The sequence below is a fragment of the Neopoerus faecalis genome (assembly GCF_029218125.1).
GTDB lineage: Bacteria > Bacillota > Clostridia > Oscillospirales > Oscillospiraceae > Oscillibacter > Oscillibacter faecalis_A.
In genome coordinates this window covers 1-56,434 of the sequence record NZ_JARFXX010000001.1, presented here as the reverse complement: position 1 = coordinate 56,434, position 56,434 = coordinate 1, and the positions used below count along the sequence as shown (strand labels likewise).

Annotated in this window: 58 protein-coding genes and 1 other annotated feature (1 of these 59 cut by a window edge); of the genes, 30 read left to right on the top strand and 28 right to left on the bottom strand. The window is 59.2% G+C overall.

Annotated elements, in window-relative coordinates:
* On the top strand, positions 1–784 hold the 3' portion of the coding sequence (locus PY311_RS00290) for a sodium-dependent transporter (RefSeq protein ID WP_286146667.1). Its footprint begins 620 nt before the window's first position; only the last 784 of its 1,404 coding nucleotides appear in the window; the start codon falls outside the window, past its left edge; it ends in the stop codon at positions 782–784.
* 259 nt (positions 785–1,043) lie between these two features.
* Here the strand turns inward: PY311_RS00290 and aroQ are convergent, their stop codons facing one another.
* From aroQ to rpe, 11 genes are all read right to left on the bottom strand, one after another.
* Positions 1,044–1,484 carry a type II 3-dehydroquinate dehydratase gene (gene aroQ, locus PY311_RS00285; RefSeq protein WP_286146666.1) on the bottom strand — a complete coding sequence of 147 codons (441 nt, stop codon included), beginning with the start codon at positions 1,482–1,484 and terminating at the stop codon, positions 1,044–1,046.
* Positions 1,481–2,701, bottom strand: coding sequence for a shikimate kinase (locus tag PY311_RS00280; protein ID WP_286146665.1), 1,221 nt, complete (start codon positions 2,699–2,701; stop codon positions 1,481–1,483). The genes aroQ and PY311_RS00280 overlap by 4 nt, the downstream gene beginning before the upstream one ends.
* On the bottom strand, positions 2,701–3,840 hold the full coding sequence (locus PY311_RS00275; RefSeq protein WP_286146664.1) for a bifunctional chorismate mutase/prephenate dehydratase: 1,140 nt from the start codon (positions 3,838–3,840) through the stop codon (positions 2,701–2,703). The genes PY311_RS00280 and PY311_RS00275 overlap by 1 nt, the downstream gene beginning before the upstream one ends.
* Positions 3,841–3,857: 17 nt before the next feature.
* Positions 3,858–4,913, bottom strand: a complete 1,056-nt coding sequence (gene aroC / locus PY311_RS00270) for a chorismate synthase (protein WP_286146663.1) — start codon at positions 4,911–4,913, stop codon at positions 3,858–3,860.
* Positions 4,910–6,166 carry a 3-phosphoshikimate 1-carboxyvinyltransferase gene (gene aroA / locus PY311_RS00265; RefSeq protein WP_286146662.1) on the bottom strand — a complete coding sequence of 419 codons (1,257 nt, stop codon included), beginning with the start codon at positions 6,164–6,166 and terminating at the stop codon, positions 4,910–4,912. The genes aroC and aroA overlap by 4 nt, the downstream gene beginning before the upstream one ends.
* Positions 6,163–7,221, bottom strand: a complete 1,059-nt coding sequence (aroB, locus tag PY311_RS00260; RefSeq protein ID WP_286146661.1) for a 3-dehydroquinate synthase — start codon at positions 7,219–7,221, stop codon at positions 6,163–6,165. Before aroB ends, aroA begins: the two co-directional genes overlap by 4 nt.
* Positions 7,218–8,051 carry a prephenate dehydrogenase gene (locus tag PY311_RS00255; RefSeq protein ID WP_286146660.1) on the bottom strand — a complete coding sequence of 278 codons (834 nt, stop codon included), beginning with the start codon at positions 8,049–8,051 and terminating at the stop codon, positions 7,218–7,220. The genes aroB and PY311_RS00255 overlap by 4 nt, the downstream gene beginning before the upstream one ends.
* The gene (gene aroF, locus PY311_RS00250; RefSeq protein WP_286146659.1) at positions 8,048–9,052 is read right to left on the bottom strand and encodes a 3-deoxy-7-phosphoheptulonate synthase; all 1,005 of its coding nucleotides are present in this window, start codon (positions 9,050–9,052) and stop codon (positions 8,048–8,050) included. The genes PY311_RS00255 and aroF overlap by 4 nt, the downstream gene beginning before the upstream one ends.
* Before the next feature lie 370 nt (positions 9,053–9,422).
* Positions 9,423–10,022, bottom strand: coding sequence for a recombination mediator RecR (gene recR, locus PY311_RS00245; RefSeq protein WP_286146658.1), 600 nt, complete (start codon positions 10,020–10,022; stop codon positions 9,423–9,425).
* 251 nt (positions 10,023–10,273) lie between these two features.
* Positions 10,274–11,248 (bottom strand): 1-aminocyclopropane-1-carboxylate deaminase/D-cysteine desulfhydrase, encoded by a 975-nt coding sequence (locus tag PY311_RS00240; RefSeq protein WP_286146657.1) that lies wholly within the window; start codon positions 11,246–11,248, stop codon positions 10,274–10,276.
* A 3-nt stretch (positions 11,249–11,251) separates the two neighbouring features.
* Positions 11,252–11,899 (bottom strand): ribulose-phosphate 3-epimerase, encoded by a 648-nt coding sequence (gene rpe / locus PY311_RS00235; protein ID WP_286146656.1) that lies wholly within the window; start codon positions 11,897–11,899, stop codon positions 11,252–11,254.
* Between the two features lie 390 nt (positions 11,900–12,289).
* On the opposite strand from rpe, the gene trxA reads away from it, so the two are divergent.
* Entirely contained in the window at positions 12,290–12,607 is a 318-nt protein-coding gene (gene trxA / locus PY311_RS00230; protein WP_286146655.1) for a thioredoxin, read from the top strand.
* A gap of 38 nt (positions 12,608–12,645) precedes the next feature.
* Here trxA and PY311_RS00225 read toward each other — a convergent pair whose 3' ends face one another.
* From PY311_RS00225 to PY311_RS00215, 3 genes are read right to left on the bottom strand one after another with little or no spacing between them, the layout of a single operon-like run.
* Positions 12,646–13,569: a DMT family transporter gene (locus PY311_RS00225; RefSeq protein ID WP_286146654.1), complete on the bottom strand. Its 924-nt coding sequence runs from the start codon at positions 13,567–13,569 to the stop codon at positions 12,646–12,648.
* 40 nt (positions 13,570–13,609) lie between these two features.
* A complete protein-coding gene (pdxR, locus tag PY311_RS00220) occupies positions 13,610–15,010 on the bottom strand; it encodes a MocR-like pyridoxine biosynthesis transcription factor PdxR (protein ID WP_286146653.1) in 1,401 nt (466 codons plus the stop codon).
* A gap of 5 nt (positions 15,011–15,015) precedes the next feature.
* Complete coding sequence (locus PY311_RS00215) at positions 15,016–15,768, bottom strand: DUF975 family protein (RefSeq protein WP_286146652.1); 753 nt, start codon at positions 15,766–15,768, stop codon at positions 15,016–15,018.
* A 35-nt stretch (positions 15,769–15,803) separates the two neighbouring features.
* Here PY311_RS00215 and PY311_RS00210 point away from each other — a divergent pair, with 35 nt between their 5' ends.
* The 7 genes from PY311_RS00210 to PY311_RS00180 all read left to right on the top strand — a co-directional run bounded on the left by PY311_RS00210 (position 15,804) and on the right by PY311_RS00180 (position 21,279).
* Positions 15,804–16,031 (top strand): hypothetical protein, encoded by a 228-nt coding sequence (locus tag PY311_RS00210; protein WP_286146651.1) that lies wholly within the window; start codon positions 15,804–15,806, stop codon positions 16,029–16,031.
* A gap of 91 nt (positions 16,032–16,122) precedes the next feature.
* Positions 16,123–17,487, top strand: coding sequence for an electron transport complex subunit RsxC (gene rsxC, locus PY311_RS00205; protein WP_286146650.1), 1,365 nt, complete (start codon positions 16,123–16,125; stop codon positions 17,485–17,487).
* A 3-nt stretch (positions 17,488–17,490) separates the two neighbouring features.
* Positions 17,491–18,510, top strand: a complete 1,020-nt coding sequence (locus PY311_RS00200; protein ID WP_286146649.1) for an RnfABCDGE type electron transport complex subunit D — start codon at positions 17,491–17,493, stop codon at positions 18,508–18,510.
* Positions 18,507–19,124 (top strand): RnfABCDGE type electron transport complex subunit G, encoded by a 618-nt coding sequence (locus PY311_RS00195; RefSeq protein WP_286146648.1) that lies wholly within the window; start codon positions 18,507–18,509, stop codon positions 19,122–19,124. The genes PY311_RS00200 and PY311_RS00195 overlap by 4 nt, the downstream gene beginning before the upstream one ends.
* Positions 19,125–19,143: 19 nt before the next feature.
* Positions 19,144–19,776 (top strand): electron transport complex subunit RsxE, encoded by a 633-nt coding sequence (gene rsxE, locus PY311_RS00190; protein WP_286146647.1) that lies wholly within the window; start codon positions 19,144–19,146, stop codon positions 19,774–19,776.
* Positions 19,776–20,363, top strand: a complete 588-nt coding sequence (gene rsxA, locus PY311_RS00185) for an electron transport complex subunit RsxA (protein WP_286146646.1) — start codon at positions 19,776–19,778, stop codon at positions 20,361–20,363. The genes rsxE and rsxA overlap by 1 nt, the downstream gene beginning before the upstream one ends.
* A gap of 13 nt (positions 20,364–20,376) precedes the next feature.
* Positions 20,377–21,279: an RnfABCDGE type electron transport complex subunit B gene (locus PY311_RS00180; RefSeq protein WP_286146645.1), complete on the top strand. Its 903-nt coding sequence runs from the start codon at positions 20,377–20,379 to the stop codon at positions 21,277–21,279.
* 58 nt (positions 21,280–21,337) lie between these two features.
* On the opposite strand, the gene malQ is transcribed toward PY311_RS00180, so the two are convergent.
* The 3 genes from malQ to PY311_RS00165 form a co-directional block, all read right to left on the bottom strand.
* A complete protein-coding gene (gene malQ, locus PY311_RS00175) occupies positions 21,338–22,870 on the bottom strand; it encodes a 4-alpha-glucanotransferase (RefSeq protein WP_286146644.1) in 1,533 nt (510 codons plus the stop codon).
* 79 nt (positions 22,871–22,949) lie between these two features.
* Positions 22,950–24,170, bottom strand: a complete 1,221-nt coding sequence (locus PY311_RS00170) for a sensor histidine kinase (RefSeq protein WP_286146643.1) — start codon at positions 24,168–24,170, stop codon at positions 22,950–22,952.
* The gene (locus PY311_RS00165; RefSeq protein ID WP_286146642.1) at positions 24,167–24,838 is read right to left on the bottom strand and encodes a response regulator transcription factor; all 672 of its coding nucleotides are present in this window, start codon (positions 24,836–24,838) and stop codon (positions 24,167–24,169) included. Before PY311_RS00165 ends, PY311_RS00170 begins: the two co-directional genes overlap by 4 nt.
* Positions 24,839–25,018: 180 nt before the next feature.
* Here PY311_RS00165 and PY311_RS00160 point away from each other — a divergent pair, with 180 nt between their 5' ends.
* The 12 genes from PY311_RS00160 (at position 25,019) to PY311_RS00105 (ending at position 36,395) form a co-directional block, all read left to right on the top strand.
* Positions 25,019–26,674, top strand: a complete 1,656-nt coding sequence (locus PY311_RS00160; RefSeq protein ID WP_286146641.1) for an HlyD family efflux transporter periplasmic adaptor subunit — start codon at positions 25,019–25,021, stop codon at positions 26,672–26,674.
* Positions 26,675–27,412, top strand: a complete 738-nt coding sequence (locus PY311_RS00155) for an ABC transporter ATP-binding protein (RefSeq protein WP_286146640.1) — start codon at positions 26,675–26,677, stop codon at positions 27,410–27,412.
* The gene (locus tag PY311_RS00150) at positions 27,409–28,608 is read left to right on the top strand and encodes an ABC transporter permease (protein ID WP_286146639.1); all 1,200 of its coding nucleotides are present in this window, start codon (positions 27,409–27,411) and stop codon (positions 28,606–28,608) included. Before PY311_RS00155 ends, PY311_RS00150 begins: the two co-directional genes overlap by 4 nt.
* A 526-nt stretch (positions 28,609–29,134) precedes the next feature.
* Positions 29,135–29,497 (top strand): hypothetical protein, encoded by a 363-nt coding sequence (locus PY311_RS00145; protein WP_286146638.1) that lies wholly within the window; start codon positions 29,135–29,137, stop codon positions 29,495–29,497.
* 75 nt (positions 29,498–29,572) lie between these two features.
* A complete protein-coding gene (locus PY311_RS00140; RefSeq protein ID WP_286146637.1) occupies positions 29,573–29,737 on the top strand; it encodes a hypothetical protein in 165 nt (54 codons plus the stop codon).
* Positions 29,738–29,743: 6 nt separating this feature from the next.
* On the top strand, positions 29,744–30,604 hold the full coding sequence (locus PY311_RS00135; protein ID WP_286146636.1) for an ATP-binding response regulator: 861 nt from the start codon (positions 29,744–29,746) through the stop codon (positions 30,602–30,604).
* Positions 30,601–31,851: a hypothetical protein gene (locus PY311_RS00130; protein ID WP_286146635.1), complete on the top strand. Its 1,251-nt coding sequence runs from the start codon at positions 30,601–30,603 to the stop codon at positions 31,849–31,851. The genes PY311_RS00135 and PY311_RS00130 overlap by 4 nt, the downstream gene beginning before the upstream one ends.
* A 5-nt stretch (positions 31,852–31,856) precedes the next feature.
* On the top strand, positions 31,857–32,105 hold the full coding sequence (locus PY311_RS00125; protein ID WP_286146634.1) for a hypothetical protein: 249 nt from the start codon (positions 31,857–31,859) through the stop codon (positions 32,103–32,105).
* Between the two features lie 129 nt (positions 32,106–32,234).
* A complete protein-coding gene (locus PY311_RS00120; protein ID WP_286146633.1) occupies positions 32,235–32,903 on the top strand; it encodes a hypothetical protein in 669 nt (222 codons plus the stop codon).
* Between the two features lie 132 nt (positions 32,904–33,035).
* Positions 33,036–33,611 (top strand): hypothetical protein, encoded by a 576-nt coding sequence (locus PY311_RS00115; RefSeq protein WP_286146632.1) that lies wholly within the window; start codon positions 33,036–33,038, stop codon positions 33,609–33,611.
* Between the two features lie 129 nt (positions 33,612–33,740).
* Positions 33,741–33,985: a binding site (T-box leader), on the top strand.
* A 77-nt stretch (positions 33,986–34,062) separates the two neighbouring features.
* The gene (locus PY311_RS00110; RefSeq protein WP_286146631.1) at positions 34,063–35,289 is read left to right on the top strand and encodes a hypothetical protein; all 1,227 of its coding nucleotides are present in this window, start codon (positions 34,063–34,065) and stop codon (positions 35,287–35,289) included.
* Positions 35,290–35,330: 41 nt separating this feature from the next.
* Positions 35,331–36,395 carry an iron-containing alcohol dehydrogenase family protein gene (locus PY311_RS00105; protein WP_286146630.1) on the top strand — a complete coding sequence of 355 codons (1,065 nt, stop codon included), beginning with the start codon at positions 35,331–35,333 and terminating at the stop codon, positions 36,393–36,395.
* Positions 36,396–36,468: 73 nt separating this feature from the next.
* Here the strand turns inward: PY311_RS00105 and PY311_RS00100 are convergent, their stop codons facing one another.
* The 5 genes from PY311_RS00100 to ftsH form a co-directional block, all read right to left on the bottom strand.
* Positions 36,469–37,341: an MBL fold metallo-hydrolase gene (locus tag PY311_RS00100; RefSeq protein WP_286147058.1), complete on the bottom strand. Its 873-nt coding sequence runs from the start codon at positions 37,339–37,341 to the stop codon at positions 36,469–36,471.
* Between the two features lie 3 nt (positions 37,342–37,344).
* Entirely contained in the window at positions 37,345–37,959 is a 615-nt protein-coding gene (locus PY311_RS00095; protein ID WP_286146629.1) for a class I SAM-dependent methyltransferase, read from the bottom strand.
* A gap of 234 nt (positions 37,960–38,193) precedes the next feature.
* Positions 38,194–39,429, bottom strand: coding sequence for a helix-turn-helix domain-containing protein (locus tag PY311_RS00090; RefSeq protein ID WP_286146628.1), 1,236 nt, complete (start codon positions 39,427–39,429; stop codon positions 38,194–38,196).
* Between the two features lie 100 nt (positions 39,430–39,529).
* On the bottom strand, positions 39,530–40,054 hold the full coding sequence (locus PY311_RS00085; RefSeq protein ID WP_286146627.1) for a GNAT family N-acetyltransferase: 525 nt from the start codon (positions 40,052–40,054) through the stop codon (positions 39,530–39,532).
* Between the two features lie 64 nt (positions 40,055–40,118).
* Positions 40,119–42,344 (bottom strand): ATP-dependent zinc metalloprotease FtsH, encoded by a 2,226-nt coding sequence (gene ftsH / locus PY311_RS00080; RefSeq protein ID WP_286146626.1) that lies wholly within the window; start codon positions 42,342–42,344, stop codon positions 40,119–40,121.
* Positions 42,345–42,595: 251 nt separating this feature from the next.
* Here ftsH and PY311_RS00075 point away from each other — a divergent pair, with 251 nt between their 5' ends.
* A complete protein-coding gene (locus tag PY311_RS00075) occupies positions 42,596–43,108 on the top strand; it encodes a QueT transporter family protein (protein WP_286146625.1) in 513 nt (170 codons plus the stop codon).
* An 82-nt stretch (positions 43,109–43,190) separates the two neighbouring features.
* Here the strand turns inward: PY311_RS00075 and PY311_RS00070 are convergent, their stop codons facing one another.
* From PY311_RS00070 to PY311_RS00060, 3 genes are read right to left on the bottom strand one after another with little or no spacing between them, the layout of a single operon-like run.
* Complete coding sequence (locus PY311_RS00070; protein WP_286146624.1) at positions 43,191–43,682, bottom strand: GNAT family N-acetyltransferase; 492 nt, start codon at positions 43,680–43,682, stop codon at positions 43,191–43,193.
* A gap of 2 nt (positions 43,683–43,684) precedes the next feature.
* Positions 43,685–44,005 carry a hypothetical protein gene (locus PY311_RS00065; protein ID WP_286146623.1) on the bottom strand — a complete coding sequence of 107 codons (321 nt, stop codon included), beginning with the start codon at positions 44,003–44,005 and terminating at the stop codon, positions 43,685–43,687.
* A gap of 7 nt (positions 44,006–44,012) precedes the next feature.
* Entirely contained in the window at positions 44,013–44,969 is a 957-nt protein-coding gene (locus PY311_RS00060; RefSeq protein WP_286146622.1) for a carbohydrate kinase family protein, read from the bottom strand.
* A gap of 159 nt (positions 44,970–45,128) precedes the next feature.
* Between PY311_RS00060 and selD the strand changes: the two genes are divergently transcribed.
* From selD to PY311_RS00040, 4 genes are all read left to right on the top strand, one after another.
* A complete protein-coding gene (selD, locus tag PY311_RS00055) occupies positions 45,129–46,169 on the top strand; it encodes a selenide, water dikinase SelD (protein ID WP_286146621.1) in 1,041 nt (346 codons plus the stop codon).
* A gap of 104 nt (positions 46,170–46,273) precedes the next feature.
* The gene (yedF, locus tag PY311_RS00050) at positions 46,274–46,879 is read left to right on the top strand and encodes a sulfurtransferase-like selenium metabolism protein YedF (RefSeq protein WP_286146620.1); all 606 of its coding nucleotides are present in this window, start codon (positions 46,274–46,276) and stop codon (positions 46,877–46,879) included.
* A complete protein-coding gene (locus PY311_RS00045) occupies positions 46,876–48,009 on the top strand; it encodes an aminotransferase class V-fold PLP-dependent enzyme (RefSeq protein ID WP_286146619.1) in 1,134 nt (377 codons plus the stop codon). The genes yedF and PY311_RS00045 overlap by 4 nt, the downstream gene beginning before the upstream one ends.
* Positions 48,006–48,242, top strand: coding sequence for a putative Se/S carrier protein (locus PY311_RS00040; RefSeq protein WP_286146618.1), 237 nt, complete (start codon positions 48,006–48,008; stop codon positions 48,240–48,242). The genes PY311_RS00045 and PY311_RS00040 overlap by 4 nt, the downstream gene beginning before the upstream one ends.
* 75 nt (positions 48,243–48,317) lie before the next feature.
* On the opposite strand, the gene PY311_RS00035 is transcribed toward PY311_RS00040, so the two are convergent.
* From PY311_RS00035 to prfB, 3 genes are all read right to left on the bottom strand, one after another.
* Positions 48,318–48,722, bottom strand: coding sequence for a Fur family transcriptional regulator (locus tag PY311_RS00035; protein WP_286146617.1), 405 nt, complete (start codon positions 48,720–48,722; stop codon positions 48,318–48,320).
* Positions 48,723–48,816: 94 nt separating this feature from the next.
* On the bottom strand, positions 48,817–50,199 hold the full coding sequence (locus PY311_RS00030; protein ID WP_286146616.1) for an MATE family efflux transporter: 1,383 nt from the start codon (positions 50,197–50,199) through the stop codon (positions 48,817–48,819).
* A gap of 87 nt (positions 50,200–50,286) precedes the next feature.
* A complete protein-coding gene (gene prfB / locus PY311_RS00025; RefSeq protein WP_286146615.1) occupies positions 50,287–51,411 on the bottom strand; it encodes a peptide chain release factor 2 in 1,125 nt (374 codons plus the stop codon).
* A 224-nt stretch (positions 51,412–51,635) separates the two neighbouring features.
* Between prfB and PY311_RS00020 the strand changes: the two genes are divergently transcribed.
* From PY311_RS00020 to PY311_RS00005, 4 genes are all read left to right on the top strand, one after another.
* A complete protein-coding gene (locus PY311_RS00020) occupies positions 51,636–52,019 on the top strand; it encodes a hypothetical protein (protein WP_286146614.1) in 384 nt (127 codons plus the stop codon).
* A gap of 100 nt (positions 52,020–52,119) precedes the next feature.
* Complete coding sequence (locus PY311_RS00015; protein WP_286146613.1) at positions 52,120–54,111, top strand: sodium-translocating pyrophosphatase; 1,992 nt, start codon at positions 52,120–52,122, stop codon at positions 54,109–54,111.
* Positions 54,112–54,372: 261 nt separating this feature from the next.
* On the top strand, positions 54,373–55,065 hold the full coding sequence (locus PY311_RS00010) for an iron-sulfur cluster assembly scaffold protein (RefSeq protein ID WP_286146612.1): 693 nt from the start codon (positions 54,373–54,375) through the stop codon (positions 55,063–55,065).
* A gap of 156 nt (positions 55,066–55,221) precedes the next feature.
* Positions 55,222–56,220: a GGGtGRT protein gene (locus tag PY311_RS00005; protein WP_286147057.1), complete on the top strand. Its 999-nt coding sequence runs from the start codon at positions 55,222–55,224 to the stop codon at positions 56,218–56,220.
* The last annotated feature ends 214 nt before the right edge of the window (positions 56,221–56,434 follow it).

Genomic DNA, 56,434 nt, shown 5'->3' with positions numbered 1-56,434 from the left:
GTATGTTCTGATGATCATTTTGGCGGTATTTATGCTGTTTGTCCCCGGCACCGGAGAGGGATACCGCTATATCTTCACCCTGAACCCCAAGGGGTTGCTAAATCCAGAGGTGTGGGTCTATGCGTTCGGCCAGTGCTTCTTCTCCCTGTCCGTGGCCGGCTCCGGCTCGGTGATCTACGGCTCTTATCTTGCAAAGGACGTAAAGATTCGCCAGTCCGCCGCGCTCTGTGCCGTGTTTGATACCTCTGCGGCGCTGCTGGCCATGCTCATCATCATTCCCGCTATGGCAACGGTGGGGGCGGACCTTGGCAATGGCGGCCCCGGGCTGATGTTCATCTACCTGCTGCCGGTATTCAACGGCTTGGGAGCCGGTATTTCCAGAGTCATCTGCATCTTCTTCTATCTGGTGGTCCTGTTTGCCGGAGTTTCCTCCATTATCAACCTGTTTGAAACGCCGGTGGCCTTTTTGCAGGAGAAGCTGAACCTGAAGCGGCTGCCCGCCACAGCGGTGATTCATGTGCTGGGTGTGCTGATCGCGCTGATGATTCAGCCATGGACCTCCCAGTGGATGGATATGGTGTCTATTTACCTCTGCCCCTTGGGCGCCTTTACCGCAGGCGTCATGTTCTTCTGGGTCATGAAGAAGGACACCGCTTTGGAGGCCGCCCAGTTGGGCGACAGCAAGCCTCTGATGAAGTGGTTCTATCCCTTTGGGCGGTATGTATTTGTGCCGCTGTGCCTGCTGTGCTTTGTCTTGGGAATTGCCATGGGCGGCATTGGCTGAGCTGACAGTTTCCCTTTCAAACAAGAAGCTCCCCCGCACGAAAAACGTGCGGGGGAGCCGAGACTGTCGATAAAGTGGTAAATCCTCCGCAACGGTAAGGAAGGGTGTGCGCGGGAAACCCAAGAAGGGTGTCCTGCGCCATTGAAATCCTTAGTTTTCAGAACTTTTATGAAGTTCTGAAAACTTGTTCAGCGGGGAGAAAAGACTTTTTCGACACGCTGAGCTCCCCCGCACGAAAAACGTGCGGGGGAGCCTTTTCTCATTTTTCAGCGGTCAGGTAGGACTTGAGGAACCTTACGGCCTCTACGTAACCGTCAAAGCCCAGCCCTTTATAGGTCTTGATACAGGCCATGCCCGCATAGGAGACCTGCCGGAAGGGCTCCCGGCTGTCCACATCGGAGATGTGGACCTCCACCGCCGGAATCGCCACGGCCTTCAGCGCGTCCAAAATGGCCACGCTGGTGTGGGTGTAGGCAGCGGGGTTGATGACAATTCCGCCATACACGCCGTAGGCGGCTTGAATGGCATCTACGATAGCGCCCTCGTGGTTGGACTGGAAAAAGTCAACGTCAATGCCCTCGGCCTCACAGGCGGAGCGGATGAGGGAGAGCAGCGCCTCATAATTCCGGTTGCCGTAAATAGCGGGTTCCCGAAGACCCAGCAGATTCAAATTGGGGCCGTTGATGACCAGCAGCTTCATAAAATCGCCTCCTTGATGGTGTTCAGGGTATCCGCCAGCGGACCGTCATTGGAAATGATAACGTCGGCGAATTGCTTATACAGCGGCTTTCTCTGCTCATAGAGCCGCGCAAGGTCCGTGGACTGGGAGATGGGCCGTCCCTCTGTCGGCAGCAGGGAGAGGGGGCGAGTCAGGCAAAAAATGGTGCCGTTCTGGTGGAGCAGAGGATAGTTTTCCGGCCGCGTGACACAGCCGCCGCCGGTGGAGAGGATGATGCCGGAGCGCTTGCCGCAGTCCGCCAGCACCTCGGTCTCCAGCTCCCGGAAACGGGCCTCGCCGTACCGGGCAAAGATGTCCGGAATGGACATTCCAGTCCTTTGCGCGATGAGATCGTCGGTCTCCAGCACCTCCCGGCCCAGCTCTGCGCCAAGAGCCGCCGCCACGGTGGACTTGCCGCTGCCGGGCATTCCGATGAGGATGATATTCCGCAGATGTCCGCTGACCAGATGCTCCACCCGCTCCAGCGCAGAATCGTCAATGGGAATGCCGGTGAACTGCTCGCTGGAGCGCTTTGCCTGTGCCACCAGCATGGAAAGCCCCCCCGCGTGGGGGATTCCCAACTGCTCCGCCTGTAGGAGCAGGGCGGTCAGCCCGGGATTATACACGATGTCCAGCACGCCCTCACAGCGGGGAAAACGGGTCAGGTCCACCGCCGCCGTGCCGTTGCGGGGGTACATCCCCAGCGGCGTGGTGTTGGCGATGATCTGCGCGTCGGCGTGGCGATCCAGATTATCGTAATTGTCCGGCCCACTGCGGGAGATGACCGTAACGGAGGCGCCCAACTGCTCCAGCGCGACCTTCACCGTGACAGAGGCGCCGCCGCTGCCCAGCACCAGCGCCTTTGTCCCGGCGGGGTCGATGCCGCTGCGGCGGACCATGTACAAAAAGCCAAAGAGGTCGGTGTTGTCACCGTACAGCGTTCCGTCCGCCCGGCGGACAAGGGTGTTGACGCTTTGCAGCCGCGCCGCCGCCTCGGACAAGGCATCACAGTAGGGCACCACCGCCTTTTTATAGGGGATGGTGACGTTGAGACCGTCCCACGCCCCGGTTTTCAAAAAGGCGTCCAGCTCCGGCTTGGGGACCTCAAAGAGCCGGTAGTCATAGTCTGCCAGCGCGTGATGAATCATGGGGGAGTAGCTGTGGCCCAGCGTTTCCCCCAGCAGTCCGCAGTGCAGCATCACACCACCTCGCTGTAGCTGCCGAGATAGGAGAACTCCTCACAAAGCCCCGGCAGCTCACCCATGAGCTGCAAAAACTCCGGAGAGTACACGGAGGTCTCCAAATCGAAATAGAACATGAACTCAAAGTTGCGGTCCGGCATGGGCCGACTTTCCAGCTTGTTGAGGTTCAGCCCCAGCGCGTAGAACCGGGAGAGCACCCGGCAGAGGGAGCCCGGCTCGTGGGGCAGCACCGCCATAAGGCTGGTGCGGTCCGCGCCGGGATAAATTTCCAGCTTTTTGGAAATGCAGATGAAGCGGGTAAAATTGTTGCCCTGATCCTGCACGGAGGCTTCAAGACATTCCAGCCCGTAGAGCTTCATGCAGGAGCGGGAGGACAGCGCCGCGATGTGACCGTCACCCTCGGCGACTTTTCGGGCGGCCACGGCGGTATTTTCGCAGGGGATGAGCTTCACGCCGGGGAAACCCTGCAAATAGCGCTGGCACTGGGTCAATGCCTGCTGATGGGAGTAAATTTCCGTAATGTCCTCCCGCCGGGTGCCGGGCTTGACCAGCAGATTGTGGTCCACCTTCAGCCGCACGCTACGGACAATGCGGAAATCGTGCTTCATCATCAGATCGTAAATGGCGTTGACGCTGCCGGCGGTGCTGTTTTCCAGCGGCAGTACGCCGTAGCGGCACAGGCCCTTTTCAATGGCGGCGAACACCGCCTCGAACGAGGCAAAGTACATGATGTTCGGCAGCTTAAAGAGCTTATCGCACGCAAGCTGAGAATAGGCACCGGCCACGCCCTGACAGGCAACGGACGCCTGCGTGGGGAACAGCTTGGGCGTTTCGTCCATAGCGGTTTGAATTTCGCGTGTCAACGCCGTATCGCCGCCGAGGAGCCGGTTCTGGTAGCAGCGGCTGAGCTCAAAGAGCAGCGAATACAGCGAGGCGGTATAGTCCCGCAGCGCCTCGGGGGCGGATTGGACGGTTTTTTGCAGCTTCTCCCGTTCCCGGACTGGGTCCAGCACCGGCAGGCCGTGCTCCTTTTTATAGGCTGCGATACCAGCGGCAACGTCCATCCGTTTGGCGAACAGCTCTACTAACTTGTGGTCGATCTCGTCGATCTGTGCGCGATAGTCACCAAGTTCCATGGGAATTTCCTCCAAAATCAGTGTTCGCCCAACAGGGCGTCATATACGGCGACAGCTGCCGCGGCCTCTACGCAGGGAACGGCTCTGGGGACGATGCAGGGGTCATGGCGGCCCTGCACCCGAAGCGTTTCCGGTGTCAGGGAGGTCAGGTTCACGCTTTGCTGTTCCTTTGCGATAGAGGGCGTGGGCTTGAACGCTGTCCGGAACGTCAGGGGCATTCCGTTGGTAATGCCTCCCAAAATGCCGCCGCAGTGATTTGTAACGGTTTTCACCGTACCGTTCTCCACGGTGAAGGCGTCATTATTTTCGCTGCCCCGGAGCGCGGCGGCGGCAAAGCCCGCGCCGAACTCAATGCCCTTTACGGCGGGGATTCCGAATATAATGGAGGCAATTTTTCCCTCCATTCCGTCGAACAGGGGGCCGCCCAGTCCCACGGGCAGGCCCAGCACGGCGCACTCAATGATGCCGCCCACGGAATCGCCCTCCGCCTTGGCGGCGGCGATGGCGGCGCGAATGGCCTCCCCGGCGGCGTCCTCCACCACGGGGAAGGGCTTTTCTGCCGTGGAGGCGGTCAGCGGGGCGGTATCTGTCACGCCGCCGATGGCGGCGATACGGCTGATAACGGTGATGCCCTGCCGCCGCAGAAGCTGAAGGCAGATGCCACCCGCAATGCACAGCGGGGCGGTGAGCCGCCCGGAAAAAGCGCCGCCGCCGGCAAAGTCCGCGTGGCCGCCGTATTTCACCGCCGCGGTGAAGTCGGCATGGCCGGGACGGGGGACCACGGAAAGCCCCGCGTAGTCCCCGGAGCGGGTGTTGGTGTTGCGGATGATGGCGGTCAGGGGCGCACCGCAGGTGACGTTCCCCACGAGACCGGAGAGAAATTCCGGTACATCCGCCTCTTTTCGGGGGGTGGACCACTCGTTTTGACCCGGTGCGCGGCGGTTCAAAAAGTCCTGAAGGGCCTCCATGTCGATGGCCTCTCCGGCAGGCAGGCCCTCCAGCGTCATGCCGATGGCCGGCGCGTGGGACTGGCCGAAAATCGTCAGGTGCAGATGCTCACCGTATTGGCTCATAGGGCGCCTCCTTTCAGGGCGGAAAAATCGTTCCAGAAATCGGGGTAGGATTTGGCAACGCATTCGCTGCCGGAGACCGTCACCGGCTCTGTACACAGGCAGGCCGCAGTAGCGGCGGACATGGCGATGCGGTGGTCACCGCAGGCATCCGCCGTGCCGCCGGTGAGATGGCCGGTGCCGTGGACGAGGAGGCCGCTGGGCTGCTCCTCCACATGACCGCCCAAGGCGGTCAGCAGCACCGCCGTGGTGCGGAGACGGTCGGATTCCTTGAGCCGCAGGCGTCTGGCGTTGAAAATCTGCGTATCGCCCGCCGCTCCGGCGGCAGTCACGCACAAAACGGGAATCAGATCGGGGATAGGTCCTGCGTCAATGGCTACGCCCCGCAGTGCACCCCGGCGGACGGTAACAGCCTCCTCGGAAACGGAGACCTCCGCCCCCATGGCGGTGAGAATATCCAGCACGGCCCGGTCCCCCTGGGGCGAGGCAAGGTCCAGACCCCGGACGGAGATACCGGCAGGGGACAGCGCCCCCATGCACAGGAAAAATGCGGCGTTGGACCAGTCACCCTCGGCACGGATATCAGCCGGGAAGCGGCACCGCTGGCCGCCGGGAATGTGCCAGACGCTGCCGCTGCGCCGCAGCGCGATGCCGCCGCGATTGAGAACGCTTTCCGTCATGGCAATGTAGGCGGCGGATTCCATTTGACCGGTGACGGTGAGGCTGCTGGCCTCGTCCAGCAGCGGCAGCGCCATCAGCAGGCCGGAGATGTATTGGGAGGACACATCCCCCGGCAGGGAAAACGCGCCGGGACGGAGCTTGCCGCCGCAGAAAAGCAGGGACCCCTCCTGACGCACGGTCATGCCGTGGGCGGTGAGTACCTTGTCCAGCGGATGAAGGGGGCGCTGGGGCAGGCGGCCCTCCATGTGGAACACGGCCTCCGCCCCCAAAAGCCCCACCACCGGCAGCAGGAACCGCAGGGTAGAGCCGCTTTCCCCACAGAACAGGTGACAGACGCCGTTGGGCGTATTGGTAATGGGTTGAACAGTCAGCACCTCGCCCTCGGCGTGGATGCCGGCACCCAGCGCATTGAGACAGTCGATGGTGGCCGCAATGTCCCGGGAGATGCCCCGGCAGCGAAGGGTGACCGGGGCCTGTCCCAGCGCGGCGCAGATCAGCAGCCGGTGGGCCTGAGACTTGGAGGCGGGAATGTCAACGGCTCCGCTTCGGGGGCCGGGAAAAAGCGTTTGGTTCATTTCAGCCCTCCGTCCCGCAGCCAGTCTGCCAGCTCCGCCGCCGGCACGGTCTCCGCGCGGCAGCAGCCCACGGCCTTCGGCACGATGAGACGGATGGCATCATCCGTCCGCTTTTTGTCGGCCTCCGCCGCATGGAGAATGTCGGCAAGAGATTCCGTGGCCTCTGTGGGCAGCTTGTACTGCTCCAAAAGGTCCAGCAGCGCGGTCAGGGTCTCCGGGGGGCAGATGCCCCGGTTCACCGCCGCCCGGGTGACAACGGCCATGCCGATAGCCACGCCCTCACCGTGGGAAATGGTAAAGTCCCGGCAGGCTTCGACAGCATGGCCCACCGTATGTCCGAAGTTCAAAAGAGCACGCTGGCCCCGGTCAAATTCATCGCTTTGCACCACGTCCCGCTTGGCGGCCACGCACACGGAGAGTACGTGCTCTAACTGGCCCCGGACAGGCGTTTGGCGCAGTTCCCGGAAAAAGCCGGCGTCAAACAGCATGGCGGTCTTGATGATCTCGGCGCAGCCGCAGCGGTATTCCCGCTCCGGCAGTGTAGACAGCAGCGCCGGGTCGCACAGCACCATGGCGGGCTGATGAAAGCAGCCGGCCTGATTTTTGCCGTGGTCAAGGTCCACGGCGGTCTTGCCGCCCACGGAGGAGTCCATCATGGACAGCAGCGTGGTCGGTACCTGAATATAGGTGATGCCCCGCTGGTAGGTGGCGGCGGTGAAGCCCGCAAGGTCCCCCACCACGCCGCCGCCCAGCGCGATGATGACATCCTCACGGGTGAAGCGGCGGTCACAGAGAAAATTCAGTGCGCGGCCGTAGGTTGCAAGGGTCTTATGCTGTTCCCCGTGGGGAAAAATGAAGTGCTCCGTCTGAAAACCGGCGTCCTGCAAGGATTGCTCAGCCTGCTGGCCGTAAAGGGGAAACACGGCGTCATCGGAGATGAGCGCCGCCCGGCGTCCGGGGAGCTGCCGGGCGGCCAGTGTCCCTAATTGGGACAGCAGCCCCGTCTCGATGAGCACGTCATATTCCCGGGAGGCGGCGATATGGATGCTTTTCAATGCCCGTCCACCTCCTCCTTGCGTCTCCGACCCTCGTCCAGAAGCTGCACCAGTCCGGGAAGATCATCCCGGGCCATGGCGTCCCGGTATTCCGTGAGCTTTTCCAGCAGGATGTCCAGCTCCGACATAAGGTTGTCCTTGTTTTCAAGGAACAGCTCCGCCCACATTTCCGGGGCCAGCCACGCGACCCGGGTCATGTCCTTGTAGCTGCCGGCGGAAAAGCCCTTGTGCCGCCCCGCCGTGGGGCTTTTGATATAGGCGTTGGACACCACATGGGCAAGCTGCGAGGTAAAGGCGATCATTTCGTCATGGTCCTCCGCCGTGGTGACGGAGATACGGTTAAAACCCGCCGGGGCCAGCAGAGCCTTGACCCGGCTTAAAAGCTCAATGTTGTTCCGATCCTCCGGCACCAGCACCATGGGCGCGTTGCGGAACAGGGTGTCCGTGGCATATTTGAAGCCGGAGTTGTGAGTACCCGCCATGGGGTGCCCGCCAAGATAGGTGAAGCCGTACTGTCTTGCCAGCGGGAAACAGGCGGCGCAGACCACCCGCTTTGTGCCGCAGCAGTCAATGACCACCGGCTTGCTGCCAATTTGGGCGGCGTGCTCCTTTAAATACGCAATGGCGGCGCCGGGGTAAACGGCGATGAGAATCAAATCGCATTGGGAGAGGTTTTCGTCCGTCAGAGGGCCCTCTACCACGCCGGACAGCATGGAAAATTCCAGCGTGGAGGCGTCGGTGTCGCAGCCCAGTACCCGATGGCCCGCCGCATGGTACGCCTTGGCAAAGGAGCCGCCGATGAGGCCAAGGCCGACAATGCCAACTGTCATACCGCCACGACCTTCCGAATTTCCCGGAGCTTACCCATCAGGGCGTCAAACTGCTCGGGCCGCAGGGATTGTGCGCCATCGCACAGGGCGTGGATGGGGTCATTGTGGACTTCGATAATGAGACCATCGGCATTGCAGGCCGTGGCGGCCATGGCCATGGGAGTTACGAGGCGGTTGATGCCCGTGGCATGGCTGGGGTCCACAATGACCGGCAGATGGCTCAACTCGTGGAGCATGGGGACCGCCGCAAGATCCAGCGTGTTGCGGGTGTAATCGTCAAAGGTGCGGATGCCCCGCTCACAGAGAATGACCTGCTCGTTGCCGTTCGCCATGATGTATTCGGCGCTCATCAGCAGCTCCTTCAGGGTGTTGGCAAGGCCGCGCTTGAGCAGAATGGGCTTGCGGAGCTTTCCCAGCTCCCGCAGCAGGTCAAAGTTCTGCATATTCCGTGCGCCCACCTGTAAAACGTCCACATCCTCGAAAAGCGGCAGGTCCACCACGCTCATGATCTCCGTGACAATAGGCAGGCCGGTCTCCTGCCGGGCAATTTTCAAAAGCTCGATGCCCTCGCCCTTGAGGCCGGAGAAATCATAGGGAGAGGTGCGAGGTTTGAACGCGCCGCCCCGGAGCATATTGGCCCCGGACGCCTTCACGGCCTTGGCCACGGCCACGATCTGCTCCTCGGATTCCACGGAGCAGGGACCGGCCATAACGCAGAAATTGCCGCCGCCGATCTTCACATCGCCTACCTGCACCACGGTGTCCTCCGGGTGGAACTTACGGTTGCAGCACTTGAAGGGTTCCGAGACCCGCTTGACGGAATCGACGATATCCAGACTTTCTACCAAGTCCATATCCACGCGGCTGGTGTCGCCCACCAGACCAAGGACGGTCTGGAATTCCCCCTCGGAAACGTGGATGGTCAGACCTAAATTTTGCAGCCAGCCCATGAGCTGCGTGCGGTTTTCCTTTGTGACGCCGGGCTTGAGGACAACGATCATAAAAAATCCCTCCTGAATGATATCAATGAAAATCAGACTTATTATAAGCGGAAAAGGGTAAACAAAAACGCCCCACAGGCGTAACCTGTGCGGCGCAAAATCGGCTTGGGGAGCCTCCCTGATTGCAACACAAATTACCCTTACTATGCGTGCATAGTAAAGTAGTAATAGGTGTAGAAAAAGGAAGCAGTCATTTTCTTTGATCTCCTGAACTGATGGCTCTGCCAAGATAAATTTAATGTAGCATACCGAGGGGTAATACGTCAACAAATTTCAACAAAAAATATGCACAGTTAGAAGTGAAAACAGAGTGTCTGGTTTGGACAAAAACAACAGAAATGGCGGTAAAGACAGCCGCGCGGAGGTGCCTTTACAGCTCCCGGCGGCCCTCCAGCGCCCGGGCAAGGGTGGCGTCATCGGTAAATTCCAGATGTCCGCCCACGGGGATGCCGTAGGCCAGTCGGGTCACCTTTACGTCAAAGGGCTTGAGGAGCCGGGCGATGTACATGGCGGTGGCCTCGCCTTCCGTATCCGGGTTTGTAGCCATGATGACCTCCTGTACGCCGCCCTGCGCCACCCGCTCCAGCAGGGGCTTGATGGCAATATCGTCCGGGCCAACGCGGTTCATGGGACTGATGACGCCGTGGAGCACATGATATTTTCCGTTAAACTCCCGGCCCCGTTCCATGGCCGCTACATCCCGGGGGTCTGCTACTACACAGATCACGGAGCTGTCCCGCCGGTCGGAGGCGCAGATGGGACACAGCCCTCCGGCAGTGAAATTACGGCACACCGGGCAGTAGGTGACGGTTTTCTTGGCGGTGACGATGGCATCGGCAAAGGTCTGGGCCTCCTGCTCCGAAAGGCCCAGCACATAAAAGGCCAGCCGCTGGGCGCTTTTGCCGCCGATTCCCGGCAGGCGGGCGAATTGCTCTACCAGCGCCTCCAGCGGCGCGGGAAAATACTCCATGATATTGCTCCTTCGTGCTCTGCGGGGCCATGTATGGCCCCGCAGCTATTGATATAGGTTCGGAGCTCGCAAAGCTCCGTTTGCCTGCGGGCAGAAATGCTTCGGGCACTTGAAAATTTTAATCATCCATCGTCAGGACAGGTGCCTGACGATGGATACTCTGCACCGCGTAAGTGTGCGAGCGTCTCCCGCAAGCGAGTGCGCGCAGCGAGGTGGCGGGGAGGTTAGGAGAGGAACCTGTTCCCCTCCTATTATCCAAGTTCCATGGCAAACAGCGCGGCGGCACCGCCGGTGTGGACAAAGGCGATGTGCTCAGCAGCATTAAAATAGCCCTCCTTGACCAGCATCAGGAATTTGGCCCACGCCTTGCCGGTGTACACCGGGTCCAGCAAAATGCCCTCCTGCCTGGCCAGCTCTTCGATATACGGCGTATCCTCCGCGTTGGGAACAGCATAGCCCGCGCCTACGTGATAGAGCATTTGGAAACGGCTGTTCATATCGGTGGGGACGGGTTGTCCCACAAGCCCGGCGGCCTCTTTCACAAACTCCGGCACAATGTCCTCAAAGGGGTCGGTGTCCACGCCGAGTCCCGTGGCCTTAGCATGGGGCAAAAACAGGGAGGTACCCAGCACCAGACCGGCGGTGGTGCCGCCGGAGCCAGTAGCGGAGGCAATATGACCCAGCTCGATACCGGCCTCCTTTGCCTGCGCGGCCATTTCCCAGACACATTCGGCGTAGCCCACAGCGCCCAGCGCCGTGGAGCCGCCCACCGGGATGATATAGCCCTTGTGTCCCTGGTTGGCCAGTGCCTCACAGCGCCGCCGCATCTCGGCGTAGATGTCCTCGTAGCTGTCGGTATCCATAAACTCTACCTGTGCGCCGAAAATATCGTCCAGCACCAGATTGCCCTTGTGGTCCGTGACACCCCGCTTTTTCAAAATCAGGGTGCAGCGCATCCCCAGCCGTGCCGCGCAGGCGGCGGTGAGCATGGCGTGGTTGGACTGGGCGCCGCCGGTGGTGAACACGGTGTCACAGCCCTGCTTTTGGGCGTCCGCCAGCAGATATTCCAGCTTACGGACCTTGTTGCCGCCCAGCGCCACGCCGCACAGGTCATCCCGCTTGATCCAGATGCTCTTATTATAAAGACGGCTGATGTTCTCCAGCCGGTAAAAGGGCGTGGGATATACGCCCAGCTTGATTTTGGGAAGGGTGTTCCAGTTGCTCATTGCTTATTCTCCTCTTAATTCGCGGATTCGGGCGGGAATGTCCGCCGCCTTGTAAACGGCGCTGCCAGCCACCAGCACGTTGGCCCCGGCGTCGATACAAGCCTTGCAGGTGTCCGGGGCCACGCCGCCGTCTACCTCCAGCTCGCAGGCGGGATTGCGCTCGTTGATGAGCTTGCGGATGGCGGCCACCTTGGGAAGCTGATCCGCCATGAATTTCTGGCCGCCGAAGCCCGGTTCCACCGTCATGACCAGAATCAGCTCCACCTCATCAATGTAGGGCAGTACTGCCTCCCATGTGGTCTTGGGCTTCAGGACGATGCCTGCCCGTTTCCCCTTGGCGTGAATTTTGTCAATGGCGGCTTGAATGTTCTCCGGAAAGTCCGATTCTACATGGATCGTCACCAGATCGGCCCCGGCGTCGCAGAACTGCTCCACGTAGCGCACCGGCTGCGTGATCATCAGATGGACGTCCAGCGGCAGCTCCGTGACCTTGCGGATGGACTGCACCACGGGGATGCCGATGGAAATGTTGGGGACGAATACACCGTCCATGACATCTACATGAACATAGTCGGCATCGGCGATGCGATGAATGTCCCGCTCTAAATTCGCAAAATCGGCAGAGAGAATGGACGGAGCAATTTTAACCATGAAAAAGACCTCTTTTCTGTTTGTTTCCGGTGTTTCCGGCGGGGCCCGTCGGGGTGGGCGCGAGGACTGCCGTGGCAGCCCGGGGCGGCGCGCATAGGATGGAACAAGCGGCGTGAGCGTCCCCGGAACCGTCTCCCATCGGCCTGCCTCCGGGTCTGATGCCGCCGCTTTTCAGATAGGGGGCCGGTGCGTTCACCGGCCCCCGGTGTGCTTTATTCAACCTTTAGTGTAGCAGACCCGCGGGACAAAAGCAATGCCGGTGCAAAATTTTGCATTGTTGCATTTGCAATAAGTATGCACGGCAGAATGTGGTAAAGTAAGGACAATAAAAGGCTGCGGCGCATGAAAGCTGCCGCGGCGGAAATGCTAACGCTATAAGGAGGCGGCAGTATGGAACTGAAGCACCTGAACGAACAGGAATTCAATACGGTAAAGAATGGGACGAAGCCCGCCATGATCGACTTTTTTGCAACGTGGTGCGGCCCCTGCAAAATGCTGGGTCCTGTGATGGAGCAGTTGGCGGACCGGTATGACGGTAAGGCCGTTGTGGCCAAGGTGGATGTGGACGAGCAGCAGATGCTTGCCATACAGTACGGTGTGATGTCCGTGCCGACGGTGCTGTTTTTGAAAAACGGCGAGGAGGTCGGGCGCCTTGTGGGCGTACAGCCCGCAGAGACCTATGCGCAAACGCTGGACAAGCTGCTGTAAAGGGCATTCGGATTCCAAAAAAGCAGGGCGGAGATGATTCATCTTCGCTCTGCTTTTTTGCATGATACCTGTTCTGCCTGCTTTCCTTTATTTCCCACCGGCAGCTCGCTGATGAGGGTGGAGCCCAGCACCAGCACAGCACCCAAAATCCCGCTCCAGCCCAGCGGCTCATGTAGCAGCAGGGCAGAGAGAAGAATGGCCACAATGGGGTCGATGTAGCTGAACAGCACCACCGTCTGGGCGGAGAGGTGGGCCATGGAGCCGAAGAACAGGGAGTAGCACCAGCCGGTGTGGAACACGCCCACGATCACCAGTAGGATCGCCCCCTGCGGCGTCAGCGTCAGGGCGGAGGTATCCACCGTCAGCAGAATATAGGGCACCATTATGACGGCGGCCACGGCCAACTGCACCATGGTCCGCTCATAGGTGGGAACGCGGTCAAGGATTTTGTTGATGGAGATGTCCCCGGCATAGAATACGGCGGAACAGAGGGCAAGAAGGATACCCTTGGCCTCACCGGCCTGCGGGAGACCGGATTGGGGAACGCCGGAGACAAACACCATGCCGCACAGGGCGGTGAGTATGCACAGGAGCTTCCGCGCGGTCAGCCTTTCGTGGAACAAAAAGGGCGAGGCAAATGTGACAAAAACAGGGGCCATGTAATAGCAGAGGGTAGCCGTGGCGACGGTGGTATAGTTGTACGCCTCAAAGAGCGTGATCCAGTTGAAGCTCATGATGACGCCGGAGAGCACCAGCAGCTTCAAGTGGGGGCGGAGGGCCTCACGCTGAAAGGGTGTTTTCTTCCAGCGGAGCAGCAGCCATAAAAACGCGGCGCCCACGGCGCCTCGCACCAGTGCGATGATGCTGGAGGGGAGGGCAATGTAGCGGACGAAAATGCCGATGGTGCCGAAGGCGGTCACGGCGATGATCAAGTCGAGCTTGGCGCGGATCACGGGGTTCATGGGGAATCATCCTTTCTCTATTTCTATCATAAAAAATTGTTTACAGCAACGGAAAAAGGATCGTTTCAAGAAGGTGAACGGCCTCCGGCAGATGGGACTGAGAAAGACCGGCGTAATTGACCACCAGCGTGTGGGCGGGAACGGAATCGGGCCGGTCGGCATACTCAGAGAGGAAGCTGAGGCGAAGTCCGGCGGCGGAGGTAAGCCGCCGCAGCTCGTCATCGGAGCGGGCGGTGTCCAGCGTTAAGAGGAAGTGGAGCCCGGCCCCCTCCTCGGAAAACGTTACCCGCTGGGAAAGCGGGCTGAGGCGGAACGCCTCAAGGACCGCGCCCCGGCGCTCCCGATACTCCTTCCTCATTCGGGCAAGATGGCGCTCATAGTGTCCCCCGGAAATGAAGCGGGCCAAAACGTGCTGCTCCAGCGCCGGAACGGTACAGGCGTAAAAGCCTAAATTCCGGCGATAGCGCTCCAAAAGCCGGGGCGGCAGCACCAGAAAGCCGAGGCGCATGGAGGGAGAAATGGTTTGAGAGAACGTGTTTAAGTACACCACCCGTCCCCGAGCGTCAATGCTTTGCAGCGTGGGGATGGGGCGGCCCGTAAAGCGAAACTCACTGTCATAGTCATCTTCAATGATGGTGCCGCCGGTGTCCTCCGCCCAGCGCAGCAGCGCTTGCCGGCGGGCAATGGGGGTAACGAGTCCGGTGGGGTACTGGTGATTGGGGGAAATGTGCAGGGCCCCGGCGCCGGAGGCGGCCAGCGCCGCCGGGTCGATGCCCTGTCCGTCCAGCGGAATGGGGACACAGGCAGCGCCGCAGGCCCGATAGACCTGACGGATTTTGGGGTAGCCGGGGTCTTCCACGGCAAAGGCCGTATCCCGGCCCAAAAGCTGGGCCAGCAGCAGGTAGAGATACTCGGCGCCGGCGCCGATAATGATCTGGGACGGAGAGACTGCCATACCCTTGAGGTCCCGCAGTTCATCGGCAATGGCTTGCCGCAGAGCGGGAAGTCCCTGATGGGGAACAGGGGACAGCAGAGCCTCCGGCGCCTCGGAGAGCACCTGCCGGGTGAGCTTTGCCCATGTGGAAACGGGGAAGCGTGCGGTATCCACCCGGTTGCGGCTCAAATCCAGCCGCGCCTGCGGCGACTGCGGCTCCGGGGGAACAGCGGCGGGCGGCTCCTCGGCGGCGGGCAGGGGTCGCTCCACGGCGGAGACGAAAAAGCCCCGCTTGGGCCGCGCCTGCAGATAGCCCTCTGCCTCCAACTGGCTGTACGCCCCCTCCACGGTGATGACGGAGACCCGCAGATGTTCCGCCAGCGCCCGCTTGGAGGGCAGCCGGGTCCCGGCAGGCAGCGCGCCGCTGAGAATATCTGAACGGATAGAGCGGCAGAGATATTCATATAAAGGTAGGGAGCCGCGCTCCTCCATAGGGTAGGTCAGCATGGTGGTTACAGGAAATCAGGCGCGGCGGGGGGCTCCAGTGTAGCCGCCTTGGCGGCGTCATAATAGTCCAGCAGCACGCACTGCCAGTTCGGCAGATAGAAAAGCGCCACCGCGAAGGACCATGCGGTGCACAGCAGAGACAGGGGGAGGGGCGTGGAGAGCGATAGATAGGCGGTAACGTCGCCGCCTACGGAGATGTACTGAGAGATATTTACAATCAGGTTCGGCAGCGCGGCCAGCACGATCCAGCCAAAATAGCTCAAATCCAGGTTGAATAGCTGCATTTTCATGCCCCGGGTCTGCCGCTTGCTGCGGTCCAGGGCCTCGAAGATGCCGATGTCCGGGTTTTCATAGAGATTATAAGCCGCGAAGCGGTAGCGGTAAAAGGCAATGAAGCCGGGGAACACAAGCAGCAAACTCCACAGGGCGGTGAAGGCGTTGACCACAAGGTTCAGGGCAATGAGCTTTCCGGCAAAGGAAAACCCATCAAATAATGTGGCGAACTCCATGCGCTCCCGGCGGCGGATTCCCATGAAATAGAGCACAAGGCCGGCACCGAGGACCCAAGAGAACAGCTCAGAGAGCGTGGTGATGAACATACCGGCCAGCCCCTCACTGGGGAGAAAGGAGATAAGGACATCTAAAAGCACCAGTACACTGTAGTACAGCACCATAAACGCCTTGGGGGAGACCTGCGCGGTCCGCAGCAGCTCCCGGGCCTGCGCCTTCAGAGCGGGACGGTTCAAAACAGTGTTCATAAAGACCTCCGTGCGCCTCCGAGGGAAGCGCGTTTTTGAAATTTCAGGATGAGAGCAGTGTAGCATATCTCTCAGCAAAAGACAAGGGAGCCGCCCACGGAAAACACGGCGGCGAGATTGTCAAAAAATCCACAGTGTTTTTCCAGAAAATAGCCGAAATCACAGGGACTTGGCAGGAAAGAGACAAATTTTCTACAAAAAATACGTTCACAGACTGGACATTTTTGAAATCATGGTGTAAAATCTGCTTCAGTATGTGGTAGTATGCCGAAGCATGGCCTGCCATGCCATTGCCAATGGTGCGGCAGGGCGTTCTTCGGCAGCTATCAATGGAGTAAAAATGAGGTGAAGACAATGGCACAAGCATTCTTTGGCGGCGTTCATCCCCATGATATGAAAGCCGCGACCAATGAAAAGGCCATCGAGCAGCTGGCACCGCCGGCCACCGTGGTCATCCCCATGTCGATGCACTTTGGCGCTCCCTGCACGCCTACCGTCAAGGTGGGCGATCAGGTCAAGGTGGGCCAGAAGATCGGCGAATTCAAGGGGCTGGGCGCCCCTATCCATGCCAGCGTTTCCGGTACAGTCAAGGCCATCGAGCCCCGTCCCTATTCCATGGGCGGCAACATGATGTCCGTGGTGATCGAAAATGATTTCCAGAACACAATCAGCGAAGAGGTCAAGGCACCTGCCGACCCCGATGCCCTGACGGTGGAGGAAATGATTGAGATCGTCAAGAACGCCGGTATCGTCGGTATGGGCGGCGCAACGTTCCCCACCCACGTGAAGATCTCCGGCGGCATCGGCAAGGTCAAGGACGTGCTCATCAATGGCGCTGAGTGCGAGCCCTACATCACCGGTGACCACCGGGCCATGCTGGAGCGCACGGCGGACATCATCGGTGGCGCTACCTATCTTGCCAAGATGTTCGGCGTGGACAAGGTTGTCATCGGCGTTGAGGACAACAAGCAAAACGGCATTGACGCGCTGAACAAGGTCATTGCCGAGAAGAAGGCCCCCGTTGTGGTGGAGCCCCTGCGCTGCCGTTACCCCCAGGGCGGTGAGAAGCAGCTCATTCAGGCCATCACCGGCCGTCAGGTGCCTCCCGGCGGCCTGCCTGCCGATGTGGGCTGCGCGGTGTTCAACATCAACACCACCATCTGCATCTACAAGGCCATTACCACCGGTATGCCCGTGGTGAACAAGGTCGTCACCGTGTCCGGCTCCGGCATTGTGGACCCCAAGAACATCGAGTGCCCCATCGGCACCCCCGTGTCATTGCTGCTGGATGCCTGCGGCGGCGTGAAGGACGGTACTTACAAGCTTATCGCCGGCGGCCCCATGATGGGCATGGCCCAGTATACCGCGGATATCCCCGTGGCCAAGGGCACCGGCGCTATTCTGGCGTTCTGCGAGAAGGAAGAGCAGACTGTTGAGCATCCCCAGTGCATCCGCTGCGGCAAGTGCGTTGCCGCCTGCCCCGTGCATCTGGAGCCTCTCTTTATGTATCAGTATGCCGAAAAGGGCATGGTGGATGAGCTGAACGCGGCGCACATCATGGACTGCATGGAGTGCGGCGCCTGCGCGTATGCCTGCCCCGCCCGGATGCACCTGACCCACATGTTCAAGACCGGCAAGCAGCTCGTCAAGAACAAGATGGCAGCCGATAAGGCCGCCGCTGAGGCCAAGAAGGCCGCGGCAGAAAAGAAGGAGGCATAAGAGATGACGGATTATAAGAATTTGAAGCTCATTGCCACTTCCAATCCCCATATCCGCGGCAGTGAAACCACCCGCACTATCATGCTGGACGTCATCATCGCCATGTGTCCGGCTCTGATTTGGGCCATCATTTACTTCGGTGTGGAGGCTCTGCTCCTCACCGCCGTGTCCGTCATTGGCTGCGTTGTCTTTGAGGGCCTGTACCGCAAGCTCATGCACAAGCCCCAGTCTGTCGGTGACCTCTCCGCTGTGGTCACCGGTATGCTGCTGGCCTTTGTCTGCCCCGCCACCACCCCGCTGTGGATGATTCTCATCGGTGACTTTTTTGCCATCGTTGTGGTCAAGCAGCTTTTCGGCGGCATCGGCAAGAACTTCCTGAACCCCGCTCTGGCAGGCCGTGCTGCTCTGCTGGCCAGCTATGCCGGCACCATGACCTCCTGGCTGCCTGCCGGCACCAAGGCCGCTATCGGCGGCGGTATGCCGGTGGATGTTGTGTCCGCCGCCACCCCGCTGGCCTATCTGAAGACCGGCAACATGGACGGTCTGAAGGAGATCGCCTCCGTGGGCGATATGTTCCTCGGCAAGATCGGCGGCTCCATGGGCGAGATCTCCGCGCTGATGCTGCTCATCGGCGGCGTGTATCTGCTGTGGCGCAAGGTCATTAATTGGCAGACTCCCGTAGCCTACATCGCCACCGTGGCCGTGCTGACCCTGTTGTTCCCCAAGGCCGGCTCCGGCGTTGAGTATATGCTCTACAGCATCTTCGGCGGCGGCCTGTTCCTCGGCGCCTTCTTCATGGCGACCGACTATGCCACCTCTCCCGTTACTGCCAAGGGCCAGCTCATCTACGGCATCGGCTGCGGCCTGTTCACCGTGTTCATCCGGTACTTTGGCTCCTATAATGAGGGCGTGTGCTACTCCATCATGGTGATGAACTGCTGCACCGCGCTCATCGACAAGTACACCAAGCCCGTTCGGTTCGGCGTGGTGAAATCCGACAAGAAGGAGGCAGCCGCGAAATGAGCAACGAAGTGAAAAACAAGGTCGATATGGATCCCAAGTACATCATTAAGCTGACTGTGACGCTGTTTTTGACCTGCATGGTTGTGGCCGGTGTTCTGGGCTGGGTCAACAGCATTACCAAGGACAAGATCGCAGCTATCACTTGGGAAAAGACTGTGACCGCTATGAAGGAGGTCATCAGCGCTGACGATTTCTCCGACGCTATGGACCTTACCGATGATATGACCGCCGCGGCTACCGCACAGGGCGGCACGCTGGCTGCCGTTTATCAGGCGCAGTCCGGCGGACAGCCCATTGGCTATGCCATCAATGTGGAGTCCTCCGGCTCTCAGGGTACCATCTCCATGATGGTGGGCATTGACATGGACGGCGCCGTGACCGGCGTTTCCATCGTCACCAACTCCGAGACCTCCGGTATCGGCTCCAAGGTCATGGGCAACGAGCCTCTGACCAACGGCACCGGCGTTCTGGACCAGTTCATCGGCAAGTCTGCCGCTGACGGTACGCTGTCCGTCGGCTCCAACGTGGATGCCATTACCGGCGCCACCGTGTCCACCAAGGGTGTGACCACCGGCGTCAATGCCGCGCTGGCTGTGGCCGGCGTTATCGGCTAAGAGAGGAGGACATTGAAACATGAATATCGGTAAGCAATTCAAGGACGGTCTGCTGACGCAGAACCCCGTTCTGGTTCAGGTGCTGGGTATGTGCTCTACCATGGCCATCACCACCTCCTTCTTCAACGGCATCGGCATGGGTGTGGCCGTTACCATCATCCTGACGCTGTCCAACATGATCATTGCCGCTATGCGGAAGATCATCCCCGATAAAATCCGTATCGCCATGTTTATCGTGGTGATCGCGGGCTTCGTGACCTGCGTGGACCTGTCCATTCAGGCGTTCCTGCCCGACCTTGCCAATTCTCTGGGTGTGTTCATCCCCCTGATCGTGGTGAACTGCATCATTCTGGGCCGTGCCGAGGCGTTCTCCTATAAGAACGGCGTTGTGGCCTCTATGTTTGACGGTATTTTCCAGGGCATCGGCTACACCTGGGTGCTGCTGGCCATGTGCATCATCCGTGAGTTCCTCGGCAAGGGCGCCTTCGGCGGCGGCGTGCTGGGCGCCAACGGCGTTCAGATCTTCCCCTCCGATTTCGGCGTGGGTATGCTGACGTTGCCTGTGGGCGGCTTCCTGGTGCTGGCTGCTCTGATCGCTGCCATGCAGTGGGCTCTGGCTCGTCCCAAGAAGGATAAGGAGGAGAGCAAATAATGGAAATCTTTAAGCTGCTTTCAATCACGCTGGGCGCGATCCTTGCAAACAACTTCATCTTCTCCCAGTTCCTGGGCTGCTGCCCGTTCTTGGGCGTTTCCAAGAAGGTGGATACCGCCGTTGGCATGGGCGTGGCCGTTACCTTTGTTATGGGTCTGGCCTCCGCCGTGTGCTTCGTGGTGAACCGGTTCATCCTGATCCCGCTGGACCTTGCGTATATGCAGACGGTGGCATTCATTCTGGTCATCGCTTCTCTGGTGCAGTTCATTGAGATGTTCCTGCAGAAGTCCATGCCCTCTCTGTACACCGCTCTGGGCGTGTACCTGCCCCTGATCACCACCAACTGCGCCGTGCTGGGCGTGGTGCTGCTGAACGTGCAGAACAACTACAACTTCATCGAGTCCGTGGTTTACGGCATTACCGGCGGCCTGGGCTTCCTGCTGGCCATCGTGCTGTTTGCCAGCATCCGTGAGCGTCTGGTGTTCGCTGATTACCCCAAGTGCTGGGACGGTTTCCCCATCGCGCTGATCACCGCCGGCCTGATGGCGCTGGCTTTCATGGGCTTCTCCGGCCTGAAGGTCTGGTAAGGAGGAAGGAAAGATGGGAAATATTATTTACGCCATTGTGGTTCTGGGCGCGCTGGGCGCTCTGTTCGGACTGATCCTGTCCGTGGCCTCCAAGATTTTTGAGGTCAAAAAGGACCCCCGCGAGGAAGCAATCCTCAGCCATCTGGCCGGTGCGAACTGCGGCGGCTGCGGCTATCCCGGCTGCGCCGGCTGCGCTGCCGCCATTTTAGCCGGCAACGCACCTGTGAACGCCTGCGCCCCCGCCGGCCCTGACAATGCTGCCGCTATCGCGGAGATCATGGGCATGGCCGCTCCCTCCGGCGAGCGTCAGGTGGCCTTCGTCCGCTGCAACGGCGGCGAGGCTGCTAAGAAGCGCTTTGAGTATGTGGGCGTGCATGACTGCCTCTCTGCCACCAAGGTTGCTGCCGGTCCTCTGGACTGCCGCTTCGGCTGCCTGGGCTTCGGCTCCTGCGTCAGCGCCTGCCAGTTCGGCGCCATGTCCATCGGCCCCAACGGCACCGCCGTTGTGGACCCTGAGAAATGCACCAACTGCGGCGCCTGCATGAAGGCCTGCCCCCGCGGCCTGATTACCTCCGTGCCCGCCAGCAAGAAGGTCCATGTGGCCTGTGCCAACCTGGATAAGGGCAAGGCTGCTATGAGTGTCTGCGGCAACTCCTGCATCGGCTGCGGCCTGTGCGAGAAGGAGTGCAAGAAGGACGCTATCCATGTGGTCAACGGCGTGGCTGTCATCGACTATGACAAGTGCGTGGGCTGCAAGCTCTGCACCAAGGTCTGCCCCCGTGACGCCATCCTCCCCAAGGCAACTGCTGAGGAGAAGGAGAAGTACAAGGCCATTAAGAAGACTCAGGCTGAGAAGGCTGCCGCTGCCAAGAAGGCTGCGGAGGAGGCTGCTGCCGCTTCTGCCCCGCAGGCATAAGTGCCTGAAGCAACACATGAAAAATCCCCGACACTTAGGTGTCGGGGATTTTTTTACTTTACAGGTGCAGCATTGGCTGTGAAGAGGCCGCTTTCAGTGCGGCGCAGTCCGGCAGGCGGCCATAGCGGGCCGTAACGGCCCGAATGTGCGCCGCTAATTCGTCGCTGAGCACACCGGGGGACAGGCGAAACTGCCAGTTGCCCTGCGCGGTGCCGGGGGTGTTGATGCGGCCAACATCCTCCGCTTCCAGCCAGTCCTGAAGCTGGGAGACAAACAGCTTGGCGGAGGTCATCATGCCGCCCCGGAGCATTCCGGCGCAGAAGCCCTCCTGCGGGTTCAGGCCCAAATATTGCGCCGCAAAGGTAAGAGCCTCCGGCTCCACCTCGCTTCGCCACGGCGAAAGCGGAGCGTTATCGTGGGTGCCGGTATAGTAGACACAGTTTTCAATGCAGCGATGGGGCAGATAGGGGCTTTGCCCCTGTGGGTTGTCAAAGGCAAATTCCAGCACCCGCATTCCCGGAAGACCGGAGACGCTCAGTAAAGCCGTGACCTCCGGGGCGGGGGTACCTAAGTCCTCAGCAATGAAGGAAAGGTTGGGGAACCAGCCGGTGAGGACACCAACCAAATCCATGCCCGGCCCCGGCATCCAATGTCCGTTTTTGGCGGTGGTCTCTCCGTAGGGAACGGCCCAGTAGGCGGCAAAACCCCGGAAGTGATCAATGCGGACTACATCATATAGCCGTGCCGCACCGTCAATGCGGCGAATCCACCAGCCGAAGCCATCGTGCTTCATGGCCTCGTAATCGTACAGAGGATTTCCCCAGAGCTGTCCGTCAGCGCTGAAGTAGTCCGGCGGGACACCGGCGACCTCTGTGGGAAAGCCGTGGGAATCCAGTTGGAACATAGCCCGCTCCGCCCAGACGTCGGCGGAGTCCATGGCAACATAAATGGGAACGTCCCCGATGATGCGGATGCCAAGGCTGTTGACATAGGCTTTCAGAGCGTTCCACTGGCGGAAGAACAGAAATTGTACATAAGTGTAAAATTCGATTTCCTCCTGTGCCTCAGCCCGGCAGCGCTTCAGCGCCTCTGGGCGGCGCAGACGGATGTCCTCCGGCCACTGCTGCCACGGTTTCATTCCAAACCGCTCCTTCAGCGCCATGAACAGGGCATAGCCCGGCAGCCACGCGGCGTTCTGCGCCGCAAAGGCGGCCACGGCGTCCCGGTCCCGCTGCCAGCCCCGGGCCTTTGCCAGACGCAGCAGGGGCAGGCGGTTTTCATAGACCGCGCCGTAATCCACCCGCCGGGGATCGTTCCCCCACTCGCGGGCGGACAGCTCCGCCTGCGTCAAAAGGCCGTCCTCCGCCAGCAACTCCAGGTCGATGAAATAGGGGTTTCCGGCGTAGGTGGAAAAGCTCTGATAGGGGGAGTCCCCATAGCCGGTGGGGCCGAGGGGCAAAAGCTGCCAGTACCGCTGCCCGGCAGCGTGAAGGAAATCCGCAAATTCGTAGGCGGCGCGGCCCATTGTGCCGATGCCGTAGGGGGAGGGCAGGGAAAACAGGGGAAGCAGGATTCCGGAGGCACGTTCCATGGCGGCACCTTTCCCGGCGGATACGCCGTATCAAAGATTTTCTTCATTTTAGCCGCTTCCGGCGGAAAAGTCAAAGCCCCTATGACCGGGCAGACGCTCTGACCGGCAGCTCCACGGTAAAGGTGACGCGGCCCTCCTTGCTCTCGGCCCAGATGCGGCCATGGTGATGGGTGACAATGTTCCGGGCGATGGAGAGGCCGAGGCCGTAGCTGCCTCGCTGAGTATGGGCCGAATCCACCCGGTAAAAGCGTTCGAAAATACTCCGCAGCTCCTCTTTGGGGAGGGCAGGGCCGGGATTGGACACCGACAGGCGGCACCGGCTGCCCTGTCGGGTGAGGACTGCCGTAACCTCACCGGGGACATCGGAATATTTCTGCGCGTTGTCCAGCAGAATATCCACTACCTGACGCAGATGCTGTCCGCTGCCAAGGACAGTGACCTCCGGCACGATGTCGGAGGTCAGGGTCAGGCCCTTTTCAAAAAATACTGGCTCAAAGGGCAGCAGAGCGTCGCTGACAAGGCGGCTGAGGTCCACCGGCGCAAAGCCGGAAAGAGAACGGCCGTTGTCCGTCCGGGCCAGCTCCAGCATTTCCTCGATGAGCCGGCGCATCTGCCGGGACATGGTGAGGATGTGGGCGGCGAACTGGCTGCGGCGGGCCTCGTCAAAGTCCGGGCTGTTCAAAAGCTCCGCGTTGGTCATAATGACCGTCAGGGGCGTTTTCAGCTCATGGGAGGCGTCCGCCACGAACTGCCGCTGTTGCTGCCACGCCTTTTCAACAGGCCGCACGGCCCACCGGGCCAGCAGCCAACTGATAAGCAGGAATGCGGCAAAGCACAGCACCGCGATGACCGCGCAGGTTTGCAGCAGATGGGACAGCATCGCCTGCTCACTGGACATATCGGCAAAGACGATGCGCTCCCCAAAGGGGGTGACGCTGCGGCAGTACCGCAGGCCGTATTCCGGCAGCATACCGATGGGCACATCGGATTCATCGGCGGCGGAGACCAGCGTATTGAGAAATTCCTCGTCCGTCAGGTCATAATAGCCGCTGCCCGCGGCGGTGAGGCTGCCATCCTCGTCCAGCTCCAGCATGAAAAACGGGAGCTGGACGCCCTCCGGCGGCTTTCCCGGACGGTTAGGGCGAAACGGCTCCGCCGCAATGCTTTGCAGCATGGAAACGCTCTGAGTTTCCAGTCCCGTCTGCGTAAAGTGGTACACAAGACCGAAGATGACGCCCATCATCACCGTGACGATGAGCATATTCACGCAGATGAATTTCAGCCGCAGACGCCGAATCATTCCGCCACCTCCAGATGGTAGCCCAAGCGGCGGATAGCCTCAATTTTCAGATTGGAGCCGATGCTCTGGAGCTTTTTCCGCAAAAAGCCCATGTAGACCTCCACATGATTTTCAACGGCGTTGGAATCGTAGCCCCAGACCCGGGCCAAAATCATCTCCTTGGACAGCACCCGGCCCTTGCCCTGCAGCAAAAAGCGCATGACGTCAAATTCCCGGGCGGATAGGCGGACGCTGTTTTCTCCGCATACCAGCGTACAGGAGGCAAGGTCCAGCGCGGTGTTTCCCATCCGCAGCTCGTCCACCTGATCGCCCTGCCGCCGCAGCAGGGCGTTGACGCAGGCCAGCAGTTCCCGGGAATCAAAGGGCTTTGTCAAATAGTAGTCCGCGCCGGCGTTGAGGCCCTGAATGCGGTCCTCGATGTCCGAGCGGGCGGTGAGCATCAGAATGGGCGTGCTGCACCGGTCGGCCCGCACCTGCCGGGCCACCTGAAAGCCGTTGAGCTTTGGCATCATCACATCCAAAATCAAAAGATCGTAAATGCCAAGCTCCGCGTATTCTGTTCCGGCCTCGCCATCGTAGACCGTCTCCACCTCGAAGCCCTTGCTTTCCAGAATGGCACGGATGGACTCCGCCACCATTTTTTCATCCTCGATCACCAGCACTTTCATACCTATGTACCTTATTTCGTGAGATTATTTGATGAGTCTACCATACGGCACTTCCCTGAAATAAAGCTGAAAGCTGCCGTGAAAGTTTTCAAAAAAGCCGTATTTTTTTCAGCGTCGGTTCAGCATTGGGTGTTACCTTGAAATACGCAAACTGAAAACTGCTGGAAAGGATGAAAAAATATGGCAGAGAATATGTCTTCACAGAAGACAGAGGGCAAGCTGAAGAAGCTGCTTTCGGGAAAGAAAGGCAGAAGGTGGCTCGTATTGTGCGTGCTGGCGGTAGCGGTCATCGGCGGAGGCACCGCGTTTTTGAGCCGCACCCGCGCCAAGGCCGCCAAGGCGGAGACTATCTACACCACCGCCAGCGTGGAAAAGCGGAGCATCACCAATGCCCTCACTGGCAGCGGTACGCTGCAGCCCGCCGATTCCTATACTGTTACCACGCTGGTATCCGGCGAGGTCCTTAGCGACACATTTGAGGAGGGCGATATCGTGGAGAAGGACCAGCTTCTCTACACCATCGATTCCTCCGATGTCTCCACCACGGAAACACAGGCCCAGACCAATTATACCCAGGCATTGAAGGCCAAGTACCCCACGGCGGACATCAGCGGCACCGTCAGCGAGGTGTATGTCAGCAACGGCGATGCTGTTTCCGCCGGTACGGAGCTGTGTCGGATCAGCGCCAGCAATGACCTGACCATCGATTTCCAATTCTCCTACGCCAAGGACGGGGACTTCTATGTGGGGCAGCCTGCAAAAATTTACCTCAACGGCTACGCAGGGTATATTGACGGTACGGTGGCCCAGATCGGTAGCAGTTCTGTTGCCAATGGCACCGGCATGAAAATGACCACCGTGCGGGTAAAGGCTGCGAATCCCGGTCTGGTCTCCGGGGACTGCACCGCCAGCGCCGTGGTAGGCAACTACACCAGCTACGGTCAGACCACCGTGAAGGTGGGTACCGGCTCCACCATTACCGCCACGGCCTCTGGCAAGGTCAGCGGCCTGACGCTGATGCCCGGCGACAGCGTTTCCAGCGGCCAGCGCATCTGCACCATCACCGGCGACAGCGTGGACAATCAGCTTCAAAACGCCAAGGCCAGTCTGGAAAACGCCCAGGACCGGCTGGACGATTATATGGTGACCTCCCCCATTACCGGCACCGTGGTGGAAAAGACGGTGAAGGCCGGGGACAACGTGGGTACTGGCAGCAATTCCAACAATACTCTCTGCATCATCTATGATCTGACGTATCTTGAGATGACGCTGAATATCGACGAGCTGGACATTGACAATGTAGAGGTGGGCCAGACGGTGAACATCACCTCCGACGCCAAGGCGGGCCAGACCTATACCGGCGTTGTCACCAAGGTGTCCGTGGTGGGTACAACCTCCGGTGGTACGACAACTTATCCTGTCACTGTCCGCATTGACGATACCGACGGCCTGCGGCCCGGCATGAACGTGGACGCGGAGATCGTGCTGTCCTCTGCCGACGGTGTGCTGGCCATTCCCAGCCTTGCGGTGAACCGGGGCGATACCGTCCTTGTGACCTCCGATTCCCCCAGCGCTGCCAATGCTCTGGAGCAGGAGGCTCCGGAGGGATACGCCTATGTGCAGGTGACCACCGGCGTCAGCGATGACAGCTATATTGAGATCACCTCCGGTCTACAGGAGGGGGACGCCGTGGCCTATCTGCGGACAGCATCCTCCGGCTCTGATATGATGATGAGCGGTATGCCCGGCGGCGATATGGGAGGCGGTATGCCCGGAGGCGGCGGAGGAATGCCCTCCGGTGGCCCCGGCGGCGGTGGCCCGGGAGGAGGCTTCTAAATGAGCGCTCTCATTGAATTTCAGTCCGTCTGCAAGTATTACCAGATGGGCGACACCACCGTCAAGGCGGCGGACCACATTTCCTTCCAAATTCAGAAAGGAGAGTTTGTGGCCATCGTGGGCCAGTCCGGCAGCGGAAAATCCACCTGCATGAACATCATCGGCTGTCTGGATGTTCCCACCAGTGGTGCGTATCTGCTGGACGGGCAGGACGTAGGCCGGATGGACCGCAACCAGCTTGCGGAGATCCGGAATAAGATGCTGGGCTTCATTTTTCAGCAGTATAACCTCCTGCCCAAGCTGAATTTGCAGGAAAACGTAGAGGTGCCGCTGATGTATGCCGGCGTTCCCAAGGCAGAGCGCCACGAGCGGGCGCGGCTGGCGCTGGAGCTGGTGGGCCTTGGGGATAAGCTGAAGCACAAGCCCATGCAGCTTTCCGGCGGCCAGCAGCAGCGGGTGTCCATCGCCCGGGCGCTGGCGGGGGACCCGGCGGTGATTCTGGCGGATGAGCCTACCGGCGCATTGGATTCCCACACCGGCCGGGAGGTGCTGGAAATGCTGAAAAGGCTCCACGATGCCGGAAACACGGTGGTGCTCATTACCCATGATAACTCCATCGCCGTGCAGGCACAGCGCATCATCCGTCTGGAGGACGGACACGTGATCTATGACGGGGACGCCCATGACCCTAAGGCCGTGGTGACCCTGGAGCTTGTGGGAGAGGGGGCGGAAGCATGAGCCTGCTGGAAACCTTTCAGATGGCGATTAAAAACATCCTCAGCAGCAAGATGCGAACGTTCCTCACCATGCTGGGTATCATCATCGGCGTGCGCGCGGTCATTGTCATCGTGGGCCTCGGCAACGGTATGCAGGGCTACATTGAGGACAGCTTTGCCGACATGGGCACCGACTCCCTGACGGTGCAGATCTTAGGCCGGGGTTCCTCCCGCAGCGTGTCCGAGGAGCAGATGTACGCGCTGGTGGAGGATAATCCCGACTTATTCAAGGAAATCTCCCCTACCGTTACCATGATGGGCGCGCTGAAAATCGGCAGCGACACGATTTCCACCTCCTCTATCACCGGTGTCAGCGAGGATTATTTTGATATGAAGGGCTACGAGGTGGCCCAAGGCCGGGGACTGGATTACGTGGACATGAACGCCCGGAAGAAGGTCTGCATCGTGGGCCAATACCTGAACATGGCCTATTTCGGCGGAAACGCCGTGGGCCAGACCCTGAAGATCAACGGCACCACCTTTACTGTGGTGGGCGTGATGGCCCAGAAGGGCAGCGAGCTGGAGGAGGGCGGCACGGATGACTGCGTGTTCCTGCCCTATTCCACAGCAGCCCGGCTGAGCTTTACCGGCACGATTGGCAGCTACACCATCACCGTGCAGGACACGGACAATATCTCCGAGGCCAAGACGTTTTTGGAGAATAAGCTCTACGATATTTTCTCCGATGATGACGCCTATACCGTCATCTCCATGGCGGAGATGGTAGAGGAAATGAACTCCATGGTAAACATGATCATCTACATTCTGGCGGGCATTGCCGCCATCTCCCTTGTGGTGGGCGGTATCGGCATTATGAACATCATGCTGGTGTCCGTCACGGAGCGGACCCGGGAAATCGGCATCCGCAAGGCCCTGGGCGCCAAGGAGGGAGCCATTCTGCGGCAGTTCGTCATTGAGGCCGCCACCACCTCTGCGCTGGGCGGATTGCTGGGTATCGGCTTAGGCTATGCCCTCTCGTCCGTTGCCACCACGGTCATTGCAACGCTGATGCCGGATACCCCCATTACCGTCAGCCCCAGTCTGGCGGCGGTGGCTATCGCCTTCGGCGTCTCCGCCGGAATCGGTATTGTATTCGGCTATCTCCCCGCCCGGAAGGCGGCAAACCTCAACCCCATCGACGCTCTGCGGTATGATTGACGTTTACGAACCGTTTACAAATTTTTCATGGCCATTTCAGAAATGGGGACTATGATACAGACATCACCAGTTGAGAGAGCCGCTTACCGGCCCGGCTGATGATTTCGAGAGAAAAAGCCATTCTTTCAAATAAACCCCAACGGCTTACTGCCCGCCCGGGAGGAGTCCCAAATCGGCAGACCAACCATTCCGCCGCTCAGCGGCGTTTCAGATAACCCTCTTTTTCATTACCCTTTTCTTTTTCCATTTCTTAAACGGCACCGGGACCGGAAGCGGACAGCTTCCGGTCCCGGTGCTTTTCGGCTGCTTGGGGCAGAGAATGGACAATTTCGGCCGATTTTCTTTGGAATTTTAAGTTTTATTTTGCGTTCTGCATTACAAAGAAGCTGAAAATAGCCTATAATAAATCAATTAGTCAAATTTTGACAAAGGGCGGGAAGTGTCTGTAGACAGGCGTTTTGAAAACGCCGTCTTTTGTATCTATGCCGGACGGGAACCGGCTGCTGTATGACGGGAGGACCATTGGATGATTTCCATGCTGCGGGAGCTGCTGACATTTTTAGGCGCACATTTTTATCTGGTCCTCATCGGCTGCGGCGAGCTGGTGCTGGCGGTAATTTTATTAACGGCGCTGTCAGAGCGGCGAAACGGCGCCCGACGGCGGGTGCCCGTGACCGTCCCCGGCTCCGGGCCGGAGCAGCTGATGCTGCGGGAACTGGCGGAGCAGGAGGACGAGGCGTGTCTGTTGCTGCGCCGGAGCGATTTGCTGCCGCTTTATGCGGCGGGGGACCTGACAGCGGTGCTGGGCGTGGGCGTTGACACCCTGCGAAACGATTTGGCCGCCGTACTGACGCAGCTCCAGACCCCGGAGGAGGGCCGCCGCTTCTGAAAGCAATACTGAAGCTGGGACGGTGGGAAGGACATTTCCGCAGACCTTCAGCTTCCAAATGGGCAGTGGGTCCGGGTGAAGGCCCACCGCTGCGGGGACAACGAATATGACCTTTTTATCATCCGCCGCGTCACGGCGGAGCGGGAGAAGGTGGCCGCCTATGAACGGTGGTTGCATCAGGCGGAGGAGGCCAGCCAGTTCAAGACCAGCTTCCTGTTCCGAATGTCCCACGAGATATGAACGCCCATGAACGGCATCACCGGTATGCTGACGCTGGCAGAGAGGCGGCTTACGCCGGAGCACCCCGCCATGCAGTATCTCACCAAGGCCAACGAGCTTTCCGGGCATCTGCTTTCTCTCATCAATGACATTCTGGATATGTCCCGTATCGAGGCCGGAAAGGTGGAACTGGAGCAGGCGCCCTTCAGCCTGCGGGCGCTGGGCGGCAGGCTGTACGATATGTTTGCCAAAACGCTGGACGCCAACGGCATCCACTACGCCGCAAATTTTGAGGAGATGACAGCGGACTGGGTCATCGGCGATGAGCTGCGGATCAGTCAGGTCATTATCAACTTCCTCTCCAACGCCGTGAAATTCACCTCTCAGGGAGAGATCATTGTGACATTCCGACAGATAATGCTCCGGGACGGTAAGGTGGATTTGATGGTGCGGGTGCACGATACCGGCATCGGCATGAAAGCGGAGTTCATCAGCCGTATTTTCCGCCCCTTTGAGCAGGAGGACACCAGCACCACCCGCCGCTTCGGCGGTACGGGTCTGGGTATGGCCATTTCCGACCAGCTGGTAAAGCTCATGGGCGGGCAGATTGTGGTGGAAAGCCTGCCGGAGAGCAGCTCGGACTTTACGGTGTTTTTATCCCTGCCGGTGATGGACGGACGCACCGCTGCCCGGACGATTCGGGGACTGGCGCGGCCCGACGCGGCGGATATTCCCATTTACGCCCTGTCGGCAGACGCTTTTGCAGAGGATGAGCGCCTCTCCCGGGAAAACGGCATGAACGGACATCTGACAAAGCCTATTGATTTTGACGCCCTGTGGCAGATCGCGCAGGATATTGAAAACAGAAAGGAGACTGCTAAACGATGAACTGGAAACGGATGAAGGTCGTCGCTGCGGTGCCGGTGGCACTGGCCGTTACGGCAGGCGCGGTCCAGCTTGGCATCAGCTATCGGAACGGAAACGGCTTCCACCCCTTCGGGACGGACCGGAAAATGAAGAACAACCAGATTCTTTTCCCGGACAGTCAGGAGAGCACCGGCAAGCAGACGGATCAGACCGGGGAGGATGACAGCTCCTTTCTGGAAAAGGACAACAATAAGGAGGACAAGGCCCAGCAGGGTAATTCCTCCGACAACCTTTTTGACGGAGAGGATACCTCTAACCCGGAGAACCGTCCCACCGGCGCGCTGGCGCAGGGAGATGGGGCGGCGGCCGGTACTGCGGACAGCGCAAACGGCGGCCCCATTGGGGTTGACGGTGTATATGAGGTGACGGACGATACCAACAGCGCGGACGTGATTCTCCCCGGCGGCAATACCGGAAACAGCGGAATGACGATTCACGGCGGACAGGGCGGCTCCGGCAGCGGCGGAAATGGGAGCGGCAGTGGAAACGGCTCCGGCAGCGGCGCTAACGCAGGCGGGAACGGCGGCGGTACGGCAGGCGGCACCACCGGCGGCGGAACAACGCCCTCTCCCGCGCCCTCCAACGGACAGGATCCGACCTTGGGCTTTGGTTCTGCCTCTAAGGATACGATCATGACGGATCCGATTGAGCCGTCATGGACTTGGTCCTCCAAGAATTTGTTTACGGATGCGACGAAGGATAAGCTGTCGGACCATGACTATAATGTTATTTTCCAGCAGCCATTTTCCGCTAATATGGCTCACGCGGACGCGCTCTACAAGGGGCAGAAAAACATGACGCAGGAGATGATCTTCCACTCGCTGGAGGCGTATGTGGACGATACTGTCATCAGAGAATACTACGCTTGGACCGAGCAGGACCTCGGCCCGGACCGGTATGTGCAGATCACCGGTATTTCCTTTGATTTCTGGGGTGATGATATCATTACGGAATTTCCTGTTGATATCCCGGAGGACGCAGACACAATCGTTATCTGCGTTTCCTATCGTCTGTCACTGGATGACGAAGAATGGACCCCGGTAAAGGGCGAGTTTTGGGGCTTTGAGCGCCCCGGTGTGTCCTATACGCTGCTGACTGGGCGCACGGTGGTGCTGGGAGAGAAGCTGGAGTCCGAGGGGCGGTTATTGCCCCGGAGGACATCCTCAATCGTGGAAATCAGTACCCTGAAGATTATTCTGGCGTTTTGAACCTGATGGCCTATCAGCAGGGTATCTTCGGCAAGGAGAACAAGGTGCTCACCAAGCTGTTCCCCGGCTGGAAGGAGAATGGCGAGCTGGTATCCTTCATGTATCCCATAACAGTGGGGCGTCATGTACTGGAGCCCGCCGGGCTTGTGCCGCTGAGCGAGAACTATCAGGTGGAGCTGGAGAGCTACTGGATGAAACCGGATTATTCCGTCAGCGCGGATGTACGCTATGCCTCCTATGTGTTCCAAAGCTGAAAAAAACTCAAGGAGGTCACGCTGCCCGGCACCAGCCCGGCAGAGGGCATTGACCTCAGCCGAGGCGTGTTTGCGGGCTGCTCCGCGCTGGAAAAGGTCACTTTCGGCTATTTTAACAGAACGGGAAGTATGTATTACGATACACTCAACCAGTGCTCCAACCTCAAGGACATTGTCTTTACCTGCAAGCAGCCCCCGAACCTGACAGTATATCCCGGCTATCAGATGGTGTACCCGTTCCGGTTCAACTCCTATGATTGGAACGATGATGCAACGGAGCTGGCGCACCTGCACATCACTGTGCCGCAGGGCGCGGAAGACGATTATATGACCGCATGGCGTTATCCCATGGCAGGCTACACGGCTGTGGGCGATAAATCTGCCTATCAGGAGATGTGGGACACGATCTATGATGAGATCACGGACGAGCATTTCAACAATTTCGATTTCAGCGAGGTCACGGATGATGAGGTCCGGACGGAGCTGGAGCATCGGCTCCTTGCAAGTGAGAACCGTGTCCGCCGGCTGCTGGGGATGGAGATCGTTGACGAGGTGAGCTACACCTACCGCTACATTGTCAATGAAAACGGCTTTATTACGCGCCTGCTGATCGTGTCCGCAGGCCGGTACGCGCAGGACGCCACTGTTCTGAGCAGCCGGATCGGTGTGACGGTCATCAGCGCGGCGGAGGATGTGACCGCGCCTGTGCCTGTGCGTACTACGCTGGGCGGCGGCTGTGAGGCGGTGCTGCTTCCGGCGGAGCAAAAGCCGGGAGAGAGCTACCGTATTGTCTGCTAAAACGAGCAAGGGAGAATGAGGATGCCGTCTGCAACCGGGTCTGAAAAGCTATGGAACAGGCACAGCGACAGGGGACTGAACCTTTTATGGGACAGTCTCCTGTCCTTGCTGCTGTTATAGAGCACGCTGAGTGTGCTGGCGGCCCAGTGGGGTACGCTGGCCCCGGCGGCGCTGTGCTTCTGCGCTGTGCTCAGCGGCGGTGAGCTGTCTGAGCTTACGCGGCTGCGCCATACGGCGGCGGAGGAACTGCATACGCTGCGCTACGGAGAGGCCCCTCTGTCGCAGGGCAGCCTTGCAGACGCGGGACGCCTCAATGAGAGCGACGCGGCTGTGCTGGAGGTGCGGACGGAGCAGGAAAAGACTCTGTACCTCTGGGCCTATGTGGGCGCGGAGCTTTCCGAAAATGTGTGGTCACCGCTGCCGGGGGAGGCCTATGGCGGGGACTATGCCGGAATGCTGGACTGGCTGGCGGAGCAAGGCTTCAATCCCCTGACCCAGTCGGCATTGTACTACGTGCTCTCCGGAGAGGAAGCGCCGGAGCCGCGGCAGCTTCAGGTGGATGTCACCGGGGGCGCACGGTGCTATCTCTATGCGCCCATCACGGCGGAACGCGTTGACGGGGCGCACTATGGCGAGCGGCAGGACCAGCGGATGACCACGCGAGGCCCGCTGGGAAAGCGGGCGCGGCATAGGCCGACCAATGGGTAGTTTGCATGGTCACTTCGCATAAAAGGAAAATAGCCGTGCGGGACCGTACCTGTTGGAAACGGATAAAGAAAGAAAACTCTGGAAAAAACCGTTGACTTTTGCAAAGCGGTTTGCTATCATCCAACCATCACAAACGCAATGACACAGAGTAGTAAGCAGGGCGATCCTCTCAGAGAAGTGCCGGTTGGTGCGAGGCACAGCGCGATCAAGCTGCCGAACTGGCTGTACAGCGGCTGCGTCGAATTGGAAGTAGATGCAGACGGGAGCTCCCGTTACAGTAGCAGGGATATGATGGTATCCCGTTGAGTGTGTTTCCTATACAGGGAACAAAGAAGAGTGGTACCGCGGAGGGTTTTCTACCTTTCGTCTCTTCTGCCAACCGGCAGGAGCGACGAAAGGTTTTTTGTTTTTCCTGCCAACCATCGGATAACATTTGCAGGAGGTAGAAATCATGAAAACCAACACCAAAGTCCCCAAGACACCCTTCTTTGCCGCCTTTTCCGTCGGCGCGGTCCTGTTCTCCGCTCACGCAGGCGGCGGCTTCGCCACCGGCAACCAGGCCAACACCTATTACGTGGGTCTGGGCTGGACCGGCATCATCTCCGCCATCGCGGCCATGCTGCTTTTGACCCTTACCATGCGGGAGGCCATGATCATGTACAACTCCCGTGGCCTGACGAGCTACAAGCAGCTTTTTGAAACGCTGTATCATCCTTTTGACAAGATCGAATGGGCCTTCGAGGTATTCTTCTACATCATGGTGCTGATGGCCGTCGCCGCCGCCATCTCCGGCGCAGCCTCCGCCCTGAACAACTACTTCACCGTCAACTACTACATTGGCGTTGCCATCGTCGGCGTTATCGTCCTGATGCTCACCATCTTCGGCGCAGGCATCGTCCGGGCCGCCTCCACCTACATGGGCATGGCCATTCTGGTCACCGCCATCAGCATCTATGTCATCGGCATCTTCAAGAGCGACAGCAGCATTTTCTCCGTCCTCGCCGCCGACTTTGAGACCACCGGCTTCATGAATATGCCCAAGGCCATCCTCAACGCCTTTACCTACGCCGGTTTCCAGTGCGTGACCCTCCCCACCATGATCGCCTGCGGCACCACCATGAAGAACAAGGCTGGCTGCGCCAAGGCCATGTGGATCTCCTTTGTGATGAACGCCGTCGCTCTGGTCCTCTCCGTGTTCATGCTCATGAACTGGCAGAGCGTTTACACTGCCGTGGAGGGCGGCTCCACCATCCCCACCCTCACCGTTTGCAAGATCATCGGCATCCCCGCTATGGTGGCCGTTTACGGCACCTGCCTGCTCCTGTGCCTCATCTCCACCGGCGTGACTACCATCTTCGGCTTCGTGGCCCGGTTTGAAAAGCTCCCCGTGTTCAGCGGCATCCAGTCCGCCCCGGTCCGCAGCGCGATTGTCTCCGCCTTTATCATCGTTCTCTCCATGACTATTTCCATGGCGGGTCTCACCAACATCATCAAGTACGGCTACGGCTACTGCGGCTATCTGGGCATCGCCGTTGTGGTGGTCCCGTTCCTGACTGTGGGCGTGTACAAGAACCGCAAATACTGCAAGGAGCACGCCTTTGCCAATGCCAACGCCGAGGAGGAAGCCGCTCCCGCCGTTCTCAGCAGCGTCCGTGCTGATCCGGTGACCGCAGACTGAGCCCGTCTCATCAACCAAGCGTTTTTTAAGAGGTGTTTATCATGCAAAAAGCTCTTTTTCCCGGATATAGCGTAGGCCCTGACGCCTACGAAGACGTTGCAAATATCTGCCCGGCCTACGGCAAAACAGCGGCCATCATTGGCGGCAAGCACGCATTGGCCGCGGCGGAGGATAAAATTCGTAAAGCCATGGAGAGCTCCGGTATCGAGATCATCGGGACATTCTGGTACGGCGGCGAGGCGTCTCGTGAGAATATGGAAATGCTCCGGCCGCAGGTGGCGGACGCCGATATGATCTTCGCCGTGGGCGGCGGCAAGGCCATTGACACCTGCAAGGTGCTGGCCCACGAAACGAACCGCCCGTTCTTCACCTTCCCCACCACCGCCTCCACCTGCGCTTCCTGCACCAGCCTTGGCATTGTGTATCATCCCGATGGCAGCCTGCGGGAATACTCCTTCTCTAAAATTCCCCCCGACCATATCTTCATCGACACGGAGATCATCGCCAATGCCCCGGTGCGCTATCTCTGGGCCGGTATGGGCGACACTATGGCCAAGCACTATGAGTGCACCATTTCCTGCCGGAACGATGTGCCCGCCCATTCCGATGCAATGGGCATTGCCCTGAGCTCCATGTGCGCCGAGCCTATCGTCCGCTGGGGCGAGCAGGCCATGGCGGACTGCGAGGCCCACCGCGTCACGCCGGAACTGACGGAGATCATTGAGGCCATCATCATTTCCACCGGCTTTGTCTCCAATTTTGTTCAGGTGGATTACACCACCGGCATGGCCCACGCCATGTACAACGGCTTCACGGTGCTGCCCTCCACGGAGGAGAACCATCACCTCCACGGCGAGGTGGTTTCCTACGGCATACTGGTTATGCTGACGGTGGATAAGCAGTATGCAGAGCGGGACAAGCTGATGGCGTTCAGCAAGTCCATCGGCCTGCCGACCCGTCTGGCGGATATCCACGCCCGGCCCGAGGATTTGAAGGCCGTGACGGATAAGGCACTGGCGGGCATTGATGTCCGGGTGTGGCCGTATCCCGTGGACCGGCAGATGCTCATTGACGGTGTGATGGAGCTGGAGCAGGCACAGGCTTGAGTGCATTTTCTGCAAAAATTAAAAAGGACAGGCATCCTTTAGGATGCCTGTCCTTTTTTTAGTAAAAGCCGTTTCAGCCGAGGCGGGTAGAGACCTTCGGCAAAAAGCCCTTGTGGGCATTTTCGGCGGTATCATCGGCTTCGTCATAAGCGTCATAGGGGGCGGCGGGGTCATGCACCCGCTTCCCGAAGGGGGAGCAGAGCTTGTCCCTGTGGGCAAAGGCAAAGGCAAAATCGTCTGTCCAGCCGGTGTGGCCCGTGATGAACAGGGGATGCAGCCCCCGTTCCCGGAGCTTTGTCTCCAGCGCCGCCAGTGAGCGGACAGCTAACTTGTTGTCCTCCGCCAGCGCGGCGATGAAGCTGTAGCCGCCATCGGCCCCCAGCCAGATGGTGTCCCCGGTAAAGAGGTATTTATCGTCAATGAGATAGACGATGTGTCCCCATGTATGGCCGGGAACGAGGATGCATTTGATTTTGATGCCGTCAATGTTCAGAATTTGCCCGTCCCGCAGCAGCGTTTTCGGATTGAGAATCGTTACCTGCGGCAGCTTGTAGAGGTGATAGATGACTCTGCGGCGCACCTCGCCGGTGAGATACCGGTTCTCGATTTCCCCCACATACAGCCGGGCGTCCCGGAACAGTCCCGGACTGTCCGCCTCCACAGCGCCAACATGGTCGGTATCCTGATGGGTGATGAGAATATTGCGGATGCTCTTGGGGTCGATACCCAGCCAGCTCATTTTTTCCGCCAGCCGGTCATAGTTGTATCCGGCGTCGATCATAATAGTGGTTCCGTCCTTGCGGTAGAAGAAGATATTGGCCACCCACTCCCGGACGCAGGTCACGTGCTCATCGATCCAGCCGGTGTTCATCGGCTTGAAGAGCTCCTTGCCCCGGTACATCCGGCTCATTTCCCGCCGCTGAAATTCCGTTGCCTTTTTCGATATGGTTCATACCTCCGATTTGATACATTCCGCGTAGGTCAAGGGGAACGATGCCGGAAGCACCCGGCTTGTTCGGACGCGCCAGCCGCACTGCCGCAAAAATGCCAGATATTCCTCGCAGGTCCATCTGCTGCGAAGCGGAAAACCGGACAGCCGCATGAAAAAGGATTGAACCTGCCCCCACAGTGTATTGTCCCCATGGGTGAAAGTGGGGGCAATGAGCAGCCCATCGTCCTTCAGCACGCGGCAGGCCTCGGCCAGCGCTTTTTCCGGCTGGGGAACGATGTGCAGCGCGTTGGATACGATAGCCACATCAAAGGAGTGGTCCGCGTATGGGAGATGAAACATATCCTGCACGGAGAAGTGGAGCTTGGAGGAGCGGTTTGCTTCCTTGGCCAGATGAATCATTTCCTCCGAGGCGTCCGTTGCCTCGATTTGCTCCGCGGCGTTTATGATGTGACTTGCGATAAGCCCCGTGCCGGTGGCCAGCTCCAGCACGGTTTTGTGCCGGACAGCGGGGCAGATCAGCTCATACATCTGCTGATAGGCGGCCATGTCCCGGCGCAGAAAGCGGTCATAGTGCGCCGCGTGCTTGTCCCAAAAATCTGAGGGCTGCTTCATCCTGTTCACCCGCTTCCTTTGTCAGTGCTGCCTGCCGCAGACAAACTATACAGTTAGCATACCCTAACTCTTGCGTATAAAAAACTCAGCAGACTGCTGTTTGCCTGTATGATAGCACGCGATGCGGCGGAATACAACCGCAATCCGAAGAAATTCCGGGAGAATTTCAAAAAGGTGATATACAAAAAACAACACAGCCCCGCCTCCGAAAACGGAGGCGGGGCCGTGAAGGAATCATCCGAAGTTCCAGTCGGAAAGGGGCGCATTGTAATGGTAATCGTCCGACGGCCATTCGAGCGTACCGTCCTCTGCCAGCACATAGGTGCCGGAGATGGCTTCGCAGATGACCTCCCGGCCGAATTGGTCCGTGATAAGCACGGCCGCTGAAAAAATATCGCCCGGGGTGCAGGGAACGTAGGATTTCGGCGTGCAGTAGAAGGTATAGCCCTCAAAGCCGTGAAAGCTGTCAGGCTGTGCGTCCAGCTCCTCCGCCCATGCAATAAGCTGCCGGTTTTTGAACAGCCCCAGCTTCACGCTGGCGGGAGAAGCGGTTTCCGGCAAAACGCTGTCATCGTACTGTATGACCTCGGCGGCGAAATCGGTAGGGAGAAGGGTCAGCACGCCGTTTTCATAGGAGGCTTTGCCCTGAAGATCACTGTCAACAATGTTGGCGTCCATGGACATGGAATTGGTATAGAGATAGGAGTAGGTGTCCAGCAATTGTGTCTGCTGGGTACCGTCCGGATAGACGAACAGGGCGGAAAGAGAGATGCTGTCCGTCAGGTGGATAGACACCGTAGCAGAAAAGCGCCGGTCGGTGCTCTCCACCGCTCTGCCGACCATGCTGCTGGTCTCTGTCCCATTTTCCGCGATAAACTCCACGGACAGCCCCTCCACATAGGTCCGGGGCACGGCGTAGACGGAAAATGTCACGGTGTTGGCGGCAAGGTTGGAGGCTGCGATCTCCGAGCCGTAGTCGGCGGCCAGACTGTTCTGCGCCTTCAGAATGGTCTCTACCCGATTGGAAATACTGTCGATCTGATCGGTCACATCATGCACAGCGTATTGCAGACCGTTATATTGCTGCTTTATTTCATCCAGCCGGTGAGAGAGATTATTACCCGCCACAAGCAGAAGCAGAACGAGGAGGACCCAAGGCCACCTCCGTCTCCGCACGGGCTTGGCCTCCCGGTACCGGGCCACAATTTCCTCCACCATTTTCAGCTGCATGTCCGTCAGCTCGCCGCTCTCTCCGGCGGGCGGCTCCGCGGCGTCCTCTACCCCCAGCAGCCAGCCCACCGTCACGCCGAACCGGCGGCTGAGGGCCACCAGCTTGTCGATTTCCGGCAGGGCGGCATCGGATTCCCATTTATAAATGGACTGCCGGGAAACGCCCAGCTCCGCGCCCAGCGCCTCCTGTGACAGCTCCAGCTCCTTCCGCTTCTGGGCGATGCGTTGGCCCGTTGTCATAAGCGATCAGCTCCTTTCATGGCAGCAGTATCGCAGAATTGGCCGCAAAACGCCACCAACCCAACGGCGAAAACTGTAAACCACAGGTTTACATGGAGCCTTACAGCTTCTTTTCGTAGAGATTCAAGGGGCGATGGGTGTAGCCCATGAAGAAGGTATCCACCACATCGGCCAGATGATAGCCGATGGCGGGGTAGAGGTGGTTGGAGACCTCGTTTTCCGTGCCGGTGTCAAAGCGCATAACGGTCTTGCCCTGCTTGCGGGCGCTGTCCTCGGCAAAGGCGATCATCTGCCGGGCAAGGCCCTGCCCCGCCCGCTTGGGGTCGATGGTCAGGGTGTGAATGACCGCCACCTCGCTGTCCTCCGCCGGAATGGTCCAGCGGCCCTTGGCGTATTCCGGGAGCTGCCAGTCATTAAAGTTCATGCTGCCCCAGACCGTACCGTCCTCGTCTGTGCCGACGTACAGCGTACCCGCCGCTAAAATGCCCTTGGCGGTGTCCAGCGTGGGATAGGCACCCCGCTGCCAGCCGGTGTAGTGCAGCCCCGTGGCGTCCTCGTGGTCTAAAATGGCCTCATAAATGGCGGCAATGGCGGGGAGATCCTGCTCACTGGCAAGGCGAATCATAAAAAGCGCTCCTTTCAGAGTTATGTTTTTTAAAACAGGCGCACGATTTCGTGCGCCTGTGCGGTTATTCGGATGCTTCGGAATCGGTGTCCGGCTTCGGCTCGGCGGGCTTGCCACCCTCCGCTTCCGGCTGGGTGGCGTTGTCTGCGCTGTTGGCCTTCTTCTCAGGGTCGGGGGAAGCCTCCGGGGCCTCGATTTTCTCGGAGATCATGTGCACCTTTTTCGCGGCGGGCTCAATGACCTCCGGCTGAGAGGGGCGGAAGCCCTGCTCATGGGCCAGCGTGGAGGCATAGGCGTCCTCCACCGTGGAGGGGTCCCGGCCCTCGATAATGGCTACCATTTCGGCACCGGTGATGGTCTCCTTCTCCAGAAGATAGGCCACTACCTTGTCCATGTCGGCCCGGTTTTCCTTGATGATGCTCACGGCGTCGACATAGCACTTGTCCAGAATGTCCTTCACCGCCTTATCCATGGCGGCGGCAGTATCCTGCGCACAGTCCAGACCGTAGCCGCCGTCAAGATACTGGCTGCGGCGGGAGGCCAGCGCCATCATGCCGAATTCATCGCTCATGCCGAACATGGCCACCATGTTCCGGGCAATGCCCGTGGCCTCCTGAATATCCTGCGAGGCGCCGTTGGTCATGGTGTTCAGCACTACTTCCTCGGCGGCACGACCGCCCATGGAGACCGCGATCTTTGCCATCAGCTCGTCCCGGGTGCGAAGCTCCGTCTTATCCTCCTCCGGCATCAGCAGCGTGTAGCCCAGCGCCCCCTGCGTGTGGGGGACAATGGTGATCTTCTGCACCGGCTCGGTATTCTTCTGCTTGTAGGCCACCATGGCGTGACCCACCTCATGATAGGCCACCAGCTTTTTCTCAAATTCCGTCAGGACGCTGCCCTTTTTCTCCGTACCGGCAATGACCAACTCGAAGGCGGCCAGCAGGTCCTCCTGCGTGACCAGCTTGCGGCCCTTGCGGACAGCCCGGAGGGCTGCCTCGTTGACAAGGTTGGCAAGGTCGGCGCCCACGCAGCCGGCGGTGGCCAGCGCTACCTTCTTCAAGTTGACGTCCTCAGCCAGCTTGATGTTCCGGGTGTGGACCTGCAGCGTTGCAAGGCGGCCTGCCAGATTGGGCCGGTCGATGATGATGCGGCGGTCGAACCGGCCGGGCCGCAGCAGAGCCTGATCCAGCACCTCGGGCCGGTTGGTGGCAGCCAGCAGGATGATGCCCTTGGTGGGGTCAAAACCGTCCATCTCGGCCAAGAGCTGGTTCAGCGTCTGCTCCCGCTCGTCATTGCCGCCGAAGCGGCCGGAGTCACGGGATTTGCCGATGGTGTCGATCTCGTCGATAAACACGATGCAGGGAGCTACCTTGCTGGCCTCTTTAAAGAGGTCGCGGACACGGGAGGCGCCCACGCCCACGAACATCTCCACAAAGTCGGAGCCGGAGATGGAGAAAAACGGCACATTGGCCTCACCGGCCACAGCCTTGGCAAGCAATGTCTTACCGGTGCCCGGTGGGCCCACCAGCAGCGCGCCCTTGGGGAGCTTGGCTCCGATGTCGGTATACTTTTTGGGATTGTGGAGAAAGTCGATGATCTCCGTCAGGGATTCCTTGGCTTCGTCCTGTCCGGCCACATCGGCAAAGGTGACGCCGGTCTGTTTTTCCATGTAGACCTTGGCGTTGGCCTTGCCTACGCCGCCGATTCCGCCCATGCCGCCCATGCCCTTTTTGGACATGATTCGCATGATGAGGGAGAACATCAGCATGATGAACACAAAGGGCAGGATGAAATTGATGGCAAACACCAGCAACGGGCTCATCTGAGGCTCGTACTTGGTGTCATAATCCGTTTTTCCGGCCTCGTGCATCCGCTCCACCAGCGTGTCATTGCTCTCCATTTTCACCGTAAAGAGCCGCAGCGCCGCCGTTTGCGGCTTTCCGTCAGAATCCGTATAGGTATAGACGGTCTTTCCATCCTTATCCGTGGATTTTGTGTAGGCCGTACCGTCCTCGTCCGTATAGACGTAGCCATCCGCCGGGGTGATATACAAAAGGCCCTCGGAGGAATCCACGGTGACGTCCTCCACCTGCCGCGCCTCCGTCATGGCGACAAAGTCGCTGTATTTGATATTGATGCTGGAAGCCTGCTTTCCGGCGGTGCCCATGTAGCTGTTGGTGCAGTAGAAGACCACCGTCAGCGCCAGCGCCCACGCCACCAGCTTTGCCGCTCCGGCAAGATTGCTGTTGCGTCCGCGGCGGTTTTTGTTATTTTTATCGTTCTGATCCATGAGGAGCTCCTTTCGAGTATGTACCACACAACAGTATAGCACAAAGCCCCGGCAATCACAAGGACAAGCCGCCGCCAAATGATGAAGTTTCTGTAAATTTGCCCCGAAAACAGGTATTGCATTCTGAGCGCCGCTGTGGTATACTCTCCCCCGACAGGTGCCATCTCCCTGTCCAAGCGCCTTGACCGGGCGTTCGTTCGGGCCTCAGGATAGAGGCTCCGTTCTCTAAACAAAAAAATGGAGGTTTTTTTATGTCCAAATGGTCTTCCCGGCAGCTTGCAACCGCTGCCATCATCGCCGCGCTGTATACGGTGATGAGCCTGATGTCCTCTGTGTTCGGACTGACATACGGTGCGATTCAGTGCCGCTTTTCCGAGGCGCTGACGGTCCTGCCGTTCTTTTTGCCGGAGGCGGTCCCGGGCCTGTTTGTAGGGTGCCTTGTCACGAACCTCATGAGCACGGTGGGGCCGCTGGATATCATCCTCGGCTCCATGGCAACGCTCTTGGCCGCACTGTGGACAGCGAAGATGCCGAACAAATGGCTGGCGCCCCTGCCACCGGTCATCTGCAACGCTGTGATCATCGGCGCTATGATCGCGTGGTACGAGGCGGGCTTCGGGCCCGGCTTTGGCGCTGCCTTTGCCTATAACGCCGTGACAGTCGGTATCGGCGAGGCCATCGCGTGCTACGTGCTGGGAATGCTGCTGCTGGCTATTCTGCCCCGTGTTCCCGCGCTGCGGGGGCGGCTGACCGTCCGGGGCTGAAAGGCTGTTGGTGTGCGGAAAATGAAAAAGGAAAGTCCATGCGGTTTTACCGCATGGACCTTCTTTTTTTGTACGCAAGGGTTTAGCCGTTTTCAAAGGTCAGCCGCATCTGATACCACACCGCGCCGCCGTGAACGGAGCTGGAAACGCCCTCATTCACAAAGCCCAGCTTGGCGTAATAGTGCAGCAGGTGCTCCTTGCAGGTCAGCACCAGCCCCCGGCGGCCCTGCGCCCGGGCGTCCGCAATGGCGCGGCGCAGCAGCGTCTCCGCAATGCCCTGCCGCCGGCAGGCGGGGAGCGTGTTCACACCGAAGATCATCTGCCACGCGCCACTCTCATCGTGCAGCGCCGCCTGCGCGTACAGTTCATCGGTGAGGTCTGCCTGATTTGTCACCATTCCGTCCACAAAGCCTGCCAGTTTTTCTCCATCCCACATGAGCCAGAAGTGGCTGCCGTAATGGCGCAGCCGGTCCGTCAGCTCCGTTTCTGTGGCAGCCTCCGCCGCGGGGAAGCACGCCGCCTCCACAGCCGCCACGGCCTTTGCGTCATTTACGCTTCCAAGTTTGATTTCCATGGTTATCCTTTCTTTTTTCGGGGCTTCGGCAGCGGCGTGACACGCTCCAGCACCGCCAGTACCGCCGCAGCCCGCTCTGTATCGTCCATATCCAGAATATAGTGCTCCTTGGAGCCGGAGTAGGGGACGCCGGTGGGAGCGCTTTTCATCAAATCGGCCAGTTCCGGCAGCCTTTTGACAAATACCGTGTTGTCGCAGACCAGCAGCACTGGCCGGTCATTGAGATAGACCATGTATTCGCCGAACATTTTCCGACAGCGGGCGGCCTCCGGCTCCGGCAGCCGCTCCAGCACATAATCAAGGTAGTCCTTCGTGGTCGCCATATCCGCCTCACAGCTCCAGCGCCAACTGACCGTCATCGCTGTCCGGGGCCTTCAGGCCAAATTCACTGGGCAAAAAGCGGGGGCACACATTTTCCGAGGTGCAGATAACGGAGGCTGCCAGTCGGGCGCCGATGGTGCAGGACTCCGCCAGCGTCTTGCCGTAGGTCAGCCCCATGGTGACACCGGCGAAGAAGGCGTCTCCCGCGCCGGTGGTGTCCTTTACATCCACCCGCTTTGCGGGGCACCAGCCGCGCTCCCCGTCCAGCGTGGCGTAAACAGCCCCCTGCTCGCCCATGGTCACCACTATGCCCGGCAGCGCCGCCGCCTGAACGTGGTGGGATAGAACAGTCTCCAGCTCTGCGGGCGTTTTGCCCTCGTAATCCTCGGAAAACAGAATACCCGCCTCCTGCTGGTTGCACACAAAGCAGGCGCAGGAGCGCAGAAAGTCCCGCCGTTCCACGGCAATGCTCATGTTGGAGACCACGGCAAACACCGGCTTATGATATTTTTCCGCAAAGGCAAAGACCCGCTTCACGATTTCTTTATCCATGTCAATCTCCAGCGCGATGCTGTCGGCGTCCCGGAAGATTTCATCCCCCTGTTCCTCTAAAATATCCAGAATCGGGGAGAGGTCGGGGCGCTTGGAAATGGACGCGGCCACATCGCCGCCGTTATCGAATACCGCCAGCCAGGTTCCCATTCCGTCCGGTACGGTGCGGATATAGTCGGTGTTGACCTTGTGAGCTCTCAGCTTGCGGACAACGTCCGCCCCGGTGCCGGTATCGTCCACGAGACTGACAAAGGTGGGGCGCAGCTCCACGTTGGCAATGTCCTCCGCCAGATTGCGGCTGACGCCGCCGTGGACCACCTCCACCCGGCCGGAGTTCCGTCCGCCGGGGATATAGAGATCGGAGGGATACCCCTTGATGTCCACAAAAACCGCGCCTAAAACCACAATACCCATGCTCTGCTCTCCTAAAATACAAAATGTGTCCACATTCTACCATGGCACACCGAAAAAGTCCAGAGGGCAAAGGGAATTGCCAAGCCCGGCCGGACATGGTACAATGCGGGTATCAACCGACGGGCGCTCTGCGCCGGCGGAACGGAAAGAGGAGTGACGATGGATACAGCGATTCGCCTGACCCAGATGACCGCAGCCTCCGGCTGCGCCGCCAAGCTGGGACCGGGGACCTTATCGGATATTCTCAAGGGCCTGCCGAACGGCAGCGACCCTAATTTGCTGGTGGGCTTCGACACCAATGACGATGCCTGTGTGTACCGCATTACCGATAAGATCGCGGCCATTCATACCGTGGATTTCTTTACGCCCATTGTGGATGATCCCTTCTGGTTCGGACAGATCGCCGCCGCCAACGCCCTCAGCGATGTGTACGCCATGGGCGGGCGACCTGCTGTGGCCATGAACCTTTTGTGCGTGCCCTGCTCGCTGCCGCAGGAGGTTATCCGCCGCATTTTGGAGGGCGGACACCAGAAGGCGGTGGAGGCGGGCTGCGTCATTGCCGGGGGCCACACGATTCAAGACCACGAGCCGAAATACGGCCTCTGCGTCACCGGGTATGTCCATCCAGACAGGGTGCTGCGGAACGTGGGCGCGCAGCCGGGGGACGCGCTGATTCTTACAAAGCCCATCGGCACCGGCGTGCTGACTGCCGCCGCCAAAGGAGATTTGGTGACGCCGGAGCAGTATGAGCGGCTGCTGCACTCCATGGCCACGCTGAATGCGGCAGCGGCGGAGCGAATTACCGCCTGCCCGCATATCCACGCCTGCACGGACGTCACCGGCTTCGGCCTTCTGGGTCACAGCGACGAAATGGCACGGGGCAGCGGCGTGACAGTCCGGCTGTACAGCAGGAGAATCCCGCTGCTGCCGGGGGCGCTGAAACTGGCGGAAAGCGGCATACTGCCCGCCGGAGCCTATCGGAACATGGCGTATGTCCGGCCCCGGCTGTCCGTCGCGGATACGGTGCCGCAGGCGCTGGCGGACCTGATTGCGGACCCGCAGACCTCCGGCGGGCTGTTGGTCGCTCTGCCGGTGGAGGAGGCGGGGGCGCTGGCCCGGGATCTGCGCGCCTGCTGCCCGGAGAGCGCCGTGATCGGCACGGTGCTGCCAAAGCAGGACTATTCTGTAGAGATCGTTTAAAAAACAGCGCCTCGCGGATGACCGTGGGGCGTTGTTTTTTCTTGTGTATCACGAAGCGGCATGGTATACTGGGGTTGCAATACGATAAGTAAGGAGTGTGCGTAATGTCTCAGACAGTCGATGCAATGGGGAAGCAGTGCCCGATTCCCGTGGTCATGGCCCGGCAGGCCCTTCAGGGGATGCAGACGCCGGATACGCTGGTGGTTCTGGTGGACAATGAGGTGGCTGTTCAGAATCTTACAAAGCTGGCGGGGAGCTGCCATCTGCCGGTCCGGGCGGAAAAGCTGGGGGACAAGCGGTTTGAGGTCACTATGGACGTTGCCGCGCCGGTGACGCCGGAGCCGGACGCGGAGGTCTGCCTGCCGGATCAGCGGGGGGATACCGTCATCGCCGTTGGCTCCGACCGGATGGGCGACGGAGAGGAGGCGCTGGGGAAAACACTGCTGAAGGGCTTTTTATACGCAGTAAGTCAGCTTCCCTCTCTGCCGCAGACCATCCTTTTTTACAATACCGGTGCGCGCATCACCTGTTCCGGCTCCGACTCCCTGGAGGATTTGAAGTTCATGGAGGCGCAGGGCGTGGAGATTCTGACCTGCGGTACGTGCCTTGATTATTACAAGCTGAAAGAAACGCTGGCCGTGGGCGGCGTGACGAATATGTACGTCATTGCGGAAAAGCTCTCTGCCGCCGGAAAGGTCATCAAGCCGTGATCTATCTTGATAATGCCGCCACCACCCTTCATAAGCCCCGCCGGGTCATTGAGGCGGTGGCGGCGGCCATGGACTCCATGGGGAACTGCGCCCGGGGGACCCATGATGGGAGCCTCACCGCTGCCCGGACCATTTACGCCGCCCGGGAAAAGCTGGCGGCGCTGTTCCACTGCCCCCGGGCGGATCATGTGGCCTTTACCTGCAACTCCACAGAGGCGCTGAACATCGCCATCAATGGCCTGATAGGGCCAGGAGATCATGTGGTCTCAACGGATCTGGAGCATAACTCCGTCCTGCGGCCGCTGTACCGCCTTGAGGCGGAGCGGGGCGTGACGCTGGACTTTGTTCCAGCGGACCGGCAGGGCCGGATCAGCTATGACGAGCTTGCCCGGCGCGTCCGCCCCGGTACGCGGGCGGTGGTCTGCACCCACGCCTCCAATCTTACGGGGAACGCGCTGGATATTGCCCGTATCGGTGCCATCGCCCATGGCCGGGGGGCGCTGTTCATCGTGGACGCCTCCCAGAGCGCCGGCGTCCTGCCTATCGACATGGAGACCCAGCACATTGACGTTCTGTGCTTTACGGGGCACAAATCCCTGATGGGACCGCAGGGCACCGGCGGGCTGTGCGTCCGGGAGGGTGTTGCCATCCGTCCATGGAAGGTGGGGGGCACCGGCGTCCAGACCTACAGCAGTACCCAGCCGCCACAGATGCCGACAGTGCTGGAGGCCGGGACGCTGAACGGCCACGGCATTGCCGGACTTTCCGCCGCGCTGGATTTTCTTCGGGAGACCGGCATAGATACCATCCGCGCCCATGAGGACGCACTGGCTCGCCGGTTTTATGAGGGGGTGTCCGGTATACCGGGCGTCACGGTCTACGGCGATTTTACCGGGCCGCGGACCGCGGTGGTTTCCCTGAATATCCGGGACCTTGATTCCGGCGAGGTGTCGGATACGCTCTCCGAGGTCTATGGTATCGCCACCCGGCCCGGCGCCCACTGCGCCCCTCGGCTCCACCGGGCGTTGGGGACGGAGACACAGGGCGCGGTGCGCTTCAGCTTCGGTTGGTTCAATACAGCAGAAGAAACGGACGCGGCCATCCGGGCTGTCAGGGAGATAGCGAGATGAGAGAGCGGATATTCTGGCTGGTGGTGACGTTCCACACCACAGCGGCGGCCATGGCCATGGAGGCCCTGTGCAAGGAGCAAAGCCTTCCCGGCCGTCTGATTCCCACGCCCCGGGAGCTTACCGCGGACTGCGGCATGGCGTGGCGGGCGCCGCCGGAAACGGAGAAATCGCTGCGGGCCTTGGCGGCGGCGCGGCAGCTTGACTGCGCGGAATGGCGGACGCTATTGCTTTGAGTTTGCTGTGCGATTTTACTGCATTAAAAAACGTCCCCTGACACGGTATTCGTGTCAAGGGACGTTTTTTATCCTTCAGGAAATTTGCGGGGAGTTGGTACGCTTCTGGCAGTCCGGGCAGATGCCCTCCACCACCAGCCGGTGGCCCAGTACCCGATAGCCGGTTTCCCGAGAGAGCTGCGCGTCATACGCTGCGTCATAGGGCAGGTCCACATCTACTACGCTGCCGCAGAGCACACACCGCATATGGTGGTGGGGGTCTGCGCGCAGGTCGAAGCGGTCGCAGTCGGCCATGACCACGCGGTAAATATCCTGCTTTTCACACAGCAGATTCAAATTGCGGTAGACCGTTCCCCGGCTGACATGGGCGTCCCGCTCCCGGACACTTTGATAGATCTGCTCTGCCGTGGGGTGATCCTGCCGGCTCCGAACGGCGTCCAGCACCAGTTGGCGCTGGCGGGTATTGCGCTGCTGCTTCATGGCCGCACCTCCTCTTTTCTTTTTAGGACATTGTATCAAAAAGAAAGAGAATACACAAGAGGGGAATTCTGGAAAATCACTGCAAATACAGCCATCAGATGTTTAAAAGCGCTTTGGCGGAGCGGAAGGTGCGCCGCAGGAAAATGCCGCTGAGAGTGGCGGAGACGATCTCGGCGATGATGAAGGCTGTCCACACAAGGTCCAGCCGCCCCGTTTGGGCCAGCAGCCATGCCACCGGCAGCAGCACAACCAGTTGGCGGCAGACGGAGATAATGAGGCTGTAGAACGGGTTGCCGATGGCCTGACACACAGAGCCCGCAATGATGCCGAAGCCTGCCAGCGGGAAGTGGATGGAAATGATTCGCAGCGCCCGGTCGCCAATCTCCAGCATTTCGGGGGAGGCGTTGAAGAAGCCCAGAAGGGTAGAGGGGAACAGCTGGAACACAATGAGGCCGCAGGTCATGATGCTGATGGCAGTGGCCACGGTGAGCTTCACGGTCTTGTTCACCCGGTCCATCCGGGCGGCGCCGAAGTTATAGGAAATAATAGGCACCATGCCGTTATTCAGGCCGAACACCGGCATGAATACGAAGCTCTGGAGCTTGAAGTAGGCGCCGAACACCGCCGTGGCGGTTTTGGTGAAGCCAAAGAGAATTTTGTTCATGCCGAAGGTCATGATGGAACTGATGGACTGCATCACGATAGAGGGGAAACCCACCCGGTAAATTTCCTTGGCGATGATGGTGTTCCAGCGAATTTCCCGGGGGACGATGTGGATGTCCGGGTTTTTCTTCAGGTTCATGATGATGGCGAGAATCGCCGCCAAAATCTGACCCGCCACCGTGGCAACAGCGGCACCGGCCACCTCCAGCCGGGGGAAGCCGAACAGGCCGAAAATGAGGATGGGGTCAAGGACGATGTTCGTTATGGCGCCCACAAGCTGCGTGCACATGGCCAGCGTGGTCCGGCCGGTGGATTGCAGCAGCCGCTCAAAGCAGAACTGGCAGAAAATGCCGATGGAGCAGCCAAGGCAGATGGTAGCGTACCGTGTGCCGTACTCCACGATAGCGGTCTCGCTGCCGGCCTGAAGCTGGAAGAAGGTCCGGGAGAAGAAAACGCCGATCAGGGCAAAGACAACAAAGTTGCACAAGGCCAGAAAAATACCGGTGTTGGCGGCTTTATCGGCCATGTCCTGCCGCTTCTCGCCCAAGGAGCGGGACAGCAGCGCGTTAATGCCGACAGCGGTGCCGCCGCCGAAGGCGATCATCAGATTTTGCAGGGGGAAGGCCAGAGAGACCGCGTTGAGGGCGTCCTCGCTGAGCTTGGCCACGAAAATACTGTCTACCACATTGTAAAGAGCCTGCACCAGCATGGAGATCATCATGGGAATCGCCATACCGGCCAGCAGCCTTCCAACGGGCAGAACGCCCATCTTGTTTTCCTGCGGCGCCGCGCCTGCGGTGTTTTGCGTATTCATGCGTTTCAAAATTCCTTTCTTTTTCATGCGCTTCCAGAAAAAGGACGCGGCCCTTCAGCCGCGCCTTTCAGGTACTTGATTTTACGGTTACTTCTTCAGTTCGCCGGTGGCAAGCTGGGTGAGGTAGGCATTGAGGAACCCGTCCAGATCACCGTCCATGACATTATCGATTTGGCTGGTTTCGTAGCCGGTGCGGGTGTCCTTTACCAGCTGATAGGGCATGAACACGTAGGAGCGAATCTGGCTGCCCCACTCGATTTTCATCTGCACGCCCTTGATGTCGGAAATCTTCTCCGCGTGCTGCTGAATCTTCAGCTCAATGAGCTTGGCGCGGAGCTGCTTCATACAGTTGTCCTTGTTCTGGAACTGGGAGCGCTCCTGCTGAGAGGCCACCACAATGCCGGTGGGCTTGTGGATGAGGCGCACGGCGGAGGAAGTCTTGTTGATGTGCTGGCCGCCTGCGCCGGAGGAGCGGTAGACCTGCATCTCAATATCCTCGGGGCGAATTTCCACCTCGACATCGTCCGGCAGCTCCGGCATGACCTCCACGGCGGCAAAGCTGGTCTGGCGGCGGGCGTTGGCGTCAAAGGGGGAGACGCGGACAAGCCGGTGGACGCCGTGCTCACTTTTCAGCAGTCCGTAGGCGTTTTCACCTTCAATGGACACCACGGCGGACTTGATGCCCGCCTCGTCGCATTCCTCGTAGTCCAGCGTTTTCCACGCAAAGCCATGGCGCTCCGCCCAGCGGGTATACATCCGGTAGAGCATCTGGCACCAGTCCTGCGCCTCGGTGCCGCCGGCGCCGGCGTGGAGCTGGAGAATCACATTATTGGAATCGTATTCGCCGGAGAGCAGTGTGGTCATCCGGGCCTCCTCTACGCTTTCCTCCAGCGCGGCGAACTCCGTTTTGATCTCCTCCAGTGTCTCGGCGTCCTCTGCCTCCTGCCCCATTTCGCACAGGGCGGTGAGGTCCTCCCATGTGCTGGTGAGCCTGCGGAAGCGGTTTACCTTATTTTGAAGCTGCTTCAGCCGGGTCTGAATCTTCTGGGAGCGCTCTAAATCGTTCCAGAAGCCGTCCTGCGTGGTCTCATCCTCCAAACGGGCGGCCTCCTGCGCGGCGGAGTCGATGTCAAGGGCCTGCTTCAGCTTTTCCAGCTCCGGCTCCAGTTCCCGCAGCTTTTGCTTATATGCGTCATATTCGATCAAAGCCATATCGTTTTCTCAACTTTCCTCTCGAAATATTCCTTTAGCTTCAACATTATATAGAAGTTTGCCCTGTTTGTAAAGAGAAAAATGCGAAAACCGCGAAAACGTGGCGTGGGCGCACAGGAGAATCAACGCTTTACACAGAATTTACAAAAAAGTCATAAAAAAATAGTTGAAATAAACAAAGTGAGATGTTATAGTAGGCACAACAAACAAAGGAAAGGAGGAATGTGAAATATGCTGAACAATTTCATCATGGATCTGGACGATCTGATTTTCCAGGATCAGGAGCAGAGCCACAGCGAGCGGTAAAACCCCGGAAGAGCCACGCCGAATGGGCGTGGATTTTTTCTGCCCTTTTTTCGGATGTGAAAATTCCACAAACGGCGCAATCGTTTTGCCGCAGGGAACGGCGGGCAAATCAGGTGAAGTCTTTGAATTTATTCGTGAATATAGCGGAAATCAGGTTAGTTTACGGCATGAATGTGCAAAATTGTGTAACGAAAACGGTATACGCAAACGGAAATGCCGAAAAAATAAAACGAAAATTCGGAAACATTCCACATTTCTTTTGGCTAAAACGTAAAATTTGTACAAATTACACAGTGGCTTAGGTAAATTTACTTGAAAAGAGACCGCGCGATTGGTAGAATGATACAGCAGTAATTTCCAAGTCGATTGAAAAACTGTTGAATTTTTTAAGGAGTGGAAAAAATGGAAAACATCATTTGGGTTGCCCTTGTATGTGCAGTCCTTGCGCTGGTGTTTGCCGCGTGGAAGACCTCCGTGGTTTCCAAGGCAGATGCCGGTACGGAGCGTATGCGGGAGATTGCGGAGAGCATCAGCGACGGTGCCCGGGCGTTCCTGTTTGCCGAGTATAAGATTCTGGTCATCTTCGTGGCGGTGCTGTTCGTGCTCATCGGCCTGTTCATCACATGGCTCACGGCAGTGTGCTTCCTGATCGGCGCGGTCTTCTCCGTGTGCGCCGGCTATGTAGGCATGAATGTAGCCACGAAGGCCAATGTCCGCACCGCTGCCGCCGCCAAGGCCAGCGGCATGAACAAGGCTCTGGGCATCGCCTTCTCCGGCGGCTCCGTCATGGGTATGTGCGTGGTGGGCCTCGGCCTGCTGGGCTGTGCCGGTATCTATGCCGTGACCGGCAACGTTGAAATTCTCACCGGCTTCTCTTTGGGTGCTTCCTCCATCGCGCTGTTTGCCCGTGTGGGCGGCGGTATCTACACCAAGGCCGCCGATGTGGGTGCTGACCTTGTTGGTAAGGTCGAGGCCGGTATCCCCGAGGATGACCCCCGGAACCCTGCCGTTATCGCCGATAACGTGGGCGACAACGTGGGCGACGTGGCCGGCATGGGCGCTGACCTGTTTGAGTCCTATGTGGGCGCTCTGGTGTCCGCGCTGACGCTGGGTATCGCCGTGACCGGCACCTTTGCCGGTGCCGGTGCTCTGTTCCCCCTGATTCTGGCTGCCGCCGGCATCGTGGCCTCCATTATCGGCTGCTTCTTTGTCCGCGGCGATGAAAACTCCAATCCCCACAAGGCCCTGAAGATGGGCTCCTATGTGTCCTCCGCCATTGTGGTGGTCCTGTCCCTGATTTTGAGCAATACCTTCTTCGGCGGTATGTCTCAGGCCATCGCCATCATTGCGGGCCTGATCGTGGGCCTCATCATCGGTATTGTCACCGAGATCTACACCTCCGGCGATTATAAGTCCGTGCAGAAGATCGCCCAGCAGTCCGAGACCGGCGCTGCCACCACCATCATCAGCGGCATTGCCGTTGGCATGATGTCCACCGCCGTTCCCATTCTGCTGATCTGCGTGGGTATCTTTGTTTCCTACACCGTGGCGGGCCTGTACGGCATTGCGCTGGCCGCTGTGGGTATGCTGTCCACCACCGGCATCACCGTGGCTGTGGACGCCTACGGTCCTATCGCCGATAACGCCGGCGGCATCGCAGAGATGAGCGGCCTTGAGCCTCATGTCCGTGAGATCACCGACAAGCTGGACGCCGTTGGCAACACAACTGCCGCTATGGGTAAGGGCTTCGCCATCGGCTCCGCCGCCCTGACCGCACTGGCCCTGTTTGTCAGCTACGCGCAGGCTGTCGGCATTGCCGATACCGGCATCAACATTCTGGACTCTCGGGTGACCATCGGCCTGCTCATCGGCGGTATGCTGCCCTTTGTGTTCTCCGCTCTGACCATGGACTCCGTTTCCAAGGCCGCCTACAGCATGATCGAGGAGGTGCGCCGCCAGTTCCGCACCATCCCCGGCATCATGGAGGGCACCGCGAAGCCTGATTACAAGTCCTGTGTGGCTATCTCCACCACCTCCGCTCTGAAGGAGATGCTGGTTCCCGGCGTTATGGCCGTTCTGGCGCCTCTGGCCGTGGGCCTGCTGCTGGGTACCGGCGCACTGGGCGGTATGCTGGCAGGTGCGCTGGTCACCGGTGTGCTGATGGCCATCTTCATGTCCAACGCCGGCGGCGCTTGGGATAACGCCAAGAAGTATATCGAGGACGGCAACCACGGCGGCAAGGGCAGCGAGGCCCATAAGGCCGCAGTGGTGGGCGATACCGTGGGCGATCCCTTCAAGGATACCTCCGGCCCCTCCATCAACATCCTTATTAAGCTCATGACCGTTGTTTCTCTGGTGTTTGCTTCTATCTTCACCGCAGGCGGTCTGCTGTAAGCCAAAAGGAAATATTACGCTTTTGGGCGGCTCCCGCAGAATGCGGGAGCCGCCCTTTTATTACAGATGTGAGTGGTTTATTTGACCGGCAAACCGGCAGCGGAGTATTTTGAAGGCGGCTCGTTTCGTCGATTTGACGGTAAAAACGCAAAAAGGAGTTCTTGACATAGTAAACGATTGCCAATATAATAATTGGTGAAAATCCGGCGAAATGCCGAACCCCAGCTATTCGGCAAATTCAGATAGAAAAGGAGATCGGATATGATCTATTCCACTGAAGTGCAGAATATGTGCCCTGTGGCCAAGGGCGCGTATCACGGTCCGGCCCCCATTCCCGAGGAGGGTAAGTGGGTGCAGGCCAAGGAGATTCGGGACATTTCCGGCCTGACCCACGGTATCGGCTGGTGCGCGCCCCAGCAGGGCGCCTGCAAGCTGACGCTGAACGTAAAGGACGGCGTCATTGAGGAGGCGCTGGTGGAGACCATCGGCTGCTCCGGCATGACCCATTCCGCCGCCATGGCCAGTGAGATCCTGGTTGGAAAGACCATTTTGGAGGCGCTGAACACCGACCTTGTGTGCGACGCCATCAACACTGCCATGCGAGAGCTGTTTTTGCAGATCGTCTATGGCCGGACGCAAACGGCTTTCTCCGAGGGCGGCCTGCCGGTAGGCGCGTCGCTGGAGGACTTGGGTAAGGGCCTGCGGAGCCAGATCGGTACCATGTTTGCCACCAAGGAAAAGGGCCCCCGCTATATGGAAATGGCCGAGGGCTATGTCACCCGCGTGGCGCTGAACGCGGACAATGAGATCATCGGCTATGAGTTTGTGAACCTCGGTAAGATGATGGATGCCATCAAAAAGGGTACGGACGCCAACGAGGCGTTAGAGAAGGCCAAGTCCCATTACGGACAGTGGGACAGCGCTGTCAAATACATCGACCCCCGTCAGGAATAAGAGAAGGAGGATTGTGTTTGCATAGCGCAAACACAATCTAAAAATCGCCAACCGCTCGCCGCTGGAGCGGCAACCGCGGTAGATGCGAAATGACCATTTCCTTTTTAGGGAATGGTTCTTCGCAATCAAGTATGACGAAAGGAAATGGTCATCACCATGGCTCTGTTTGAAAGCTACGAGAGAAGAATCGACAAAATCAATTCCGTCCTTTCTCAGTACGGAATTTCCAGCGTGGAGGAGTGCCGCGACATCTGCAAGGCCGCGGGCTTCGACCCCTACGAGATCGTGAAAGGTATCCAGCCCATCTGCTTTGAAAACGCCTGCTGGGCCTACTGCGTGGGCGCGGCCATTGCGCTGAAAAAGGACGTGAAGACCGCTGCCGAAGCGGCGGAGGCCATCGGCATCGGCCTGCAGTCTTTCTGCATTCCCGGCTCCGTAGCCGAGGAGCGCAAGGTGGGTCTGGGCCACGGTAATCTGGGCGCTATGCTGCTGCGGGACGAGACGAAGTGCTTCGCGTTTCTGGCGGGCCACGAGTCCTTTGCCGCCGCCGAGGGCGCCATCGGCATCGTTCGCAACGCCAACAAGGCCCGGAAGGAGCCTCTGCGGGTCATTCTCAACGGACTTGGCAAGGACGCCGCCCAGATCATCAGCCGCATCAATGGCTTCACCTATGTCCAGACGCAGTTTGATTACTATACCGGCGAACTGAAGATCGTCCGGGAGGTAAAATATTCTGAAGGCGAGCGGGCCGCGGTCCGCTGCTACGGCGCGGATGACGTCCGGGAGGGCGTGGCCATCATGCACCACGAGGGCGTGGATGTGTCCATCACCGGCAACTCCACCAACCCCACCCGGTTCCAGCATCCTGTGGCCGGTACGTATAAGAAGGAATGCATTGAGCAGGGCAAGAAGTATTTCTCCGTGGCCTCCGGCGGTGGTACGGGCCGCACCCTGCACCCGGACAATATGGCAGCCGGCCCTGCCTCCTACGGTATGACTGACACCATGGGCCGGATGCACTCCGACGCTCAGTTTGCTGGCTCCAGCTCCGTGCCCGCCCATGTGGAAATGATGGGATTCCTCGGCATGGGCAACAACCCAATGGTTGGTGCGACTGTGGCTGTGGCCGTTGCTGTTGCTGAAAGCAAAAAGTAAACGAAAAGTCCTGAAATCATAAAAAATTGGAACTTTTCTGATAAAAATAAAAACACCCGTTTCACGAAGAAACGGGTGTTTTTTGCCTTGTCTTGACAAAGGCAACCCCCGGCTATGCCGGGGGAGAAAAAGAGCTTATAGCGAGGGGCGGAGTAGACAAGAAAAAGTCTCCAAGTTAGAGTGAATGAAAGGTTTGCCGACCAAATTCACAAAA

Coding starts and splice junctions, on each gene's coding strand:
- aroQ (WP_286146666.1), bottom strand. CDS start 1,484: ATGAAGCTGCTGGTCATCAACGGCCCCAATTTGAATCTGCTGGGTCTT.
- PY311_RS00280 (WP_286146665.1), bottom strand. CDS start 2,701: ATGCTGCACTGCGGACTGCTGGGGGAAACGCTGGGCCACAGCTACTCC.
- PY311_RS00275 (WP_286146664.1), bottom strand. CDS start 3,840: ATGGAACTTGGTGACTATCGCGCACAGATCGACGAGATCGACCACAAG.
- aroC (WP_286146663.1), bottom strand. CDS start 4,913: ATGAGCCAATACGGTGAGCATCTGCACCTGACGATTTTCGGCCAGTCC.
- aroA (WP_286146662.1), bottom strand. CDS start 6,166: ATGAACCAAACGCTTTTTCCCGGCCCCCGAAGCGGAGCCGTTGACATT.
- PY311_RS00255 (WP_286146660.1), bottom strand. CDS start 8,051: ATGACAGTTGGCATTGTCGGCCTTGGCCTCATCGGCGGCTCCTTTGCC.
- aroF (WP_286146659.1), bottom strand. CDS start 9,052: ATGATCGTTGTCCTCAAGCCCGGCGTCACAAAGGAAAACCGCACGCAG.
- recR (WP_286146658.1), bottom strand. CDS start 10,022: ATGGAGTATTTTCCCGCGCCGCTGGAGGCGCTGGTAGAGCAATTCGCC.
- PY311_RS00240 (WP_286146657.1), bottom strand. CDS start 11,248: ATGAGCAACTGGAACACCCTTCCCAAAATCAAGCTGGGCGTATATCCC.
- rpe (WP_286146656.1), bottom strand. CDS start 11,899: ATGGTTAAAATTGCTCCGTCCATTCTCTCTGCCGATTTTGCGAATTTA.
- trxA (WP_286146655.1), top strand. CDS start 12,290: ATGGAACTGAAGCACCTGAACGAACAGGAATTCAATACGGTAAAGAAT.
- PY311_RS00225 (WP_286146654.1), bottom strand. CDS start 13,569: ATGAACCCCGTGATCCGCGCCAAGCTCGACTTGATCATCGCCGTGACC.
- pdxR (WP_286146653.1), bottom strand. CDS start 15,010: ATGCTGACCTACCCTATGGAGGAGCGCGGCTCCCTACCTTTATATGAA.
- PY311_RS00215 (WP_286146652.1), bottom strand. CDS start 15,768: ATGAACACTGTTTTGAACCGTCCCGCTCTGAAGGCGCAGGCCCGGGAG.
- rsxC (WP_286146650.1), top strand. CDS start 16,123: ATGGCACAAGCATTCTTTGGCGGCGTTCATCCCCATGATATGAAAGCC.
- PY311_RS00200 (WP_286146649.1), top strand. CDS start 17,491: ATGACGGATTATAAGAATTTGAAGCTCATTGCCACTTCCAATCCCCAT.
- PY311_RS00195 (WP_286146648.1), top strand. CDS start 18,507: ATGAGCAACGAAGTGAAAAACAAGGTCGATATGGATCCCAAGTACATC.
- rsxE (WP_286146647.1), top strand. CDS start 19,144: ATGAATATCGGTAAGCAATTCAAGGACGGTCTGCTGACGCAGAACCCC.
- rsxA (WP_286146646.1), top strand. CDS start 19,776: ATGGAAATCTTTAAGCTGCTTTCAATCACGCTGGGCGCGATCCTTGCA.
- PY311_RS00180 (WP_286146645.1), top strand. CDS start 20,377: ATGGGAAATATTATTTACGCCATTGTGGTTCTGGGCGCGCTGGGCGCT.
- malQ (WP_286146644.1), bottom strand. CDS start 22,870: ATGGAACGTGCCTCCGGAATCCTGCTTCCCCTGTTTTCCCTGCCCTCC.
- PY311_RS00170 (WP_286146643.1), bottom strand. CDS start 24,170: ATGATTCGGCGTCTGCGGCTGAAATTCATCTGCGTGAATATGCTCATC.
- PY311_RS00165 (WP_286146642.1), bottom strand. CDS start 24,838: ATGAAAGTGCTGGTGATCGAGGATGAAAAAATGGTGGCGGAGTCCATC.
- PY311_RS00160 (WP_286146641.1), top strand. CDS start 25,019: ATGGCAGAGAATATGTCTTCACAGAAGACAGAGGGCAAGCTGAAGAAG.
- PY311_RS00155 (WP_286146640.1), top strand. CDS start 26,675: ATGAGCGCTCTCATTGAATTTCAGTCCGTCTGCAAGTATTACCAGATG.
- PY311_RS00150 (WP_286146639.1), top strand. CDS start 27,409: ATGAGCCTGCTGGAAACCTTTCAGATGGCGATTAAAAACATCCTCAGC.
- PY311_RS00145 (WP_286146638.1), top strand. CDS start 29,135: ATGATTTCCATGCTGCGGGAGCTGCTGACATTTTTAGGCGCACATTTT.
- PY311_RS00135 (WP_286146636.1), top strand. CDS start 29,744: ATGAACGGCATCACCGGTATGCTGACGCTGGCAGAGAGGCGGCTTACG.
- PY311_RS00130 (WP_286146635.1), top strand. CDS start 30,601: ATGAACTGGAAACGGATGAAGGTCGTCGCTGCGGTGCCGGTGGCACTG.
- PY311_RS00125 (WP_286146634.1), top strand. CDS start 31,857: ATGGCCTATCAGCAGGGTATCTTCGGCAAGGAGAACAAGGTGCTCACC.
- PY311_RS00120 (WP_286146633.1), top strand. CDS start 32,235: ATGTATTACGATACACTCAACCAGTGCTCCAACCTCAAGGACATTGTC.
- PY311_RS00110 (WP_286146631.1), top strand. CDS start 34,063: ATGAAAACCAACACCAAAGTCCCCAAGACACCCTTCTTTGCCGCCTTT.
- PY311_RS00105 (WP_286146630.1), top strand. CDS start 35,331: ATGCAAAAAGCTCTTTTTCCCGGATATAGCGTAGGCCCTGACGCCTAC.
- PY311_RS00095 (WP_286146629.1), bottom strand. CDS start 37,959: ATGAAGCAGCCCTCAGATTTTTGGGACAAGCACGCGGCGCACTATGAC.
- PY311_RS00090 (WP_286146628.1), bottom strand. CDS start 39,429: ATGACAACGGGCCAACGCATCGCCCAGAAGCGGAAGGAGCTGGAGCTG.
- PY311_RS00085 (WP_286146627.1), bottom strand. CDS start 40,054: ATGATTCGCCTTGCCAGTGAGCAGGATCTCCCCGCCATTGCCGCCATT.
- ftsH (WP_286146626.1), bottom strand. CDS start 42,344: ATGGATCAGAACGATAAAAATAACAAAAACCGCCGCGGACGCAACAGC.
- PY311_RS00075 (WP_286146625.1), top strand. CDS start 42,596: ATGTCCAAATGGTCTTCCCGGCAGCTTGCAACCGCTGCCATCATCGCC.
- PY311_RS00070 (WP_286146624.1), bottom strand. CDS start 43,682: ATGGAAATCAAACTTGGAAGCGTAAATGACGCAAAGGCCGTGGCGGCT.
- PY311_RS00065 (WP_286146623.1), bottom strand. CDS start 44,005: ATGGCGACCACGAAGGACTACCTTGATTATGTGCTGGAGCGGCTGCCG.
- PY311_RS00060 (WP_286146622.1), bottom strand. CDS start 44,969: ATGGGTATTGTGGTTTTAGGCGCGGTTTTTGTGGACATCAAGGGGTAT.
- selD (WP_286146621.1), top strand. CDS start 45,129: ATGGATACAGCGATTCGCCTGACCCAGATGACCGCAGCCTCCGGCTGC.
- yedF (WP_286146620.1), top strand. CDS start 46,274: ATGTCTCAGACAGTCGATGCAATGGGGAAGCAGTGCCCGATTCCCGTG.
- PY311_RS00040 (WP_286146618.1), top strand. CDS start 48,006: ATGAGAGAGCGGATATTCTGGCTGGTGGTGACGTTCCACACCACAGCG.
- PY311_RS00035 (WP_286146617.1), bottom strand. CDS start 48,722: ATGAAGCAGCAGCGCAATACCCGCCAGCGCCAACTGGTGCTGGACGCC.
- PY311_RS00030 (WP_286146616.1), bottom strand. CDS start 50,199: ATGAATACGCAAAACACCGCAGGCGCGGCGCCGCAGGAAAACAAGATG.
- prfB (WP_286146615.1), bottom strand. CDS start 51,411: ATGGCTTTGATCGAATATGACGCATATAAGCAAAAGCTGCGGGAACTG.
- PY311_RS00015 (WP_286146613.1), top strand. CDS start 52,120: ATGGAAAACATCATTTGGGTTGCCCTTGTATGTGCAGTCCTTGCGCTG.
- PY311_RS00010 (WP_286146612.1), top strand. CDS start 54,373: ATGATCTATTCCACTGAAGTGCAGAATATGTGCCCTGTGGCCAAGGGC.
- PY311_RS00005 (WP_286147057.1), top strand. CDS start 55,222: ATGGCTCTGTTTGAAAGCTACGAGAGAAGAATCGACAAAATCAATTCC.